Annotated in this window: 54 protein-coding genes; 15 read left to right on the top strand and 39 right to left on the bottom strand. The window is 39.4% G+C overall.

Annotation, left to right across the window (positions count from 1 at the left end; all coding sequences use genetic code 11):
* Positions 1 to 99: 99 nt before the first annotated feature.
* Both I2484_RS07885 and I2484_RS07880 read right to left on the bottom strand, forming a co-directional pair.
* Complete coding sequence (locus I2484_RS07885; RefSeq protein WP_207150500.1) at positions 100 to 1,005, bottom strand: polysaccharide deacetylase family protein; 906 nt, start codon at positions 1,003 to 1,005, stop codon at positions 100 to 102.
* A 417-nt stretch (positions 1,006 to 1,422) separates the two neighbouring features.
* Positions 1,423 to 2,391: an alpha/beta hydrolase gene (locus I2484_RS07880; protein ID WP_207150499.1), complete on the bottom strand. Its 969-nt coding sequence runs from the start codon at positions 2,389 to 2,391 to the stop codon at positions 1,423 to 1,425.
* A gap of 250 nt (positions 2,392 to 2,641) precedes the next feature.
* On the opposite strand from I2484_RS07880, the gene I2484_RS07875 reads away from it, so the two are divergent.
* The 4 genes from I2484_RS07875 to I2484_RS07860 all read left to right on the top strand — a co-directional run bounded on the left by I2484_RS07875 (position 2,642) and on the right by I2484_RS07860 (position 5,736).
* Entirely contained in the window at positions 2,642 to 2,791 is a 150-nt protein-coding gene (locus I2484_RS07875) for a hypothetical protein (RefSeq protein ID WP_186671365.1), read from the top strand.
* A gap of 402 nt (positions 2,792 to 3,193) precedes the next feature.
* Entirely contained in the window at positions 3,194 to 3,793 is a 600-nt protein-coding gene (locus I2484_RS07870; protein ID WP_207150498.1) for a glycosyltransferase family 2 protein, read from the top strand.
* Between the two features lie 64 nt (positions 3,794 to 3,857).
* Positions 3,858 to 4,880, top strand: coding sequence for a polysaccharide biosynthesis protein (locus I2484_RS07865; protein ID WP_207150497.1), 1,023 nt, complete (start codon positions 3,858 to 3,860; stop codon positions 4,878 to 4,880).
* Position 4,881: 1 nt separating this feature from the next.
* Complete coding sequence (locus I2484_RS07860; RefSeq protein ID WP_207150496.1) at positions 4,882 to 5,736, top strand: SDR family oxidoreductase; 855 nt, start codon at positions 4,882 to 4,884, stop codon at positions 5,734 to 5,736.
* A 263-nt stretch (positions 5,737 to 5,999) separates the two neighbouring features.
* On the opposite strand, the gene I2484_RS07855 is transcribed toward I2484_RS07860, so the two are convergent.
* The gene (locus tag I2484_RS07855; RefSeq protein ID WP_207150495.1) at positions 6,000 to 9,224 is read right to left on the bottom strand and encodes a DEAD/DEAH box helicase; all 3,225 of its coding nucleotides are present in this window, start codon (positions 9,222 to 9,224) and stop codon (positions 6,000 to 6,002) included.
* A 519-nt stretch (positions 9,225 to 9,743) separates the two neighbouring features.
* Between I2484_RS07855 and pgeF the strand changes: the two genes are divergently transcribed.
* Positions 9,744 to 10,526 (top strand): peptidoglycan editing factor PgeF, encoded by a 783-nt coding sequence (pgeF, locus tag I2484_RS07850; RefSeq protein WP_207150494.1) that lies wholly within the window; start codon positions 9,744 to 9,746, stop codon positions 10,524 to 10,526.
* Positions 10,527 to 10,710: 184 nt separating this feature from the next.
* Here the strand turns inward: pgeF and I2484_RS07845 are convergent, their stop codons facing one another.
* The gene (locus I2484_RS07845; RefSeq protein ID WP_207150493.1) at positions 10,711 to 11,400 is read right to left on the bottom strand and encodes a type 1 glutamine amidotransferase domain-containing protein; all 690 of its coding nucleotides are present in this window, start codon (positions 11,398 to 11,400) and stop codon (positions 10,711 to 10,713) included.
* A gap of 74 nt (positions 11,401 to 11,474) precedes the next feature.
* On the opposite strand from I2484_RS07845, the gene I2484_RS07840 reads away from it, so the two are divergent.
* Positions 11,475 to 11,810, top strand: a complete 336-nt coding sequence (locus tag I2484_RS07840; RefSeq protein WP_207150492.1) for a MerR family transcriptional regulator — start codon at positions 11,475 to 11,477, stop codon at positions 11,808 to 11,810.
* Between the two features lie 95 nt (positions 11,811 to 11,905).
* Positions 11,906 to 13,264, top strand: coding sequence for an S-layer homology domain-containing protein (locus I2484_RS07835; RefSeq protein ID WP_207150491.1), 1,359 nt, complete (start codon positions 11,906 to 11,908; stop codon positions 13,262 to 13,264).
* A 107-nt stretch (positions 13,265 to 13,371) separates the two neighbouring features.
* Here I2484_RS07835 and I2484_RS07830 read toward each other — a convergent pair whose 3' ends face one another.
* Together I2484_RS07830 and I2484_RS07825 are read right to left on the bottom strand one after the other, a co-directional pair.
* Positions 13,372 to 13,788, bottom strand: a complete 417-nt coding sequence (locus I2484_RS07830) for a VOC family protein (protein ID WP_207150490.1) — start codon at positions 13,786 to 13,788, stop codon at positions 13,372 to 13,374.
* Between the two features lie 81 nt (positions 13,789 to 13,869).
* Positions 13,870 to 15,057 carry a DUF4317 domain-containing protein gene (locus I2484_RS07825; protein ID WP_207150489.1) on the bottom strand — a complete coding sequence of 396 codons (1,188 nt, stop codon included), beginning with the start codon at positions 15,055 to 15,057 and terminating at the stop codon, positions 13,870 to 13,872.
* A gap of 172 nt (positions 15,058 to 15,229) precedes the next feature.
* On the opposite strand from I2484_RS07825, the gene I2484_RS07820 reads away from it, so the two are divergent.
* On the top strand, positions 15,230 to 15,589 hold the full coding sequence (locus I2484_RS07820) for a carboxymuconolactone decarboxylase family protein (protein ID WP_207150488.1): 360 nt from the start codon (positions 15,230 to 15,232) through the stop codon (positions 15,587 to 15,589).
* A 46-nt stretch (positions 15,590 to 15,635) separates the two neighbouring features.
* Here the strand turns inward: I2484_RS07820 and I2484_RS07815 are convergent, their stop codons facing one another.
* The 8 genes from I2484_RS07815 to I2484_RS07785 all read right to left on the bottom strand — a co-directional run bounded on the left by I2484_RS07815 (position 15,636) and on the right by I2484_RS07785 (position 24,556).
* Entirely contained in the window at positions 15,636 to 15,971 is a 336-nt protein-coding gene (locus I2484_RS07815; RefSeq protein ID WP_207150487.1) for a DUF378 domain-containing protein, read from the bottom strand.
* 118 nt (positions 15,972 to 16,089) lie between these two features.
* Positions 16,090 to 17,118 (bottom strand): spore photoproduct lyase, encoded by a 1,029-nt coding sequence (gene splB, locus I2484_RS07810; RefSeq protein ID WP_207150486.1) that lies wholly within the window; start codon positions 17,116 to 17,118, stop codon positions 16,090 to 16,092.
* Between the two features lie 423 nt (positions 17,119 to 17,541).
* Positions 17,542 to 19,308, bottom strand: a complete 1,767-nt coding sequence (locus I2484_RS07805; RefSeq protein ID WP_207150485.1) for a methyl-accepting chemotaxis protein — start codon at positions 19,306 to 19,308, stop codon at positions 17,542 to 17,544.
* 668 nt (positions 19,309 to 19,976) lie between these two features.
* Positions 19,977 to 20,099, bottom strand: a complete 123-nt coding sequence (locus I2484_RS21430) for a hypothetical protein (protein ID WP_255551218.1) — start codon at positions 20,097 to 20,099, stop codon at positions 19,977 to 19,979.
* Positions 20,092 to 21,837, bottom strand: coding sequence for a GMC family oxidoreductase (locus I2484_RS07800; RefSeq protein WP_207150484.1), 1,746 nt, complete (start codon positions 21,835 to 21,837; stop codon positions 20,092 to 20,094). Before I2484_RS07800 ends, I2484_RS21430 begins: the two co-directional genes overlap by 8 nt.
* Before the next feature lie 14 nt (positions 21,838 to 21,851).
* Complete coding sequence (locus I2484_RS07795) at positions 21,852 to 22,685, bottom strand: gluconate 2-dehydrogenase subunit 3 family protein (protein ID WP_346014166.1); 834 nt, start codon at positions 22,683 to 22,685, stop codon at positions 21,852 to 21,854.
* Positions 22,686 to 23,120: 435 nt separating this feature from the next.
* Positions 23,121 to 23,567, bottom strand: coding sequence for an ATP-binding protein (locus I2484_RS07790; protein WP_207150483.1), 447 nt, complete (start codon positions 23,565 to 23,567; stop codon positions 23,121 to 23,123).
* 371 nt (positions 23,568 to 23,938) lie between these two features.
* Complete coding sequence (locus I2484_RS07785) at positions 23,939 to 24,556, bottom strand: NUDIX hydrolase (RefSeq protein ID WP_207150482.1); 618 nt, start codon at positions 24,554 to 24,556, stop codon at positions 23,939 to 23,941.
* A 298-nt stretch (positions 24,557 to 24,854) separates the two neighbouring features.
* Between I2484_RS07785 and I2484_RS07780 the strand changes: the two genes are divergently transcribed.
* The 4 genes from I2484_RS07780 to I2484_RS07765 are packed head-to-tail and all read left to right on the top strand — an operon-like array spanning position 24,855 to position 28,779.
* Positions 24,855 to 25,901, top strand: coding sequence for an iron-siderophore ABC transporter substrate-binding protein (locus tag I2484_RS07780; protein WP_207150481.1), 1,047 nt, complete (start codon positions 24,855 to 24,857; stop codon positions 25,899 to 25,901).
* The gene (locus tag I2484_RS07775; protein ID WP_207150480.1) at positions 25,902 to 26,936 is read left to right on the top strand and encodes a FecCD family ABC transporter permease; all 1,035 of its coding nucleotides are present in this window, start codon (positions 25,902 to 25,904) and stop codon (positions 26,934 to 26,936) included.
* Positions 26,933 to 27,964, top strand: a complete 1,032-nt coding sequence (locus I2484_RS07770) for a FecCD family ABC transporter permease (protein WP_207150479.1) — start codon at positions 26,933 to 26,935, stop codon at positions 27,962 to 27,964. The genes I2484_RS07775 and I2484_RS07770 overlap by 4 nt, the downstream gene beginning before the upstream one ends.
* Positions 27,964 to 28,779 carry an ABC transporter ATP-binding protein gene (locus I2484_RS07765; RefSeq protein WP_207150478.1) on the top strand — a complete coding sequence of 272 codons (816 nt, stop codon included), beginning with the start codon at positions 27,964 to 27,966 and terminating at the stop codon, positions 28,777 to 28,779. The genes I2484_RS07770 and I2484_RS07765 overlap by 1 nt, the downstream gene beginning before the upstream one ends.
* 799 nt (positions 28,780 to 29,578) lie before the next feature.
* Here the strand turns inward: I2484_RS07765 and I2484_RS07760 are convergent.
* The 18 genes from I2484_RS07760 to I2484_RS07675 all read right to left on the bottom strand — a co-directional run bounded on the left by I2484_RS07760 (position 29,579) and on the right by I2484_RS07675 (position 48,676).
* Positions 29,579 to 30,403: a sugar phosphate isomerase/epimerase family protein gene (locus I2484_RS07760; protein WP_207150477.1), complete on the bottom strand. Its 825-nt coding sequence runs from the start codon at positions 30,401 to 30,403 to the stop codon at positions 29,579 to 29,581.
* Entirely contained in the window at positions 30,400 to 31,374 is a 975-nt protein-coding gene (locus tag I2484_RS07755) for a DUF6005 family protein (protein WP_207150476.1), read from the bottom strand. The genes I2484_RS07760 and I2484_RS07755 overlap by 4 nt, the downstream gene beginning before the upstream one ends.
* Positions 31,375 to 31,387: 13 nt before the next feature.
* Complete coding sequence (asbD, locus tag I2484_RS07750) at positions 31,388 to 31,645, bottom strand: petrobactin biosynthesis protein AsbD (protein WP_207150475.1); 258 nt, start codon at positions 31,643 to 31,645, stop codon at positions 31,388 to 31,390.
* The gene (locus tag I2484_RS07745) at positions 31,642 to 32,874 is read right to left on the bottom strand and encodes an AMP-binding protein (protein ID WP_255551217.1); all 1,233 of its coding nucleotides are present in this window, start codon (positions 32,872 to 32,874) and stop codon (positions 31,642 to 31,644) included. The genes asbD and I2484_RS07745 overlap by 4 nt, the downstream gene beginning before the upstream one ends.
* Positions 32,875 to 32,876: 2 nt before the next feature.
* Positions 32,877 to 34,631 carry an IucA/IucC family protein gene (locus I2484_RS07740; protein ID WP_207150474.1) on the bottom strand — a complete coding sequence of 585 codons (1,755 nt, stop codon included), beginning with the start codon at positions 34,629 to 34,631 and terminating at the stop codon, positions 32,877 to 32,879.
* Positions 34,603 to 36,426, bottom strand: a complete 1,824-nt coding sequence (locus tag I2484_RS07735; protein WP_207150473.1) for an IucA/IucC family protein — start codon at positions 36,424 to 36,426, stop codon at positions 34,603 to 34,605. Before I2484_RS07735 ends, I2484_RS07740 begins: the two co-directional genes overlap by 29 nt.
* A gap of 598 nt (positions 36,427 to 37,024) precedes the next feature.
* On the bottom strand, positions 37,025 to 37,363 hold the full coding sequence (locus I2484_RS07730) for an ATP-binding protein (protein ID WP_207150472.1): 339 nt from the start codon (positions 37,361 to 37,363) through the stop codon (positions 37,025 to 37,027).
* Positions 37,364 to 38,101: 738 nt separating this feature from the next.
* Positions 38,102 to 39,322, bottom strand: a complete 1,221-nt coding sequence (locus tag I2484_RS07725) for an MFS transporter (RefSeq protein WP_207150471.1) — start codon at positions 39,320 to 39,322, stop codon at positions 38,102 to 38,104.
* 470 nt (positions 39,323 to 39,792) lie between these two features.
* A complete protein-coding gene (locus I2484_RS07720; protein WP_207150470.1) occupies positions 39,793 to 40,014 on the bottom strand; it encodes a hypothetical protein in 222 nt (73 codons plus the stop codon).
* Positions 40,015 to 40,249: 235 nt separating this feature from the next.
* Positions 40,250 to 43,144, bottom strand: a complete 2,895-nt coding sequence (locus tag I2484_RS07715) for a DEAD/DEAH box helicase (protein WP_207150469.1) — start codon at positions 43,142 to 43,144, stop codon at positions 40,250 to 40,252.
* Positions 43,145 to 43,169: 25 nt separating this feature from the next.
* Positions 43,170 to 43,574 (bottom strand): NUDIX domain-containing protein, encoded by a 405-nt coding sequence (locus I2484_RS07710; protein ID WP_207150583.1) that lies wholly within the window; start codon positions 43,572 to 43,574, stop codon positions 43,170 to 43,172.
* Between the two features lie 144 nt (positions 43,575 to 43,718).
* On the bottom strand, positions 43,719 to 44,099 hold the full coding sequence (locus tag I2484_RS07705) for a hypothetical protein (protein ID WP_207150468.1): 381 nt from the start codon (positions 44,097 to 44,099) through the stop codon (positions 43,719 to 43,721).
* An 18-nt stretch (positions 44,100 to 44,117) separates the two neighbouring features.
* Positions 44,118 to 44,507: a hypothetical protein gene (locus I2484_RS07700; protein WP_207150467.1), complete on the bottom strand. Its 390-nt coding sequence runs from the start codon at positions 44,505 to 44,507 to the stop codon at positions 44,118 to 44,120.
* Positions 44,508 to 44,707: 200 nt separating this feature from the next.
* Positions 44,708 to 45,019, bottom strand: a complete 312-nt coding sequence (locus tag I2484_RS07695) for a hypothetical protein (protein ID WP_207150466.1) — start codon at positions 45,017 to 45,019, stop codon at positions 44,708 to 44,710.
* Between the two features lie 370 nt (positions 45,020 to 45,389).
* Positions 45,390 to 46,505, bottom strand: a complete 1,116-nt coding sequence (locus I2484_RS07690; RefSeq protein WP_207150465.1) for a Fic family protein — start codon at positions 46,503 to 46,505, stop codon at positions 45,390 to 45,392.
* 259 nt (positions 46,506 to 46,764) lie between these two features.
* Positions 46,765 to 48,075 (bottom strand): serine hydrolase, encoded by a 1,311-nt coding sequence (locus tag I2484_RS07685; protein WP_207150464.1) that lies wholly within the window; start codon positions 48,073 to 48,075, stop codon positions 46,765 to 46,767.
* Positions 48,076 to 48,139: 64 nt separating this feature from the next.
* Positions 48,140 to 48,442, bottom strand: coding sequence for a hypothetical protein (locus tag I2484_RS07680; RefSeq protein ID WP_207150463.1), 303 nt, complete (start codon positions 48,440 to 48,442; stop codon positions 48,140 to 48,142).
* Between the two features lie 6 nt (positions 48,443 to 48,448).
* Positions 48,449 to 48,676: a helix-turn-helix transcriptional regulator gene (locus I2484_RS07675; RefSeq protein WP_207150462.1), complete on the bottom strand. Its 228-nt coding sequence runs from the start codon at positions 48,674 to 48,676 to the stop codon at positions 48,449 to 48,451.
* Positions 48,677 to 48,882: 206 nt separating this feature from the next.
* Between I2484_RS07675 and I2484_RS07670 the strand changes: the two genes are divergently transcribed.
* Together I2484_RS07670 and I2484_RS07665 are read left to right on the top strand one after the other, a co-directional pair.
* A complete protein-coding gene (locus I2484_RS07670; RefSeq protein WP_346014167.1) occupies positions 48,883 to 49,044 on the top strand; it encodes a hypothetical protein in 162 nt (53 codons plus the stop codon).
* A gap of 121 nt (positions 49,045 to 49,165) precedes the next feature.
* Positions 49,166 to 49,543, top strand: coding sequence for a flavodoxin family protein (locus I2484_RS07665; RefSeq protein WP_255551215.1), 378 nt, complete (start codon positions 49,166 to 49,168; stop codon positions 49,541 to 49,543).
* 59 nt (positions 49,544 to 49,602) lie between these two features.
* Here I2484_RS07665 and I2484_RS07660 read toward each other — a convergent pair whose 3' ends face one another.
* Positions 49,603 to 50,454: a dimethylarginine dimethylaminohydrolase family protein gene (locus tag I2484_RS07660; RefSeq protein WP_207150460.1), complete on the bottom strand. Its 852-nt coding sequence runs from the start codon at positions 50,452 to 50,454 to the stop codon at positions 49,603 to 49,605.
* Positions 50,455 to 50,587: 133 nt separating this feature from the next.
* On the opposite strand from I2484_RS07660, the gene I2484_RS07655 reads away from it, so the two are divergent.
* Complete coding sequence (locus tag I2484_RS07655; protein WP_207150459.1) at positions 50,588 to 51,322, top strand: YqcI/YcgG family protein; 735 nt, start codon at positions 50,588 to 50,590, stop codon at positions 51,320 to 51,322.
* A gap of 104 nt (positions 51,323 to 51,426) precedes the next feature.
* Here the strand turns inward: I2484_RS07655 and I2484_RS07650 are convergent, their stop codons facing one another.
* The 6 genes from I2484_RS07650 to kynU form a co-directional block, all read right to left on the bottom strand.
* Entirely contained in the window at positions 51,427 to 52,737 is a 1,311-nt protein-coding gene (locus I2484_RS07650) for a D-serine ammonia-lyase (RefSeq protein ID WP_481886390.1), read from the bottom strand.
* Positions 52,738 to 52,804: 67 nt separating this feature from the next.
* Positions 52,805 to 53,692, bottom strand: coding sequence for a D-alanyl-D-alanine carboxypeptidase family protein (locus I2484_RS07645; protein ID WP_207150457.1), 888 nt, complete (start codon positions 53,690 to 53,692; stop codon positions 52,805 to 52,807).
* 114 nt (positions 53,693 to 53,806) lie between these two features.
* On the bottom strand, positions 53,807 to 53,974 hold the full coding sequence (locus tag I2484_RS07640) for a hypothetical protein (protein WP_207150456.1): 168 nt from the start codon (positions 53,972 to 53,974) through the stop codon (positions 53,807 to 53,809).
* 469 nt (positions 53,975 to 54,443) lie between these two features.
* Positions 54,444 to 55,283 (bottom strand): tryptophan 2,3-dioxygenase, encoded by an 840-nt coding sequence (gene kynA, locus I2484_RS07635; protein WP_207150455.1) that lies wholly within the window; start codon positions 55,281 to 55,283, stop codon positions 54,444 to 54,446.
* Positions 55,255 to 55,905 carry an arylformamidase gene (gene kynB, locus I2484_RS07630; RefSeq protein WP_207150454.1) on the bottom strand — a complete coding sequence of 217 codons (651 nt, stop codon included), beginning with the start codon at positions 55,903 to 55,905 and terminating at the stop codon, positions 55,255 to 55,257. The genes kynA and kynB overlap by 29 nt, the downstream gene beginning before the upstream one ends.
* Positions 55,902 to 57,167, bottom strand: coding sequence for a kynureninase (kynU, locus tag I2484_RS07625; protein WP_207150453.1), 1,266 nt, complete (start codon positions 57,165 to 57,167; stop codon positions 55,902 to 55,904). The genes kynB and kynU overlap by 4 nt, the downstream gene beginning before the upstream one ends.
* Positions 57,168 to 57,671 lie beyond the last annotated feature (504 nt).

Below are 57,671 nucleotides of genomic sequence, written 5' to 3'. Positions count from 1 at the left end.
AGAACGTAAAAATAGGTACCTCGTTCAAAATAACTTCATGTTATTTTAGACGAGGTACCTATTTTATGAGCCTTCATATAATGGATTCCTATTTCATGATTAGATAATTGCAGTGTAGTTACTGAATTGCGTTTGCACAGGCTTTCTCTTACCACTAACTCTCATCTTATTTAATAGTCTCTTTGATGAAACTTCATTATTAATGCCATATCTTTTAATATACTCGGAACCCTCATTCGAATAGTTCACATCCTCTATGATCGTATGATTAACTGTATACCCTGCTTTCTTGACAGCTCTCTCAGCTACCTTATCATGGGCTCCATATGGGTATGAGAAGGCAATAGGCGCAGTTCCTACATTCTTCAAAATCAATTCATGAGCAATCTTTAAGTCCATAATAATCATATATTCCCTTTGTTTGGATGTTATTTCCTCACCATCTTGAGTAGAATTCGTTATCATTGCCTCATAGCCCTTCTGATTATTGTTGCCTCTCCAATGAAAGTCATGTGTATGATTGCCGATTTCCACATAACCGGAATCGCTCATTTCCTTTAATTGCCCCCAACTAGCCATTTGAACGCCAAATCTCTCACCCGATTCAATATGACTCGTTATTACAAATAACGTAGCTTTCATACCTAACTCTTTTAGGATGGGGTAAGCGGCGTTATAAACACTCACAAAGCCATCGTCAATTGTTATCATGAAACTTTTCTCGGGCAACAGTATATAGCCTTTTTGATATAATTCCATCTGCCTATTCGTAATGGCCGTATAGCCGTTTTTCTTTAGCAGTGTCAGATGCTCCCTGAAAACTTTTGGAGTAGTATTAATTCCTGCAAATTCAGGATTTTCATCGAATGAATGATACATCAAAACCGGAATATACTTTGTGTTATTTCTATGACTCACCGAACTACTATATACATGATTCTCGCCGGTAAGGACTGCTGCAATCAGTAAGGTTAATAGGAAAATATAGGAACATGTCTTTTTCACTAGTCCTTCCTCATTCCATCGTTATATTGTTATTAATTCAGCTACGATGGACCTGCGCAACTGTTTGTACATGAGGAGTGAATTTTCGTTACAACATATAGTGCCTGCAAAATGAAGCTTTGCAGTTTTTAGTAACGAAATAGGTAACGTTGTTATAGATATGAAGAACTACATCAAAATATTCGGAGAAAGTTGCTGGATGCAATATGTACAAAGACTAATTAATAGTTCCCCAAAGTAAAAGGAACGGTTTATTTTGAAAATATACGATGAGTGTCATGGCAGGAAGAATTGATCTTCGTTTTGATAATTGACGATACTATTTGGGATGAGGTATATGGAGGATGTTAAAGAGCTGATGAAAAAGGTGCCTGATTCTATAACAATTTAGAATTGTTTTAGAACCAGGCACCTTTTTTAATTTAATAGATAACGATTTAGAAATTGATCGACTGTCATTTTGTATTTGTCTTCGTCCAACGCAATGGATTCACCGTGATTCGCATTCGGAACAATCAAGAGTTCTGCATCACTTGCCGTATGCTGATACAAATTCTTTGTCAACTCCGTTGGGACAAATGTATCGCTCTCCCCATGAATATATAGGATCGGGACAGTCGTCTTCTTCACTTCTTTCAGTGCACTCGCTTCCCTGAATGAATACCCTGCCCTGATTTTCGTTAACACGCTGGTGCTGTCTAACAACGGAAATGCCGGCAAATAAAACATTCGATTCATTTGATACGCGAATAATTGATAGACGGATTCATACGGACTATCCGCTATAATAGCCTTGACCTCGCGAGGTAGTTCCTCTTCCCCGCTAGCCATCAAGACGGTCGCTGCCCCCATCGATAAACCATGGTAGGCCACTTGCGTATCAGGCCCAAGCTTCTTCACCAATAGTTGTGTCCAATCGATCAAATCGAGCCGATCAGGCCAGCCAAACCCATAATAATTCCCTTCGCTCTTTCCATGTCCCCGTGCATCAGGCATGAAAATGTTGTAGTCCAAATCGCTATGATAATGCTGACCAAATAGCCCCATTTGCTTCGCGTTTCCTAAATAGCCATGCGTTAAAATGACCAATTTATCTGTTGGCTTGGACGCTGGCAAATAGTAACCTGACAGTTTCAGCCCGTCGCGTGACGTTAACGTAAGCTTTTCAAACGTTTGAGCAGCGACCCAATCTATCCAATCACCATTCAAAAATAGGTCCATTGCCTTATCCGACACTTCTAAATCTGTATTCTTCTGCAAGAAATCTTTCGGCCCCCGCTTGACTGCTAGCTCATAAAAAAAGAAGCTGCCGACGATTTGGATCACCAAGAAGACAATAGCAAAAAGAATAAGTAGCTTCTTCCAATTGATTCGAATGTTACTCATTCCCCTTTACTGTTCTGTCTGTTAGCATTCATGATGCCTATAAATAGTATAGTAGAAAAACTCAGGATAATGAAAGAAATCGTCGCGATTACATGAATTACCAAAAGGTTTCTGAATGTCCGCCACGCCAATTAAGTGATTCGTGCCTACGCAAGAAATAACGGTACCTATATTCATCCTCCTACATAAAAAAATGCTCATTGGACACAATAGAAAGGATCAAATCATTCTACAAAAGGAGGTTCAAGTCATGTCAGTGGAAAATAAAAATAAAAATAAGGATAAAGGTAAACAGAAAAATGCCCTGAAATACGATACGAAGCCAAAAAACGATGTTGAGTTTGCAAGCGAAAGCGAGTTTCTAAACTTAGATGGTAAGAAAAACAAAAGAAAGCGTTGAAAACAGTGCCTGTCAGTTTCCCCCCTAGAGAACTGTTAACTGATGTACTGAATTCTACTTATCGCATCTAACCTAAATCCCCCTAATCAGATGAGCATCTGGCTAGGGGGATTTGTTTTGAATACTTTTACTTAAACGTTTTAACTCAGCTACTCACCCTCATAGATAATCGATTTCTACCTACAGAAAACACATCGGCCTAAGGTTTTAACAATCACACGCATATATTAATCGAGGACAGACGTATTTTTGATAAGCATAAGATATGAGATCTCTTTTTTACAAGATATGAACAATAACTCGTCGCGGGTTGCGCCAATTGGAAAATGTTACGGTAGTTGATGCACGCTTTCTACTACCCCTGTATTAATAAATTAATCAATAAAGAAATGAGGCCTTTGAATGAAAATTAGTTTTCTAACTCCAGCTTACAATAGTGAAGAATGGATTAAGACAATGTTGGATAGTATTCCAAAAAACTATGCTTATGAAATTATTGTTTGCGACGATGGTTCCACTGATAAAACAGCAGAAATACTTACAGAGTATAAAAAAACTTGTCCACAATTAAAAATAGTAACGAACGAAGAAAATAGAGGTGCTAGTGATTCATATAATCGATGTATTGCTGAAGCAACGGGAGATTATGTAGCAATCATTGATAGCGATGATCAATATTTACCTCCGATTCGGGATGTATTAGCACAAGTGGACGGTGAATATGATATTTATTACTACAATATGTTAACGAAACACGGACTACAATTTGTGAAAAGCGAAGAAGATGCGTACACGTGGTGTGGACAATTTAAGATCATTCGAAGAAGTTTTATAGGTGATGCAGTATTCACAACAAGAAAAGACTTTGCCGGAGATTGGGATTTTAATAGAGTACTAATGGATAACAACCCCAAATGCAAATATACCGGACTATTTGCCTATTGGTATAACTTCCCTAGAGATACTTCCGAATCTGATTTGCATCTTAGAGGGCTGAAATAATGAAATGGACGTCGTACTATTTCTGGAACAGTCTCTCCAATGAAAGGAGTTGACCTATAACTATATGTTTAAAGATAAAATATTACTCATAACAGGTGGTACTGGTTCATTCGGTAACGCTGTATTAGAAAGATTCTTAACTACTGATATCAAGGAAATTAGGATATTTTCAAGAGATGAAAAAAAACAAGATGATATGCGCATTTTATATCAGAATAATAAAATCAAGTTTTTCATTGGAGATGTACGTGATAGTAGTAGTTTAAATAACGCTATGTACAATGTAGACTTCGTTTTTCATGCAGCCGCCCTTAAACAAGTTCCCTCTTGCGAATTTTTCCCCCTAGAAGCCGTAAAAACAAACATCCTCGGAACAGAAAATGTATTAACTGCAGCGATAAACGCGGGTGTAAAAAAAATAATTTGTCTTTCTACAGATAAAGCAGCATACCCCGTAAATGCAATGGGGATTTCAAAAGCGATGATGGAGAAAACATTCATAGCAAAATCTAGAATGATTTCTCCAGACAACACCTTAATTTGTGGAACTCGCTACGGTAACGTGATGGCATCTCGTGGATCGGTTATACCATTGTTCATAGAACAAATTAAGAACGGAAAGCCGATAACGGTTACTGATCCCAAAATGACTCGTTTTATAATGAGCCTGGATGAAGCAGTCGAATTGGTGTTATATGCCTTTGAAAATGCAGCGAATGGCGACATCGTGGTTCAAAAATCACCCGCTTCTTATATAAAAGATTTAGCACAAGCACTGATTGAATTATTTAATGCAAAAAATGAAATTAAAGTCATTGGTACTCGTCACGGAGAAAAAATTTACGAGGTACTCCTTACGAAAGAAGAAGCAGCCAAAGCAATTGATATGGGAGATTTTTATAGAATTCCTGCTGATAACCGGGATCTAAATTATGGGAAATACCTTGAAGAAGGTTCTCCTAAAATTACGTTAACTGATGAATATAACTCGAATAATACAAAAATCCTTTCAGTAGAAGAAATAAAAGAAAAGTTGTTAAACCTAAATTTCGTTAAAGACGAACTGCGTAAATGGAATGGAGGATAACATGAAATTCCTAGTTCTTGGGGCAACTGGAATGGCAGGCCACACCATCTCATTATTTTTAAGTGAGAAGGGGCATGAAGTTACTACCTATTCGAGAACAGCATTTCCTTATTGCAAGAACATTAATGGGGATATTCTGGATGGTTTTTTGTTGAATTCAATTCTATTAAAAGAAAACTATGATGTAGTTATCAACTGCATTGGTGTTTTAAACGAAGCGTGTGAGTTAGTACCGTCAAAAGCTGTCTTTCTAAATAGTTACTTCCCACACTTTATAGCCGATAAATTAAAAAATACCAAAACTAAATTAATTCATATGAGTACAGATTGTGTTTTCTCAGGTAAATCAGGACCCTATTCTGAAGAAAGTATTCGTGATGGAGAAACTTTTTATGATAGAACAAAAGCTTTGGGTGAAATTAATGATAACAAAAATTTAACCTTCAGAAATTCAATTATTGGTCCAGATATGAAAACGAATGGAATTGGCTTATTTGATTGGTTTATGAAACAACAAGGAACCATTAATGGATTTACAGGAGCCATCTGGACTGGAGTCACTACTTTAACTTTAGCAAAGGCTATGGAAAAGGCCGCAACCGAAGATATAACGGGGTTATATCACCTTGTTAATAATCAGAGTATTAGTAAGTTTGATTTATTAAATCAATTCAATGCGAATTTTAAAGCGGATGAGTTAACGATTTTGCCTAGTGATTCCGTCAATGCTGATAAAACATTGATAAATAACCGACAGGATTTTTCATTTAAAGTACCAAGTTATGAAGATATGATCTTAGAGATGAAACAATGGATTTGGGCACACAAGAATTTATACCCACACTATTTTTTGTAACTGTTGACCAAGTTTTTCAGATAACGGAAGTATAAGGTTATAATTAATACGTACCCGGGAAATCTCAAAGCTAGACACAGAGCACTAACCCGCTCTTGGTTTCATTTAAGGTAAAAATATAGTGGCCATAAACAAAGGTATCTGGTTATGAAGCGATTTAGCATCGTTTCACAACCAGATACCTTTTTAATTAGTAATAAACGTGTTCGCGGCTATTATTTTTCACCTCGCAACCATCCAGTTCAACGTATTCCTAACCTGCTTTATATCATCAATATTTCCCGAATGTCTTCTTCAGTAAAAGTAGATGACGCTTTCTCCTCAGAATCGATAATTTCTTCAATTAGATGTCTTTTTCTTTCTTGCAATTCATTTATTTTTTCTTCGATTGTACCGCGTGCGACAAGCTTGATAACTTGTACAACATTTGTCTGGCCAATACGATGCGCACGGTCCGCCGCTTGCTCCTCAACCGCTGGATTCCACCAGATGTCATATAGAATAACGGTATCTGCACCGGTCAAATTGAGGCCAGTCCCGCCTGCTTTCAAGGAAATGAGAAATAAATTACGTTCCCCTACATTGAATCGATTACACATTTCCACTCGTTTCTCTGATGGGGTATGTCCATCAAGGTAGAAATAAGGCAGTCCTCGAACCGTTAACTCTCTCCCTATAAGTCCAAGCATTTTCGTAAATTGGGAAAAAATCAACACCCTTCTTCCCGAAAGCTTTGATTCCTCTATAATCTGCATGAGCTGTTCAAATTTCCCTGAACTCCCTTTATAGCCGTCCACAAACAAAGCTGGGTGACAGCAAATCTGTCTTAATCGAGTCAGACCAGCTAGTATTTTGATGCGATTTTTCCGGAGTGTATCCTTGTCGAGATGTTTCAGTGTATCGTGCCTCAGCTTAGCTAAAAAGGCAGCATATAGCTTCTTCTGATCAGGCAGCAACTCCACCGATTCCAGCAACTCCATTTTTCCAGGAAGCTCCGGAAGTACATCCTTTTTCAACCTACGAAGCAAAAATGGACGAATCCTTCGGGCGATTGTTTTCCTTGGGAGATTACTGAATTCCTTAAGACCTTGAAATAATTCAGGAAAGACAACCCGAAAAATGGACCATAGTTCTTCTAATGAATTCTCTATCGGTGTACCAGTTAGGGCGAAACGGTTATCTGCCTGTATCTTGCGTGCTGCTTTTGCTGTTTGTGTCAAGGGATTTTTAAATGCCTGTGCCTCATCAAAATAAACGGTATGAAAGAACTGTTTTTCGTACCACAGTATGTCACTTCGCAACAACGGGTAAGAGGTAATTAGAACGTCCATATCCATTACATCCTTCTGTAAATTAGTCCGCTCTGACTTATTACCATCAATCACAACAGCTTGTATATCTGGTGAAAACTTCATGAATTCACTTAGCCAGTTATACGTCAAAGATGATGGGCAGACAATTAGAACAGGGAGTTTCTTTTTACGGATGTTAGGAAGCTCAGATAGAATAAACGTAATGCTTTGCACTGTTTTACCCAGCCCCATATCATCTGCAAGAATCCCACCGAATCCGTAATGAGCCAGTGTTTTCATCCACTTATAGCCATCTTTTTGGTAGTCCCGTAATAGTGGATTCAAACTTTTTGGTACTTCAAACTCCAAACTGTCTGGATTGTGGATGTTCTCCAAAAATTGCAGGAACGATTTCTCCAATGTGAATACATCACGATCATCGACTGAATCAAGAAGCCGAAGACCTTGAGCGAATGGTAATTTTAAACCACTTTCCAATTCCTCATTCTGTTCCGGAAGTGCATTCAAGAAGCGGTTCATTTCTTCAAACTCTTTAGTTTCCAATGAGAGTAATGATCCGTTCCCCAATCGATAGTACTTCCGTTTTTCTTCTAGAGCCAATAGAACTTCACGTATGTGCTTTTCGGGAATGCCATCGAGCTCAAATTTGAATTCTAGCCAATTGGTCCTCTCTTTTTTCATCTTTACACTAATCTTCGGATGAGCTTTCCCTCTAAATATCCGATTTTTCACAGCCGTAGTTGCATATATTTGCGCAAACGTTTTAAGCTTCGGAACGACATTATACAAAAACTCATACTCCAATTCTTCATTGTGTAAAAAATAACCGCCGTCCGTCTTGGAAAACAAGCTTTTTTCCAATAACTGCAAGATTTCTTCTTCCTTCTCCATATCTCTGACGAAGGTGGAACTTGTCAGGACTTTCTGAGTAGGTTCTAATGGGTTAATCATAGTATTCTCATAATGAAACTCTAACCCGACGAGCAAACGGTTTTTCACACGATCCAAGTATACTTTAGCAAGTAGCGGTGTCTTAACAAGTTGCTTATACATACTATCCGATAGGTGTACATTGCCTAGTTTCTTCAGACCAGGCACCACTTTTTCCAGGAAAAAACTAACCTGCTCCTGAGGAATCGAGATTCGATTCGTTCCTGAACCATCAAGCAACTCCTTTAGGTCCGAGAGACGTTTGCAATCCTCACTTTCCAACTGGATTAGTTTCCCTTCAGATAAGACAGAGCTGTAAGAATTCAGCACAACCATTCGATTCAACCCTTTGATCTTCAGTTGATAGCCCTTGTCCTCAGCTTCAGCAAAGTCAAACTGTAAAGAAAGCGGTTCTTTCGATACATGTAGACCGGCATACACATTCCCGCCATATTCCAATTTAATAGATGGTGCTCTCTCAAGTATAGGTAATAGCCTGTCCCAAGAAGATGAAGGAATCAGTACTATTTGATGATCGTCGGCATAATTTGATTTCCCAATAAATTCGTCAACATACACATCTTCATCATGGATTACCTGAATAAGCTGCTGGATCAACACATTTGTTTCTTTTTGAAAGCAATGAAGACTTGGGTCGAACGTGAATGAGTTAGAAAGTAAGCTAGTATGTCCGTCTTCCACATGCTTCAGAAAGTCCCTGATATTCCGCACATTAGTCGGACCAATCTTCACCTGTATTCCAAACATATGCCGTCCCTCTCCTAGGGTAACGGGTTTGCACGTAAGCTCCGCATCAAGCACTTGCCTGTTTTCAAAGTGAAGCTGATGACCGCTTGAACGTTTAGGTTGGGCATTGAAAAGTGTCAGTAAGCCTTCCGTTAGTTCTTGATTTTTTAATGACTCAGACTGGAATTCACTTGAACTATTGAGGACTTTCCCCTGACGCTTAAGTTCATAAATCGACAGTAAAACGGCCGCAATATGCTGACAATCCATTTGAAAGGAAGCTAGCGCGGGACAGCTACATTTCGTGACTAAACCACCTTTTTCATCCCTTTTAATGGTGACATGGAAATCTTCCATTCCCGCAACCGTTGCTTCACAAGCATTCGGACCATAATTTTCAACTGTTACTTTATTAGCACGATAAAAAGCTTCACCTCTTTTGAAGGAGACTGTACCGCACATTTCTTTAATTAACTCTCGGTTTAATTTTATATTCATATGTCTGCCTCCCTCCTTGTGTCGGATACCTGGTGCTCGGTTCTTGCAATAGTACCTTGAGTATACCAAACAAGCTTTCGGTAATGTAGGAGTCTGGAACAGCTTGGAGTTAAATGAGAACCTGTCACCCATATAGGTGATTTAACTGAGATTCACCTTTAAAAATAACCAGATAGTGCAAGGTAAACAGACCTTCATTTGAAGGACAATTTTATCCTTTAATGGTTGACCATATTTCCACATTCTTGCAACTAGATACTCGGTACTTAACAAAATGGAAGCAAGTTGTTTTTTTGCGCTTAATACTAGGGAGCATTTTCCAATACCGCTTCTTCGCTAGAATCATTCGTCGTACATGGAGATTATTAAAGTTTCAATTGAATTCTAAATATAAACTTATAGTGCCTAGTCTATAGTGGTAAGCGGTAACTTAAAACTCATGAATTTCTTCATCAACATTATCAAAAGCCATGATTTTTTTTGAATAGATAGTAAGGTATAGTAAAGCTAGGTGATGATATGAAAACAAAGATTTACGTAAACAATAACAAATTTATAGCAGGGATGACCATGAAAGATGGAGCCCAACTTGAACATAACAACATGGCGCTTCATGCCTGCAAAAAAACCGATAATATAATCGAAAATCGCAAAAGATTAGCCGCTTCCTTACAACTCGAGCTGAGTGACTTCGTTTGTGCCACTCAAACACACAGCTCTAATTTCCATCGCGTGACGCTCGACGACAAAGGACGAGGTGCCGAGGGAATGGACACGGCCATTGCGGACACAGACGCCCTTTATACCTATGAGCCGAATCTCGTATTATGCAGCTTCACGGCCGACTGTGTTCCTGTGATTTTCCACAATGAAGTGAACGGCCTCATCGGCGTGATCCATTCCGGATGGCAAGGCACGGTCAAAGAAATCACAACGCAACTTTTCGAACATTTAACACAAGTCGAACACTGTAATCCGAGTGACTTCCACGTTCAGATTGGTGCAGCGCTAAGCCAGGAAAAATTTGAAGTCGATGAAGATGTCTATTTGAAATTCAAAGCTCTTGGCTACGCGGATGAATTTATGTATTACAAAGACGACACTCACAAGTATCACATTGATAATCAGCTCACTGTAAGGAAGCAATGTGAGTTGGCAGGGATTCCGGCTGAGCGAATTAAGATTGACCGGACATGTACGCATGTAGATCCTGCTGGTTTTTCTTATCGGGAGCATAGTCAGTGTGGAAGGCATTTGAGTTTTGTTGTAAAAAAGGGCATTGATCAAATGCTTGGGCTGTAGACTGAAGTTATCTCATTTCCACATAAAAGCCTTGAACTGTATAAGGCACCTTTAATTGATCTTCTGCACTAGTTTTCTTCAAACCGAAGTATTTTAGCGCCGTTTCCAAAGCAAAATAAAAAAGCACTTTCTTGATCAATCATTGATCAAGAAAGTGCTTTTTTAGAGAAGCTCAAGTGTTATATTATCGTGCTGAGTTCAATAATTTTAATACACCTTTGGCAACTGCACCACCTGATGCTGGGTTTTGTCCTGTGACAACGCGGTCATCAGCTACAGCGAACGCTGCCCAGTCTTCGCCTTTCACGTAATTGGCTCCTCTGTTGACAAGTTCGTCTTCTGTTAAAAATGGAACTGTTTTATCTAAGCCTAGTGCAATCTCTTCAGTATTCGCAAAGCCTGCAACCTTTTTGTCGGCAATTAAATAGTTACCTGCCGCATTTTTAATGTTTAATATGCCAGCAGCACCATGACAAACGGCCGAAACGATACCGCCGTTTTCATATATTGTACTAGCGATGCTTTGTAACTTTTCATCATTAGGGAAATCCCACATTACACCGTGCCCACCTGTATAATAAATGGCATCATAATCTTCAGGATCAACATCATCTGCCGATAAAGTAGCACTTAGTTTATTTAAAAAGTCACTGTTTGAATAATATTTCCAATCTAATTCAGTCATTTGATCTGGTTGCAAGCTGTGTGGATCAATCGGTGTATATCCACCTTTAGGGCTAACGTAATCAATTTTATATCCCTCTTTTTCCATCTCGTCTGCAAAGTGAACAGCTTCTCCCAACCATAATCCTGTTGCACGTTCCTGATTTGGATATTTAGATATATTAGTTACGACTACTAAAATGTTTTTCATTATGCATGCTCCTTTTTGTTTGATAGTATTAACCTTAAAGGTTAAACCATACTTTAAGTCAAGGAGGAAGAATCATGCATTCAATTCAAAAAGCTAGCCTATTAGCTCAAATCCCTTCAAGTACCATTAGGTATTATGAAAAAATAAATTTAATACCTCCAATAAAAAGAAATAGACAAGAACATCGTATATTTGATGATAAAGACATTGAAATCCTTAATTTAATTAGATGTTTTAGACATTTAGGTATGTCCATTGAAGATATAAGAGCAAGCATTTCAAACATAAATTTAGAATACGAAGATATGAATACTAAAGCAATTTTATTTCAGCATAAGAAAAAATTAGAGGAGCAAATTGGCATTTTAAATTCTTACATTCATGAAATTGATGAAAAAATAATTATATGAAGTTTTAAAAGGTAATTTTGCATACACAGAAATCCAATGACAATTATTTTTTTATAGTATACTAGCATACATACAGTAAATAGGAGGTTAGTATATTGAAAAACAAACTAGCATTTTTGTCCATGGCAATCCTACTTTTCATCGCTCTGCCTTTTCAAGCAAAGGCAGCTGACAATCAATTTTCCGACGTGAAGACCCACTGGGCACATGAAGAAATTATGTATTTGTATAACCACCATATCATCAGCGGGTATCCTGATGGGACATTCAAACCAAATGAACCCATCACAAGAGTACAAGCAGCTGCAATGCTCATTAAAGCATTGGATATCCCTTTGACGGTAAATACGACCGTTCAATTTAAGGATGTCGCCAAAACATCACAGTATTATGCGGTTTTAGCAACCGTACATGAAAAAGGAATTCTTCGCGGTGACAACGGCTTTATGCGCCCTGGCGAAACTACAACTCGCGCTCAAATGGCAGCGATTCTTCGCCGCTCATTTGAATTACCGTTAGACACCCAAGCTACTTTTATTGATGTCTCGCCTGCTCATTGGGCTTATCAAGACATTAACGGGATTGCAAAGCAACGGATTGCAGGCGGGTCTAATGGCAAGTATATGCCAGCAGGATCTGTCACCCGTGCCCACTTCTCGGCTTTTCTCGTTCGTGCATTAGATGACAATATGAAGTTGGATCACTATCATTCATATGTTAGTAGCAAAGGAAAGACTGTCGAGCAGAATGGTTCTACTTACACTATTGTTAAAAATGATTCTAAATTTCATTTGACTAAAGTAACTAAAAAAACGGGTAAAAAAGATATATTGTTGAACACTTTAGACATGAAGAAAGAAGATTTCTTTCAAACTCTGATGTTGACCGGGTTTCCCCTTATTGTGTATAACGAAGACATCTTTATTCCTTACTGGTATTCTGTCGGAGAAATGAGCGAACTTCCAGCATCGTATGGATTGATGAAAGTAAAGACAGATGGCCAAAACTTCGAATTCATGAACCACCCTTCAGGTGCTACGTTCCGAAATATGTATATTTGGAACGATCGGATCTTTTACACAAACGAAAAGAACAAACAGCGTTATTTCGATTACACATTTGATGAAAAAACTCCATTAGATGACCCGCTAGTGTTAATTTCCACAGCTATGGATGGCAGTAATAAGAAAATAGAATTCGGATTCGATGCTCGCGTCATTTTCGATGATGTTACATTCACACCGAAGCATGTTAAAGTCAACCAAAACAATAAATCCATAGTATTTGATCACTCCGCGATGTACTACTTTAATAAAAAAGGAGTGTTCAAATATAGTCTGCTGGATCAGAAAACGAGCAAACTTTCGAACATCCTTGCCAAAGATATGCATGTCACTTCAACTCATATCGAAGTGATGGATCAAAAAGGAAAAATTCATTCACTAAAAAAATAAAGCATTGATAATAAAAACAACATGCAAAGGAATTCCTCTGCATGTTGTTTTTTATGTGAGGTGCATGGTTCTAATTGAATTGCATCTTCACATAAAAATTATTCTAATTAGACTTTCTCTGTATAACTACAAAGCTCAATCAAAGTTCCATCAGTCGAGGCGGGATTCATATAAATGAGCCTTCTTCCACGTGCATTCGTACGTAATGTGTCCTCTAGAAAACGAACTCCATTTTCACTTGCCTCGAGTATTGCTTTGTCCAAATCGTCAACTCGATAGGCAATATGATGCACGCCTTTTCCTCGTTGCTTAATAAACCGAGCCATTGGAGAGTTCTTGTTAGTTGGTGCCAGCAATTCAATTACTTTATCATTCGTTCTGACTACAGCAACATGCACTTCAACACCAGGTGCATCACTTGTATAACGGTCCTCTAACAATCCATTTAATACATTAATATAAAAGGGAAGAGCGTCATCGATACTTCTAACGGCAATTCCAACGTGATCTAAAACGTATCCCAATTTTACGCCTCCTTCAGCACTATTTTTTTAATAATGACTGCGCTCCATGCGAATCTGGTGCTCAATAGTAGCATACGGCCCCTACTCCAACAATTCTTCTTGAAGCAGCGTAAACCCTTCAATCACCGTGTCTTCTTCCACCTCAATTAATATGCAACGTTTTCCATTTACAGTGACCTGCCTCACATATCTCAAGTCTTGCGGGCTAATAGCAATATTTGCTACTTTCGTTTCAATCTTGATGGACTTGGTTGTGTAACTTGGTACGATATGGCTTGCCTTCATTTCATATGTTTTGTCATCGATTACTTTCTGAAATGCCCTTTCCACTTTTTCCGCGCTCACATCTTTCACTCCACTTGCCTTCAACACACGTTCAACTTCTTTTGTATCCAAAGTAGATAGACTTTCATCTTCTCCCTCGTCTTCCACAAGCAACATACTGTTGATTTCATCATATACACTGGCAAGGGTTTTTGTATCCATCTCATTACCAACCACTTCTTTAACGATTTCTTCAAAGACCGCTTTATCATCCTCTGCAGTCATAACCTCTTCGCCGTCTAGCACATTCTCAATGAAGTGGTAATCCGGCTTATTCGCTTTACCGGCAGCATACAAGATGTGGTTGACGTCTGCAGCGCTGTCTGTGAAGCAAGGAAACACAAATCCACCAATTGGAGAAGTTAAATTAATGATCGGATCAAGCATATCGCGCGACTTAAACTCCTTCTCATTGAAATCAAATATAAGGGACCGTTTTGGCAGTTCAGTCTGGTTCATGCTGCAGAGAATGAATGGGTTCTTGTACACTTCATCCTGCTTGGCGACTTCCTCTACATCATGATTCCTTTTCGTCGGGTTAAAATAATTACCACGAATAAAAGTCACTACGACGTCCTTTTCATATTGAGCGTCTTGCACCATCTTTCGGGCGATGCTCTCCATATTCGCTTTCCACTCTTCTACTTCATTCGTATGGAGACCCTCATATAAAAGCCGTTGCGTATGGTCCGTTTGCTCCTCCTCTTGCTGTTGAAACTTCACTTCAAATAGTTTTAAACCTAGTTTTCCACCTAACACTTTTTTAAAGTTGTTCAGGAATAACTCCTGTTGCTCCCTGTCCAATAGCGAAAATGGCTGGCTTTCTTCATGATAGAAATCACTGCTCTCCTGCTTAATATACACTTTGTAAATGTCAGTGATTTTCAGTAAATCCGTATCCAACTTAAATTGCTTGCGAATTGCTGCAATGTCCTTCTTGTTCATCTCTATTTCAACTCCCCGACTAGTATAATCTGTCATATCGAATCTAAAAATTAAATTATAAACGTAAAAAGAGCGTCAAAACTTTGGTCAGCATTAGACACTCCCTTATTATAGCAATGCATGCCTTCCTCCGTCTTGCTAATACTACTCTTAAATGGGAGGAGGGTACTATATGGAGGAAATTACGTATTCAGAAGCTGTATTACAGGAATATAAAATTGGAATGGGCAGTTTTGCTGAAAAGTTGCCGGATGTGGCTAGGGCGTTTCATGCATTCACAGAGTCGTGTTTCGAAGAAGGCAAATTGGGTCAGAAAGACAAGCAGCTAATCGCACTCGCCATTAGCGTGCACGCACACAACGAATATTGCATCCTCTATCATACAAAGGGTTGCCTGGATGCGGGTGTTACCGAGGAAGAAATGATGGAGGCAATTGGAGTGGCTGCGGCTCTAGGCGGCGGTTCTGCAATGAGCCAAGGCGTAACCATTTGGCAGGATGCACTCGAAGACTTTACAGGAACCGTTCAATAACAAGAAAACAGCCACCTAATTTCGGGCGGCTGTTTTCTTGTTACAATCAATCTACATTATCCATGTCACGTTTCGCCTTTTTCACCTTTGCTTCTCGTTCTTTTTTGAAATCCGGCTCCTCGCCAAATTCCGTCCCTAAATTAGGATTGGAAAACCGTGAAGGTCGGTCGGTAACCGTGTCGATCTCTTCGCTAGGCTTAAATAACAGACCGAGACATACCAGGGCACTTATCCCGACAAGACCATAGACCACCCTTGCCAAGAATGCATCTTGACCACCAAATAATGTTGCAACTAAATCAAACCGGAAAAACCCAATCAAACCCCAGTTAATTCCACCGATAACAACCAGGGCTAGCGCAATCCGTGAAAGCATACTCATACATGAACTCCTCCTTCGTTTTCATACTTATCTTTTACCAAGTCCGCTATTTAATACATTTTTCGTTATGAAGACAAGTACTCCAACAATCATTTTTAATTAAAGATTTTTTGATTGCTCAAGTAAAATACTCCAATTTCGCATTCGGAAAGTACTTTTCCATATAGCCGTATAGAAAAGCTTTTATTTCATCCTCTTCGTCCTTTTGGTAAATATATTTACCGATTCCATACTTGCCCCATTTGTAGCGTCTTTTATCTTCATCTAACTCCAACTTTGTCTTCGGGTAATTCTTTTCAATCACTTTTTTCGCAGCTTTCGTAAACCGGTGTTGAATGAATTCAAATGTAATATCATCTCTCGCATCTTGCGGCAATTCCTCGTCAAGTCGCTCAAACATGTGGTGGTAGCCTTCCTGCCAGCCTTCATGAAGGTATATGGGAGCAACAATAAAGCCTAGTGGGTAGCCGGCCCTTGCCACTTTCCCTGCGGCCTCAATTCTTTTATCCAGAGGAGAAGTGCCAGGCTCGAAATTTTTAATAACATAATCAGCGTTTACGCTAAATCTGAATCGCGTATTGCCATTATGTTTGGCATCCAGTAAATGGTCGACAAAATGGAACTTCGTCACAAAACGTAGCCGACCTAGTTCTGTTTGACCAATGTGTTCAATTGCTCTTTTTAATGAATGCGTCAAATGGTCAATCCCCACAATATCGGATGTACAGGCCGCTTCGAACCGAGTAATGTCGGGCGCACGTTCTTCAATGTAGCGATCAGCCACTTCGAGGATTTCCTCCACGTTTACGTAAGTTCGGATATAAGGTTTGTTGCCCATCGTGGTTTGCAAATAACAATAATGACAATGCCCCATACACCCTGTTGCAAGAGGGATTGCATATTCTGCTGATGGTTTGGACGTTTCGAATTTTAACGTTTTTCGAATGCCTACGACTAAAGTTGATTTAGCGATACGGTATTTTTGAGCGTCCGTATCTCCTGGCAAATCTCGGATTTGATTATGCGAAGTCGTATAGCGTATTTCAACTCCTAGTTTTTCGAACTTTTCCTTTAGTTCTTTGCCTAGCGGATATTCAAGTGCATTGGGCTCAAAATAGACAAGCTGTGGTGTGAAGGGTTTATTCATACTGCGAACTACCTAATCCATAATTAATATCCATTTGATCACCTTTCTCCTTTTATATAGCATGTCTTAAAAGTGAGATAGTATGAAAACGAAATTAATTTGGCTGCTTGTTCATGACGCTATTGACTAATTGACTAAATAGCAATCGATTTCATCAGTGGAATGTCCTCAAATACAATACAGAGCCAAATAGCGATGTGGAGATTGTAAGGGGAAGAGAACTTCTAAATGTAGCTGGTTAAAAAAAATCGAAAACGATAAAAACAGTACCTGTTCACTTTAAGCGTGACAAGTACTGTTTTTATCCCCTAATGAACTGTTACGAGTGATACATAACCTTTATGATTGTTCTTGTCCCTGGCACCACTCACTAGTGTTTTCATCTGCAAAACATTTTTAATACCGTCCTAAAATCCACCTCTATCAAACTTTAAATAGTTGACTTAAGCTATTTAGTTGATCGGATAAAGTTCCCAGATCCTCGACTTGTTTTTGTATATGATCCGATGATAAATTCATTTGATGAGAAGCTGCCGAAACTTGTTCAATACCTGCTGCACTTTCTTCAGATGCTGCAGCCATTTCTTGTATTGAACTAGTAATTAGCGTTTGTCTAGTTGAAATTGATTGCAATTGCTCATACATTGAACGAATCGATTGATTTACTAACGTAATTTCAGAAGAAATATTATCAAAAGCATCCTCAGTTTTATTAATACTTTCTTTTCCTTTTTCCACATCCGCCAATCCTTTTTCTAGGGAAGAAGTTATCCCATTTGAATTGCTCTTTACGTCGTTTACAATAGTGTGTATTGAATGTACCGAATTTGAGACTTGATCAGCAAGTTTCCTTACTTCTTCAGCTACTACAGCGAACCCTTTTCCAGCCTCTCCTGCACGAGCTGCTTCAATAGCCGCATTTAAAGCTAATAAGTTAGTTTGATCAGCAATATTACTAATAAAAGATATAATATTTGTAATTTCACTTGTTTGTACTTCCAGTTCTTGCGCCTTTGTAGCCGAACCTTTTACCATGCTATAGATATTTTCCATATTCCCAATCGATTCATTCATAAGGCTTGTTCCACTTTCAATGTTTAACGATATATTGGTTGATGAGTCCAATACTTTTTTTCCATAGTCTGTTGTAGAATGAACAAGTTTAGAGAACCCATCCATTTCCTGCGAAACACTTGATGCTGAATCTGCTTGAACTTCTACAGCATATGCCATTTCATCCATCGTTAAGGCAATCTGGTTAGTAGATTCATGTACTTCTATGGCTGTATGTTTTAATGTGTGGCTCTGTTGATTCACAACAGAAGAATGTTCTTGTATTTTCATAATCAGTTCTTCTAATTTCGTTTGCATGCTTGCGACTGAAAAAGATAATGTGCCAATTTCGTCGAGTGATTTGACATGTAGTAACGACATTTGTGTTTTTGCCTCTTTAAGATTTCCTTCCGATATTAATCCCATAATATGAGTAAGCTTTGAAAGTGGATTTAATTTCTTGCTTAAAGTCCAATATACAATCGCTAATATGACGGCTAACAAAAGGAATAGAACGATTAGAAAACCAGGTAATAAGTCAGTCAGCACATCCCTTGATACGGTATCTAACACTTCCGCTTCCATATCAATACCTAAAATTCCGATTACCGCGCCAGATGAGCTTTTGATTGGAACAAATACCTCAATGTAGTTACCCCATTCTGGATCTTGGATTATACCTGTAGTTATAGTCTCTCCGTTAAGCACTGGTGATACGTCGTCAAAGGTAGTAACACTCGTAGGTGTTCCAATGTCTGCGGCATCCTTCGCTGGAAGACCATCCACCATAAACTGGACTTTTTGACCACTCGTAACTTCTAAGGTATAAACATACATGGCTCCAATTTTCTCTCTATAATCATTCAATTGTGTTCGAAGCTGTTCGTATGTATCATTTTTCGTAGGCGTTTTCAAAAAGTCTTCATAGAGTGTTGAATCGATTTGAGATGCAACTCTTTCTCCATGTAAAAGCGTAGTTTTTGTAAAACTTTCTTGGATGGAGATGATTGAATTATAATACATGCCACCACTAATTAATAAGAATAACGTGGTTATTAGGGTAAATAATAATAAGGTAATTGACTTTTTTAATGATTTTTTTGATTGCCTTTTTAGCGGTGTTTTATGTATCTTCATTATTTTAGGCCTCCGTATTATTGTTTACTTGTTTTCGCGGGCACAATCTTCTTCAACTATCCGGAATTAATTAAACTTTGTAGAGATTTCATTATAAATAGGCAACTTCTTTTGTTTTAGTATTAACCTAGCGACTAGCTAATCTCAAAGTCTTCTCCTTTAAAAGACTATTGTAACTCTCCTACCATATATACTATAGTACTAGTTTATATGGTACAACCATGTACCATCAAATTTTTGTAAAACTTAATAAATAAACTTTCATCTGCATTCCAATTCAGAAGCTAACAAGCATCTTTTCTTGATTATTTTTCATATGGCTTGAGGGAATGATTGCATTTATACAGATTCGACTTCGCTTTTGCACTATGAATAACGTATAGAACTAGATTTTCAAAGTATAGATTGCCTGGTAACCAATTACGAATCGATTCATTTAACACTTAATATTGATCTACATCCTCGGTGATTAATGGATTTCCCCCTACTTACTTTGAAAGCTGTTGTGAAAAACGATATATTTCATCTTGTCATTTTCCGCCCAGCTTATCGCGAGAGGCATTCACAAAGCGCCGTGGCATGTAATGAAAGGTATTTAGTTCAGACAATGTAAAAATAAAATAACCCCCATAGGCTTGACGATACCTGCGGGGGGTTATTGCTACGTATTACTGCTCGTTCACAATGCCAGGGACTTCGTTCAACTGCTGCTTCATCAAGTCCAACTGATCTTTTCTTGCTTCACTGACCGATCTACCTTTTGAACGGAGTTCCTGAAAAAAGTTAAACACTAGCGCTTTCCTGTTTTCCTTTTACTAGTTGTCCACCGTTTTTTAGATATTTTTCAATTCCTTCAGACGCGCGGTAACCTAATGCGCCAATTGTTGCGGTTGGGTGATGGCCTGCAAACTGCGGAAAGGCAGATCCACCAACTACGAAGAGGTTATCGACATCCCACATTTGTAAGTAATTATTCACCGCAGACGTTTCTGGGTCTGCGCCCATAATGACGCCTCCCGCGTAATGTCCGCCATCATAGACATGATCAAATTCTTGTGGAACCTCATCTTCGTCGACAATGTCCGCGCCCATCTCTTTCATAATCTCTGAGCATTTTTCTATACCGAATTTAGCCATATTCTTGTCTTGATCAGTGTATTTATAAGTTATACGCAGTAGTGGGTCATTAAAACTATCCGTATACGTTGGATCTAGATCCACAAAGTTATGCCAATAAGACATGGTTGCCATTGTATACCATGCAACGTAGGAACGATTCGTATAATAAATTGAGTTCTTTTTAAATTCTGGCCCCCAACTTGGCGTACCATTTGGGACATGATTCGTTGCAATGGCTCCACTTCCATATTGCCTTAGTTCAATTCCACCACCATTAATGAAATCCAACTTGGAATGATCAAAATTATCTCCTGCAAAATCGCTTAGGGTAGCACCTAGTGCGCCTGCCCCCATATAACTATTAAATTTCTTGTCTTTGAAAAAACCTCTTGCCCCAAGAAAAGTAATATTGAACTGAGCATTGAAGTTTCTTCCGATTACACCCTTTTTTGTTTTCGGATTGTAAGGCCGGCCGATGCCAGATAACAGTAATAAACGATTGTTCGTAAATGTGAACGCGGCTAGCACCACGACATCCGCGGGTTGTTCGTATTCTATTCCGGTCATGTTATCGACATAAAGGACGCCCGTCGCTTTGCCGCCTTTGTATAATACACGCTTGACATAGGAGCCTGTTCTCACCTCGAAGTTTCCGGTCTTCATAGCCGTTGGGATTACCGTCACAAGTGGATCAGATTTCGCACCAAAGTCACATCCGTATTGCGTACAAAACGAACAAAACATACACTGATTAATTTGTTCCCCATCCGGATTCGTATAGGCTTGCGATAGATTCCCGGATGCTACTTGATAAGGATGATACCCCATTTTTTTGGTGGCATCTTTAAATAAACGAATGGCTGGCGATTCCTTCATCGGTGGGTTTGGATAGTCACTCGATCGTTTATCTCCAAGAGGATCAGGCTCTCCCGATATTCCCGCCGTTTTCTCCCACCGATCATAGTATTTTTCCATCTCATCGTATGTGATACCCCAGTCCTGTATCGTCATATCATTTGGGATTTTAGCCTTGCCGTAGCGCTCGATTGTTTTGCTTTTAATTTCAAAGTCATACGCCTTCCAACGGTATGTCGCACCGGCCCAATGGACACTGCCGCCACCCAAATCCGTGCCAGCCATCATTTCTTTACGCGTTCTAACCGGCAATGCGGCTTCATCTATATAGTTTCGGGAAGTAATTGTTTCAGGAGCTAGATTCTGCATCATCTCATAGCGATTTGTATAACGCAGTTCATCTTTCACCCCTATGTAATCATCCCGAGTTACATTTTTCCCGCGTTCCAATGCTACAACTTTATAGCCCGCTTTCGAAAGTTCAGCCGAGACAACACCGCCTGCCCAACCTGTACCTACAATAACCACATCTACTTTATCCAGTTTAACTACCATCTTATCTACCTCCCTTAATGACCTTGGTAATTCCGTAAGCTTACCGGGTCCATTTTTATGAATTCTTCTTTCTCAATGTCATTCAGAAAGCTTGCTCGTGGACCTGGATACTCTTTCATCTTCCATCCCATCATATCCTTATTACCGCCATACACTGGGTCGGCATATGCTCCCTCAATCGTAGTCTGTAGAAGTAAAGAGAAGAAGTTTGAGGATCCTACCCCTTTCATTTCGACCTTACCTTCCTCAAACATACGCAATACTTCATCTTGCTTTTCTGGATCCAAGTCAACGAACCTTGCACCAAAATCTTTTTGAGCTACTTCATTAATTTTCCGTAGTCCTAAAGTAAAAACTTCACTTCGATTTAATATGGATTGGTACCGTGGTGTAGGTGTAGGTACTTGCGTTGCTGCATTCGGTCCCTGTGTATCCTGATCCCGTTTGACATTATGGGTGCCTGCTGCTTGAATATTTGTAATAAAAGGTCCCTTCATATATTCCTTGGAATTCATCCCCCACTCGCCAGCTAGTTGCTTGTCAATAAAGTAAGGTATGCCTAGTTCAATGGCTCCAGGTCCTAAATCATCTTTTGGAAATAAACGTTCTGTTGCGGCCGATAGAATATCGAAGTCTTCGGCACGATTGATAAACACTCGTGCATCTTGTAAGCCTCCACTAGTATTTTCATGTGGGGTTACCGGTGATTTCTTTTGTAACTGGTTGGTAAACAAGCCTCCAAACAAGCCCCCCCCAACCACACCTCCAGCAACTAGTCCTGTGTTCTTTATAAACGCTCGGCGGCTCATACCGCTTTTCTCGTTTCTATCCGTGGGTTTATCTGCCACTCCGTGATCCTCCTAACAGTTCTGTATATTTAGTGCTTACCGATCATGTTTGCCAGTATAATCTAAATATATTCATTTTTAATTGGGACCGAATTGTTTAAAGTTAAGCAAAGAAGAATTTGAACTATATCTGCACCCTACCTATCAATACTATCTTTAGTAGTAAAGCTGTTATCTGCAAGGACATATCACCAACCTATATTTAAAATGCGCTAGTGCCCGGATACCGTTTGGACAAAAAAATGATCGCTATGATTTATTTGCTTGCCAGAAAGATTGTTATAATCTACTTGTAACAAAAAAACACTAAAGCAAGTCGCCCTAGTGTTTCTTTGAATATAGTGTTTACTGACCGACAAGAAATATCGGCAAAAGATCATCACAGTGAGCATATATGGAAGGGCACCTTTACCTCATCATAAAATCAGACTATCCCTATGAATCGTTCCTGTACGGCAGACACTCTTTCCCTTGCCTAATGGTTGCTGAACCCATTGTTGTCGTATAAGGCGGTGTTTCCGGCAAAACGTTCATGACTAAGAGCCGGATCGAATGGTTTTTATAAAATAGCTCATCAAATGAAGGAATAATGTGTGGATCTGTATTTTCAAATACCCTTTTTTGTAATTCTTTTATATCTACATCAAATGGAATCCCAATTAAAACATTGTCTATTCCCCGCACTTTGTCAGCCACGCCGAAAACAACACTGCCCCCGCCGCCATTGGCCATACAAACAGCGTATTTAATCATTTTATTAACATTTTCCTCTATACCACTAAAATTCCAACGTTTAAATTCTAGGTCCTGTGCCTCAAAATCATCTGCAATATGATAATCCAATTGCTGAATGATCCTCATGATTTCACTTTTATTCTTCATAAGAATATCCTCCTTTCCAGCAAAATCGATCTATATACCATGCAAATAGGTTAACCAGTACTTATACAAAAAAAGCAGTCCCTTATCACAAATATACTTGTGGGAACTACCTCTTATTATAGTTATATGTATGTTCAGTCGTGTCGGTTTATAGGTAAGTGTTAAGTGGTCGGCTTAGTATTGTATAGTATCCTGAAAGTCTGCGCGACTGGTGCGAATAAATACGATTACATGCCGTTTTTAGATTAACGCACTCCCACGGTAGATTCATATTCATCATGCGATTATATTGAAAAGGTTCTCTGTAATGGTCCTAAGTAGAGTAATTTCAATGTACTAATAAGTAGTTCTTCCAAAATTAAAAAGACCACTTATTTTATAATCTCTATAAAATGTTTCAAAATCCGAGCTGTTAAACCCCAAATTGTATACTTTTCATAATCGAAAAACCATTCTTCCATTGGACGGGCTCTCCATTGATACTGAGCGCCATTCATTACTTTTTCATAAGGAAAGTTCGGCGAAGGCACTGGTTCAACAGATACTACATGCATATAAGGCTCATAATTCAGTAGCCATTTGATGGGTATGGTAAATACCTCTTCAACTTCTTCTTTGTTATACGAATGGACAATTTGATTGTAATCAATGGTTGCTACAAACGGATAGATTACAAATGAAGAGGAGGCAATATAAGGGCTTAATTCCCCTACAATCGTAACCGTTTTTGGGTCAACACCCAATTCTTCATGCGTTTCTCGTAAAGCAGCTGCCACTGGAGATGGGTCCGAGGAGTCGATTCGACCACCAGGAAAACTACAATCACCTGGCTGTTTTCTCATGGTAAATGAACGTACTTCGAAAAGGATATGCCATTCTTCATCCACTTGAACTAGTGGTATTAAAACTGCTGAACGAAAAGCTGTTTCCTCCCCAATAAACAAGGACTGATTTTCATTTAACTGGTTTTTTAGTTTATCTAGGAACATGAAATCCCCCTCACCTCAATGGTTATATTCTTATTATCGTATCACTAAAAGACTGATGATTAAAGAATCTCAGGATGCAATTTTTTATAATTATTTGACTGGAGTCAATATGTACACTTTTTTATTCCTTTTTAAAAAACCTATAGTGGAATTATTCGTGATTATCTACCCCTATTTTGAAATACGTACATTACACCTACTATGGCCGATTAACCAAACAAAATTTTCATTGACAAGCAGGAATGAATTATATATTATTGATACTGATAATCATTATCAATTAAAGGGGAGCTTACTAATGAAAGCAAAACGAAAAATCTCATTAAGTATTTTATTTATTTCAACTATGTTACTACTGTTTGCCTGTTCAGCTGATAAATCTACTTCCACTTCTACTGGCACAACAGATATAAAAAAGGAAGAAAAAACCTCCGACTACCCGCAAGTAATCAAGCATGCTTTTGGCGAAACTGTAATTGAAGAGAAACCGGAACGCGTTGTTACGATTTCATGGGCAAACCATGACGTTGCTCTCGCTCTCGGAGTTGTACCTGTAGGCTTTTCAGCGGCTAATTACGGCGTTGAGGATGACAGTGGACTATTACCTTGGACAGCAGACAAGCTCAAGGAACTCGGTGGTGATAAACCTGTTATTTTCCAAGATACAGACGGACTTGATTTTGAGGCAATTTCAGATGCAAACCCACATGTAATTCTTGCAGCATACTCAGGTATTACGCAAGAAGACTATGACACATTAAGTGAAATCGCTCCAGTTGTTGCCTACCAAACGAGCCCTTGGGTAGCTTCATGGCGTGACCAAGTTACATTCAATTCAATGGGTATGGGCATGGAAGAGGAAGGTAAACAACTAATTGCCGATACAGAGAAGTTAATTCAAGACAAAGCAAATGAATTCCCTGTTATTAAAGGTAAAAAAGCTGCATTTGTTAGCATTACAGCTACAGATTTATCTAAATTTTATATTTATACACCTACAGATCCTCGTGGTGAGTTCCTTACTGAGTTAGGAATGGAATACCCTGAAAGTATAACGAGTCAAATTACTGATCCAACTAGTTTCTTCTTAGAATTAAGTGCTGAAAATGCAGATATACTGAATGATGTTGATCTTTTCGTATCATACGGAGATGACAATACATTAAAAGCACTGCAAGACGATCCAATTCTCGGAAAGATTCCAGCAGTTCAAAGAGGATCTGTTGTAATTATTGGAGATAACACGCCACTCGCAGCGGCTGGAAATCCAAACCCGCTCGCAATTGATTACTCAATTGATGAATACTTAAATTTACTTTCAGAAGCTGCTAACAAGGTAAAATAAATGATCAATACATCCGTTTCAGAAAATAAGCAGTTACTTATTCCGAAAAATTTTATAAGAGTCCTCGTACTCTCCCTTATTTTACTCGGTTTATGTGTATTGGCTTCACTTGCATTTGGGTCGCGCACAGTTGGATGGGATGAACTAATGGCTGGTTTATTCCATCCCGATGTACAATCCCATGGAGCGAATGTGGTACGCCAAAGAATTGCTAGAACTGTATTTTGTTTAATGTGTGGTGCCGCATTAGGAGTTTCCGGGGCTCTTATGCAATCAGTCACGCGTAACCCTATTGCAGATCCTAGCATATTAGGAGTGAACACAGGGGCCTCTCTCTTTGTCGTTTGTGGAATTTCCTTTTTAAATATTAGTACTGCTAGTCAATATATTTGGCTTGCACTAGCGGGAGCAATCATCACTGCCATTTTTGTATTCGGAATTGGGTCTATGGGGAGTGGCGGTGCCACGCCCCTTAAACTCGTTTTAGCGGGTGCTGCTACAAGTGCAGCATTATCTTCTCTCGTAATGGCAATTATGATTCCCCGCACAAACGTAATGGATCAATTTAGATTTTGGCAGGTAGGCAGTGTGGGATCAGGAAACTGGAGCACGATCTCCACTTTTACTCCTTTTCTCCTTGTAGGAATACTAATAGCGTTATTCTCGGCTCCAGCACTGAATGCATTAGCATTAGGTGATGAAGTTGCTAAAGGTTTAGGTGTACGAACTGGCACGCTTAGACTTATTGCTGCTTTTGGCGGTGTCCTATTATGTGGTGCAGCAACAGCACTAGCAGGTCCTATTGGCTTTATCGGCTTATTGGCCACCCACGTAATTCGACTCGTTATTGGTCCCGATTTACGATATATTATCCCGATGGCAGCCCTTTCAGGTGCAATTATTTTAACGATATCAGATGTCTGCGGTAGGCTTATCGGCAGTCCAGGTGAGCTTGAAGTTGGTATAGTGACAGCATTTATTGGGGCTCCTATTTTAATCTTACTAACTATGAAAACGAAGATGCGCGCGTTATGAGAAATGAATCAATCAATCTTATTATAGTAGGTAGAGCAAAGAGACGTCGTCGTTTTATACTCGTGACTTCCTTACTTGCAATCATTTCTTTAGCACTTTGCTTCGCAATGCTTATGCTAGGAAATACGATTTATCCCGTTCAAGATGTCATACATGTCCTGTTGGGCGAACAAGTAAAAGGCGCATCATTTGCAGTGGGGACAATCCGTTTTCCACGAATGGTTGCAGGTATTTTTGCTGGATTTGCTTTCGGAGTTGCTGGTACTGTATTTCAGATAATGTTGCGAAATCCTTTGGCAAACCCCAATGTCATCGGAATTACAGCTGGTTCAAGTGCAGCCGCTGTTTTTTGTATTATTGTTCTTCAGGCAAGTAATATGGTTGTTTCGATAGCTTCTGTTGTTGGCGGACTTGCTACAGTAATTGTTATTTTTCTATTATCAAAAGGGAGTTCATTTTCAATAGGTCGATTAATATTAATTGGAATTGGCATTCAAGCAATATTTAACGCTGTTATCTCCTATTTATTGCTTATTGGTCAGAAACACGATATTCCAACTGCAATGAGATGGCTAAGTGGCAGTCTAAATGGAGCTAAAATGGAGAATCTTTACCCTCTGATCGTGACAGTTCTGATCTTCACACCTGTCATTATCTTACTCGGGAAACGATTGGATATGTTGGAACTAGGCGAGCAGGCAGCCACTTCACTTGGAGTCGATACTAATAAGACAAGACTTATACTAGTTATTAGTTCTGTACTTATTATTGCGTTAGCTACCGCTACAACAGGACCCATCGCATTTGTCGCATTCCTTGCTGGACCTATCGCAAAAAGACTAGTCGGTGTGGGGTTTTCAAACATCATTCCATCAGGTCTTGTTGGCATCGTTTTAGTCTTAGCATCAGATCTTATTGGACAATTCGCATTCGTTGCTAGATACCCTGTAGGTGTAATTACAGGCATTCTAGGAGCTCCCTACTTGATCTACTTGTTAACCCGAATGAATCGCAAGGGAGATTTATAATGAAACCGGAACATATTTTTCAAGCTGAACAAGTCGAATCGGGCTATGATAATCAAACCATTGTCCATGGCGTAAGCCTTTTGATCCCCAGCAATAAAATAAGCGTCATTATTGGTGCAAACGGCTGCGGAAAGTCTACGCTTCTTAAAACATTGGCGAGACTTATCAAACCGACATCCGGAAAAATCACACTGGACGGAAAACCGCTCAGCAAAATTCCGCCGAAACAATTGGCTCGCATTTTAGGACTTCTGCCGCAATCCCCCATTGTTCCAGAAGGAATATCGGTCTCGGATTTGGTCGGACGGGGAAGGTACCCTCACCAATCCATGTTCTCCGGTTGGACAAAAAAGGATTATGAAGCCGTTACCGAAGCGATGGACATAATGAACATTACCGAATTTGCAAACCGGAACATTGACGAGTTATCCGGTGGACAAAGACAGCGCGTCTGGATTGCAATGGCGTTGGCGCAGCAAACCGATATTTTATTTCTCGATGAACCAACGACTTTTTTGGATATTACGTATCAAGTAGAAATTCTTGACCTGCTGACTGACCTTAACCGTAAACGCGGAACAACGATTGTAATGGTCCTTCATGATATCAACTTGGCCGCACGTTACGCAGACCATATTTATGCCCTTCGTCATGGAAAGCTAACTGCGGAAGGTAAGCCTTCAGAGATCATTACAAGTGAATTGATCAAAGACGTTTTCGGGCTTCGTTGCTCTGTGATAAAAGACCCCATTTCGGGCTCTCCTTTTGTGGTACCAATAGGAAGATATCATGTTACTAGTGAATGTACTCTTTAAATAAAGATTACTACTCCTACTCAGTAGTTTTCCTCATAGGTCGCAGAAAATCTTTTCCCGGTAGGAGAAGGACTTTCTGCGACCTATGAGCGATTAATGGCAAAAATTTCAACCTTTACTTATGATACAGTTCACCGCGATATATCTAAATGAGGTTATTAATCCGAATTGAAATAGTCTATTCACTATTCAATTTCCCGTCACTCGTATTTAAACTGACTAGCAACAACTGATGTGTCGCTAGTCTATTTCTAATTATTTGATTGGCATCGGATGTTTATCACACGAGCTTATGTTCTTGGATAAACTCTTTTTAAAATATCGCTTAAATTAGCACTTTCAATTCCATCTAGATCGTTTTCAGCTGCCGCCAAAGAACCTGCATAATCAACGCCGGCTTCTCTATTTACGAAAGCTAACTTTTATCTTTTACATAATCAATTCTTGTAATTCATGCCATCAAAATAATTTCCTTTCAATCAAATCAACTAGTAAATACAAGATCAACCCAATGATACTGAGAAGTAATACGGCATTTAAAACCATACTGATATCATAGGTTTCACTTCACAAAATAACTAGATATCCTAAACTAGCTTTTGCACCGACCATCTCACCGATTACTGCACCTATGATCTCATATGTTGTCGCTACCTTCATTCCAGACATAATAGATGGTAATGAAAATGAGAACCCCTTTTCGCCAGTGAGCGTTTTAAGGGCTCAGTCGATATAGTAGAGATAGTTTTAATTTAGATTGAATTAAACGATGCTCATATATGTTTGAAACAACCTTACGTTATATTTGAACCAACTGCAAAGCCTTCTTAACCTCCTGAACATCTTTTGCTAATACGCTCTTCACATTGGATCCGAACCATTCCAATGACGCATCTACCTCCTCTATTGAAGGTACTCCTGCTAGGAATTCATCATAATCAATCGCACCTTCAAACAATGGAACGATCCCTTCTCTAGACCCTGATGCAGCATAAACATTGTTTGGAGAAAAAACACCAAGTTGTGCACGTGAGGCAATATTTTTGAAGTGAAAATGTGAGATATAAGGACGAAGTTGCTTCATGGCGACAATAGGGTTTATCCCTGATTCCCATATATGTAAAACGTCAAAGTTCACTCGTAGGCTGGAGTGATTCGTTTCTTCGAGTAACTGCATAGTTGAAGGTAGATTATCTGTCAATGTGTTCGGATGAGTTTCAACAAGCAAATATTGTCCTTTTGACTCAACATAATCACAGAGCATTCTAAGCCTGGAAATAAGTTCTTCCCTTTCTTTCTTACTCGTGCCTGAACTGCCCTGTTTTCCTACAAATGTACGAATCTTATTCGTCCCCCAGCGCTTTGCAAGTGAAGATAACTTCTCTGTTTCAGCCATCATCTCAGAAACTGGTGCTTCTAAAGGTAAATAATCACTAATCATGCTCGTTTCCAAACCGTATGAGCTTAGCCATTCTGCTCCATAATGAAGTTCATCTGCCAAGTTCTTTGCATGAACACCCCATAGCTCGATTCCTTGAAAACCTTGAGTTTTTGCAAAGTGAGCTATTTGATCAATCGAATGGAGATGGTGCCGAAACGAAATCGTACAGATAGATAGTTTCATGGAAGAACCTCTTTCTTGTGCTGTAATGTTAACCATGCTTGAAAACATTCTTGTAATCCTTGCTTAATCTTGAACTCAAGGAAATTTTGTTCTTCTAACTTCACAAAAATATCTTCAACTAATAACAAATCTTGCGTCATCGCAAGTTTCATCGCTCGATACTGAACCGTTGTATAACCATTTACTAGACGCCCAATTTCATCACACCATGTTTCAAAGCCTTCCTCATCGCGACCAAGAGCTTCCCAAAAAAACGCAAACGCATGTTCATATGCATACTTTCTAATTGCTAAAACCGGCAATTGTTTTAATGCAGTCGGAAGTTTTGACATACTATCTTTTTCATTTCCTACGATATACTCTTTAATAATCTCGGTAATTGCATCTGTCACCGGATTACATTGAAGCTTTATACATGTATTAAAATAGGCTTCAACCGTCTCTGTAGTTGGAGCAATAATCGTCTCAGAATCAAAGTAATAGCCACCGCCGACAGTTGGCTCTTGGATTGCAGCTAAAATCCTCTCCTTCGGCAAAATCCCTTCCCAGCGAAAATCAGGGTCATACATAAACCACTCTGCTTCATTTTCTGTCGATTCTAGCATCACATAATGCGGAAATGGACGTTGATGAAATTTATTCTCTCGCTCTGGAAGCATCGATAAATCCAGCATCACCATCACATGTTGATGTGGAGATTTATTTTCTAATAACCTTAGCAGCTTGTTTATATTTTCTTGTTTTGATTGTTCTTCGTCATACCATTTATAAAGCTTGATTCCATAGAGCATTTCATACCATGTTTGAAAGAAGTGATGATCAATTCGATCTGAGTGGTATGTTAGCACTCCATTATCGAGCACATCAAAATCTGCGTCCCATACCCCAAAATAGTAGGGTCTATGATCAACGCCTTTCGTTTTCTTAATAACTTCACAAACACAGCTTACAAAACAATGAACTTTTATCATTTTTGCCCTCCGATTATTCTACTTTTTGCTGTTTTTCTAAAAAGCTTACTAGTGTTCCTATTGTTTTGAAATCTTTAGGAACGAGAATCTCATCGGGAATGGAAATGCCAAGATCCAACTCTAAATGAAGAATCAGTTGAAGGACCATAATTGAATCCATATACAAATCCTCATTTAACCGAGCATCTTCATTAAAAGAAGACAGTGTCTGCAACTCTAATGATTTTTCCAGAATATCATAGATGCTCTTGATCAATTGTTCTCTCGTCATACTGGTATGCCTCCGAGTTTTTTTCTACTAACTTTTCCATTTGGTAGCTTTTCGATTTCATGAACAAACACAAACTCCATCGGAATTTGATGTGGAGCGAGATATTTCCGGCACCATTCTCTAAGTTCCATATTATCGATTGGTTCAGTAGACACGTATAGTGCGCATACTCGCTCTCCTGATAGGCTGTTTTGTTTCTTATATACGACCGCTTCGACTATTCTTGGGTCATCCATTAACACGGTTTCAACTTCTTGCGGATACACATTCAAGCCTGCTACATTAATCGTGTCATCCATTCTTGCAAGAAAAGACAGAACATTATCTTCTATATAGCCAAGATCTTTTGTATAAATCGTTTGTGTGTACAATTCAATGATAATTTCGCTCGGTGTTTGTTTGTCACCAGCTGTCACCTTCACATGAGGAAGGGGATAGCCCATTTCTTTCGTGTCTTCCAAATTAGGGTTAATCGCAACACAACCGGATTCAGAGCATCCATACTGCTGTAATACTTGGCGAGATTTCTCTTTTAATGATGTCAACCAACTATGCGGCATCAATGTTCCTGACGTCATCACACGATCAAATTTCTGATCAATAGGCAATAATCGACTTAATGTATAAAGTAACGCTGGAGCAGCATAGAGTATATGCTTCGGAAATTCTTTTAACTTTTTCAAAATATATTTAGGATTACTATTCGTAATAATAACCGGATTTGCTCCCCTTCTTATGCAAGCCAAGACACCACAAATGAATCCATAAGAATGAGTAACCGGACAAGCGACAATAGAATTTGTCAAGGAATCGATAGGTAACGTCTTCACATAGCTTTCAATCTCTTCTTCCACTGAACTCCACGTTCGTTCAATACATTTCGGAGCTCCTGTTGTACCTGAGCTCATTTGAACTAATACTCCTTCTTGGTTATTAGAATGATTTGATAGTTCGATAAAGGAATCGATCGATTGGAACAACAAAAGATGACTACCTGCTGAAGAAGCAAGCCGCAAAGATCCCTCTTTTGGAGTCGCTGGATGGATTGGGACGACTGAACCACCTTTTTGCCGAATATATAAACAAAGAACTATATATTGGAAAGTATCATCCGTACAAATAGCTAGTCTGCGATTGTTACACTCTCTTAGATGAGATAAGCTTTCATATACTTCATATTGCTTCTCGATATCTTCTAGTGTATAGAATTGATCATTGACATAAAACATCATCATTTCCCCTTTTTATCCGCTTGCGCCAACGTATTGCTGACGATATGTCGAAAGTTACCTTCTTCTTGATTTTGAAGTTTCTTTGTTAGCAAAGATTCAACATAAATATTTGTGCTAGTATGCTGAAGCTGTTCATTTCTTGAGAATAATGATGGAAAACGTTCAAAGTGCCTTTGTATGCCGTCCCAAACTTGACTCCAAAAACATGTTTCTGCAAATCCATACTGCTCTTCTAGCAAATAAGATAGTTCACTTAAATGAAACACGAATAATGTATCCATAACTAACTCTCGTAAAGCTTCTACAGAAGACATCCAATAATAAACATCGACAGGTGCATCTTTAAAACGTTCGTGTATTGATTCAAAGTCTGGAACGAGGCTTCTATCTGCAATAAATTCTTCAATATATTCGATACTGTCATGGAAATCCCTCAGTACAACCCGAGTCGGCCAGCCATTTTTATGTACTAAAATCATATTTTGCGCATGGGCCTCAACAGCAATACCGTGAGCGACAAGCAAGTGCCACACAGGAATAACACTCACTTCGATCAAGCGCTTTACCCACTCCTCCGTTCCATATCTGAAAAGCCAATCATCTATAAACGGACGCCCATCTTTCTCCATCATCATTAGCACCGTAAACGGTACCGCTTCTTCATCATCCTTCATATACGAGCGCACACTTTCTCGCCATATCGAGCCAAGCTGACCTTCTATTTTTGTGCTATGCTTTTTTACATTCGGTTCAAAAATAATCCCTGCATATTCTTCGAGTACAATAAGAGACGCTTCTTTTTGTAAATAGGAGTCTAATTGAATGACCTGTTTAAGCCATGCTGAAATATGAGGAGCGGCACAAACAGCATGAGAATCTAACTTTCGTAATGAAGAGGTATTCACCATATTCATCGAACATTTTAATTGTGCCTTTTTAGGATTTGAAAAATTCCATAATGTTCGCACCGATTGGGTTGCCCGATAGTAATCTCCTTTCACATCTAGAGGAATTAAATCTTTTTGCTCAATTAATTCAGCTAGTTCATGTTTCATGTTATGCCACTGCCAAGGATGAACCGGTAAAAACGTATATTCTTCATATGTTCCATCGAATACCGCAAGCTTTGCAAGAAGGCCTTCCCACATCAAATGCCCTACCTCTCTTTTCCAAAAGCTCTCTTCCTCTTCAAGAACAGTGATTCGTACATAGTTTCTTCTCACTGCAACCCATTGAAGGGTAAATGATTGCTTTGCCTCAGGGCCATAGTCTTTATGGTCGTCGATCGTAAAACCGGTTCTTGATTTAAAACAAGGGTGATATGGATGTCCTTCAATAATTTCTGATTCTAATTCTTCATAGCTCGAATTTCTTCTAGACATTGGCAGTTCGAGATGACGATCATTCCATTCACAAAGCTTACTTGTTAAATGAAGTTCTTTCAGTAATCGAACTTTGTCTCTAAGAGTCGAAAGTAATTCATCTACTAGATCCTCAAGCGTTGCTACTAGTAACGTTTCATCTTTTCCTACTTGAAAAATACTATCTCCCTTTATTCGGATACGATCAAATGCCATTCTTCTCCCTTCACAACGATAGGTGCACTTCTGTCCATCAAGAGTAAAGATTGAAGTCCATTTATCTAGACGAGTTTCTTCATATTTGATTAGTCCTTCAAAAATCATTGCTTCCACGAGCTGCCGTCTTACACGTAGCTCTCCTTGTTTAGAAGCTAAAGGCTGTAGCTGCTGCATATTCTTCCTCCTCATGCTGAAGAAAAAACGGATTTGGAATTCTCGTGTATACCGCTTGTTCAAGCTCGGCTTCTAGTTCATCTACATCATGAAACCTTGTTAATAAATTTGCTTTGAACGCAAGCTTTTCTTGTTTTAGAATGTTACGGACAAATGCCTTCCCTTGACCTGTAAAATCCTTTTCTAATAAGTGCAGTTGATCGATAGACCACTTCAAAAGAGTTTTTTCATCGATTAGCTGGTCTGCTCCAAATCGGGAAATAACGGAAAACAATTGATTCACAAACAAATAATAGGTAAATCTATCATGAATAAGGGCATCTTCGTAAAATAGCTCTTCTGTTTCACGTAAAGAAGGCTCTATTGAAAGTAGTTCTTCTTTATACGCTTTTGATAAGTAATACCCTTGGTTATCACGATAATAATAAGTAGTTGGATAACCTGAAGAAATGTTTAACACACTATTTTGCTGATGTGCTTCAAGAGCTATCCCATACTCATCGTATAACCTTAATAATGATTCAATAGCACATTTCCAATAGACTTTAAACCAATCTAAACTTACGCTTTCTAATGAGCGGGATTCTGATTGAGAAATTTTCATGATGAGCTGACACAGTCTCGATTTTTCTTTTGGCAGAGGCTCTTGAACAAGAGCAGCGATCATGCAGATTCCTTCATCATGTCCTTTAGGAAATACGTTTGAGCGAAAAATTACCTCAAACCCTGATTCCGTCTGATTTGGAAACTCTACAGTCATATAGGCTGGGTCATCAATCATTCGAAAAGATGGATGGTTCTGTAAGAAATCAATCTTATTCATTAACCGAGCCATAACAATTCCCGCTTTTAGTTCATGAGTTCGATTTACCCTCAATGAATTTGTTATTTTTACAGGAATTGAAAATTTATACATCATTTCTTCATTTGAGCTATATACCGTTCTTGTCGAAGAGGTTGCTGTATAAAACGCCCCAAGCGCACCTTCGTATTTTATCAATCCTTCGGCAAGCGCTTTTTTTACATACTCTTGCTGTAAAAGCCACTGTGCTTGAAGCGGGTGCATCGGAATGAGGCAATCCTTCTCTGACATAACAAAATCAGGTTGTGATTTTGTTAAAGACTGAGAAATGAGTTCACTCGCACTTTTTTCTAATACAGAGGACTCTTTCACAATTTTACGGTCAACTCGAAAGTAGTGAAGCTGGAAAGAACCTTGTAGCTCTGGAGCAAAACTCGTTTGTTGCCAATTTGCCATCCCTTGTCTGCTTTTAGGTGTTGGATGAAGCCAATGTCCAAATAAGAGAGACTGCTCAGCTTCAATAAACGTATCGTTAGCTCCATTTGGTTTCTTATCTTCCAAACTCTTTTCTATATAGTTCGCCATCGTTTGATAGCTCTCAATTATGCGAAGAATGAGTTCATCAAAACTGAAAGAAAGTCCAGGACACCCATCCGCCTTAGCCATTAAATGTAGTTCTTGAATGAGCGTGATGAGTATCGTTAATTTATCTTCAGGAAGCCATTGTTTTTGTTTCGCACAATACTTCAACGAGACACCAAATCTATGTCTTCCAACAAGAGATTTGTATTCCACAGCAAATGCAAAACGGGTGTTTTGTATCGGCAACTCAAGCTCTAACACATGTGCGTCTGTGATCAGCATAGATAATCGCTGTTCTTTTACCCACACCTCCTTTTTAACCCAATGTCCGCTACTCACTTCTCGTATATAACAATTCATAAACGCCTGAAATGTTGCATTTTCTGCAATCTGTTTAGCAACCTGTTGCATATAATTAACCATCCTTTCACAGAGCCTTCCCCTTATTAAGTGATAACCATTATCACTTACCGGTAAAAAAATTAGCCTTCCTAATTAGAAAGACTCACATAAGAAGTAAATGGAAACAAATGTGTTGCTGATATATAATACACCTCCCTATTAATTAAAAGAAAATTAAGAATTTGAGGGGGTGATAACACACTAACAGATACCTGACACAACTTAAACTGATAATGATAATCATTATCAGTTATGACTATATACTACAGGAATGTTTAAAATGGCTCAACTGCCTAAGTACCTATTAATCTATTAATGAGTTAAAGTTAAAAATGATAGTTTCTGTTTTGATAGGTGGAGGGTTCTCTAAGAACAAAAGTGCAAGCAGAAACGCCCTATTTACATTTTCTATAAATTGGGCATTTTGATCTACTATTTAGCGGACGGTGCATGAAACAGCGGCAAACAATTCATAACACTGAATGTAAATACATACAGGATAAGTATTTACGCGTATATATGATTTCCGTTTTACAACTATTCAACTTTATATTATTAACTGAATAGCATCTGCACATGAAATTTAATTCATAAAATCAGATTATCCCTACGAATTGTTCCTGTACGGCAGACACTCTTTTCCTTGTCTAATGGTTGCTGTACCATTTGTTGTTGTATAAGGCGGGGTTTCCGGCAAAATGTTCATGACTAGTAGCCGAATCGAATGATCTTTATAAAATAATTCATCAAATGGAATCCCAATTAAAACATTATCGATTCCCCGCACTTTATCGGCCACACCGAAAACAACACTACCCCCACTGCCATTTGCCATACAAACAGCGTATTTAATCATTTTATTGATATTTTCCTCCAAAGAACTAAAATTCCAACGTTTAAATTCTAAGTCTTGTGCCTCAAAATCATCTGCAATATGATGATCCAATTACTGAATTATCCCCATGATTTCGCTTTTATTCTTCATAAGAATATCCTCCTTTCCAGCAAAATTGATCTATATACCTTGCAAATACGTTAGCCAATGCTTATACAAAAAAGGCAGTCCCTTATCACAAATATACTTGTGGGAACTACCTCTTTTTATATTTATATGTTTGTTCCGTCATGGCTGTTTATAAAGCTTTTTGAATTTGCACGTTGGCTCCATACTCGCAGAAAGTCCCCGTGATTCATTGATCCATTCAATCGGCTTTATTATACATTTTTCAACATATATAATTATCGACTTCCCCCAAACTGACACCTACATTTTTTGCTAAAGTAATAATTTTGAATAGATTAATCCTTTGCTAACGTTATTAGTAAAAGCAAAAAACGGATTTATATTATGTAAGTATTTCAAAGCCAGGCTTATGATCCACTTTTCAATATCTATTAAGGAAGGAGGTTTATGGATATGCAGAAAGTAACAAGTTATCATAAAATTTATACTAACGAAATGAATTTATCTTATGAATAAACACGCATTTTTAAATATTAATGAATATTTGTCGCGCAGGCACCTAAAATTAAGAAGGATTAAATTAGGTGGCTTCGCTTAGTTAATACAGATATCCATTTGTTCAACATATAGTTTTGAAACGTCGCCTGCTTACTAAGCACACTTTCACTATCATGATCTGATCTCTTCAGGCGCCGCCTTGACTCCAGACTTCACTGTAGTTTATACAACATTACTCGCTTTTCTCGGTTGCAATCCTTTAAAATCCATTGCCTTTTTTCTAAAGTGAAAAATGACGGCCATTAAACACGCAAGAATAAAGGTACATAATACGAGTGACCATAGGGTAACGCTGATTGGGTATCGATCTATCAGTTCGCCCACAATTCTTGGCAGGAATGCGCCGCCTAATCCCCCCATTGCCATCAGTATGCTTGTGGTCCATTCCTCTAATCCTTTAGACGTTTCATTAATAATCAAGAGCCCAATTGAGAAAACTCCCCCCATAAATAAACCCGTTAAAAATATGGATATAAAGCTAAACATGACAGAAGTTGAATAAGCAAACATTGATATGGTAAAAAGCTGACCAATACAGCAAATGATAAAGAGCTTGCTATAGCCTATTCTATCTATGATACCGGTCATACTGATACGCCCAATTGTCATGGCTGCCCAAAAGACAGTAATGCTTAAGGCCAGCGTGGAAGCATCTAAATTCGTTGTTTTGCTCATGATTGTTGGCAAGTAGTTTGGCAAGACCATTTCAGTTCCCACATACATAAAGAAAAACAACGCACCCGTCGCAATAATCGGCAATTGCCTCTTAGAGTAACGTTTTTTCACAGGTCTTTGTCCATCTTCAGGTAAAGTCTTCACCTGTCTTTTTAAAATCGGATCCAATTCTCCAAACGAAAGAAATAACCAGAGCAGCATAATGACCGAAGCAAACACGGCTACAAATGTAAACGAAAAATTCCATACACCTGTCATAATCAAAAAGGCAGAAATGACTGGAATCGCCAATGCGCCTACACCAAAAAATATTTCAACTATGACAAGTGTCATAGCTTTCTTTTCCTTTAAATGGCCAATAATTAGGGCAGCAACAATTGTCTCGGCAATCCCTATTCCCGCCCCACCAAATGGAGCGATAGCTAACATCACATTCCAATTAGGTAAGACGCTAAACACAAACTGGGAAAGCGCAAAAATGAGTAAGGCAAGAAAAATCGTCATTCTCCGACCAATTCGATTGACGATGAGCGGCGCAATCATTACTCCACCTAAAAAACCTAAAAATTGATTCATAATCAACTGTCCGCCATCCCTGTAATGAATACCATACGAATCCACCATAGGTTCTAAAACGGTCCCAATGATTATATGACCAAACCCATTCAAACAATAAATGAGGGAAGCAATCCATACAAATTTCTTCATTTTATTCTCCATATCTGCATTATTCAGCATTATTTGAAAGTAGTGTTACTTTTCTCATACTATCAATAATGGTTAGTGGCGTCTATATGGATCTGGGGTTTATGCCGTTTGGGATTATGTGAAGTGAAATAAGGTGCTTGGTTCCCAACAGTGTATAGTTGTTGGGGACCAAGCACCTTATTTGTTTTATGGGTGAATCTATTCCCGAATAATGAACGTTCCGAGCTGTAGTTTATTGTAGGGATTGCCTTTTGAATTAAATGTGGAAATCGAAAGCAAGCCGGCAATCTTCCACAAGATTGAAGATCGCTCCGTGTGCAACAAACAACTACGAGCAATTCGCAGGACTGCATAAAAATTCGAATAATTTCTAATCACGCCACGCCTTATAAATATGTAATTGTATTATCTGAACAGTGTCACACGCAGGCACCTGACACTTGGATATTCCTCCATTACTTCTATTCGTGCTAAAACTGTGTTTCAACAATTTCTTTCAACTGCTTTATCGCCTCTTTATTAAATTGAATAATTTGACTCGCCTTACCCTTCATCTCCCTATCTTTGGAGCCGTAAGTAGTCACTTCTAGATACTTTTCTCCATCTTTATAAAGGATATTATAGGTAGCCTCTACCTCTTCATGAACCCTTGAATTTCTAGTTAAATGATCGATCTTATTTATTAACGCCAAATTGTATTCCTCCATAGTTTTCATAGTAATCTCTGAGGATCAAAATCGGTTCCTGTAACAAATAACAACGAACAATTCAGGAATTTGTATAATAATATAATTGGTATTAGATATTGGAGTAAATACCTAATTCACGACTTATTATTATTTAATTCTAGTGAATTACCAGAACGGTGTCACACACAGGTACCTATCAAATATACGGTTCCCCTTATCACAAGTGGAATTCGCCTTTTCATTCATCAATTAAATAATGATAAAGCTTACTCTCCACAGCCTGCTCCATCACCATGTTCATATGAACAACTGGAAGATCCTTGCCATTCTTATCGGTCATCCTGTCCTCTTCGACACTGGACTTATCTGGGTACCCTTGCCCCAAGTAATAGAAATCGGTTCCCTCGTCGTCATCTTTTTTCACGAAGATATGGATATCAATATTATTGTCGTCAGAATGAATGATTTTCTGAACTTCTTGGGATCTTAATGATCGATTGCTTCTTGTGTACCACTTAAGTAATTCGGGGTTCAGGAGCTCGTCGCCGTAATTAACGCTGGATTCTACCTCTTCATTCTTATGATAAGTAATGAAGATGGGACAAGTGTTGTGCTTGGGCTTGTATCCATACATCGTTGAACTTTCATCTGCATTCCAATTCAAGAGCTTGCAGACATCTTTTCTGGAGTATTTTTCATATAGCGTAAGTGGGCGATTGTATTCATACAGCTTCGACTTCGCTTTTGTGCTATGAATAACGTCTAGAATTAGCTCTCTAAAGTAAGGATTACTTGTTAACCCTTCACGTAATGATTCATTCAACGTATAATTTCCATTTTCATTTACGGTGACTAATGGCTTTCCACCATATTTACTTTGAACGCTTGTTGTGAAAAATGATAAATTCAAGATCCGATTTACCGAGTCCAAGGTTGCTTCATCTGTCCGACAGTTATTTGCAGTTAACAAACTCTCATAGTCAACATGGCGTATCTGTTCCTGATGCAATAATTGTTCGAGCAATAAAACTTCATGTTGACGTTTCCCATTCAATACTTCCAACGAAAGCATCGTTAACACTTTGTTTTCATAGCTAGTTAATTTGGGGATTTCTGCATTCATTTTCAATAGAAATTGGTAATAGTTCGTATGTTTCTCTGCGATAACGACGGGATCGATGGAATGATTCGTTACAAAATCGTATAAGTAGGGAACCCTGCCAAGTTTATTTTTCAATTCTATATATGCATCCCGTAAAATTTTCAAGGCAGTCAAATTACTTTCGGTGATTGAACTAAAGATTCGTTTCTTAGCGATCTCTTCGAAGCTAACTGTTGATACACCCTTAATATAGCTTGTATCCTTTGTCCGTCGACGTACATTGTCTTTGTTTTGGGACCTGTCACCTGAGAGTGCAACCGGAATTAGATAGTTGTTTTTATAGTTGCCGATAAAGTCGATAATCGTCACGTAGGTTTTTGAATCATGCTTCCGTAATCCACGTCCGAGCTGTTGAATGAAAATAATACTTGATTGAGTTTGTCTCAACATCACCACTTGATTTATGCTCGGAATATCAATTCCCTCATTAAAAATATCCACCGTCAAAATATAATCAAGAATTCCATTTTCTAATTGAGTTATCCTACGTTCTCTTTCCCCTGGTAAATCATCCCCTGTTAATGCTACTGTTCGAAAGCCTCTATTGTTCAATGCAATTGACAATTCACTTGCTTCAGCTTTTCGGCTACAGAATATTAACCCCTTTACTTCATTCCCTGAGAAACCATAGTAATTAATTTTCTCAATAATATGGGTTACACGTTCCTCGGTTACCAGTTTAGTGAAAACGGCTGTATCATCAATTAATTCTCCGTCTAACTCAAGATCCGTCACACCAAAGTAGTGAAATGGACAAAGCATGTCCTCTTCAAGTGCTTCTTGCAGCCTGATTTCATAAGCTATATTGTAATCAAACAATGAGTAGATATTAAAGTCGTCCGTCCGCTCCGGGGTGGCTGTCATTCCCATTAGAAATTGTGGTTTGAAATAATTAATGACACGCTGATAAGAAGCGGCCCCAGCCTTATGTACTTCATCTATTAGAATATAATCAAAGTCTTTAGGGTCAAACTGATTTAAGTTTTCTTGTTTTGACAGCGTTTGAATACTAGCAAATAGGTACTTTTTATCTAACTGCTTGCTAGCGCCTACATATAATCCAAACTCTTCATCGATTCCACCCAGAATTCTTTGAAAATCCTCTTTTGCTTTGTTTAGTATTTGCTCTCTGTGAACTATAAATAGCATTCTCTTAGGCGCAAAACTCCTAACATCAAATGCAGATAAATATGTTTTCCCAGTACCAGTTGCAGAAATCACTAAACCTTTGTCTTTTCCTTCATCACGAACGGCCTGTATCTGTAATAACGCTGCTTTCTGCATGGCATTCGGAACAATTTTCGCCGATTCTTCGATCGCATTTGGATTATAGTTTGCGGGCATCTCGATCACTTGCTCAGCAAGTCTAAGATCGGCATTTTTCAAGTATTCTACTTCATAATTCTCTATCCACTTTTCTGTTAATATATCCGCATCTGCCCAAACATCTTCAAATTGATGTTTAAAATGATGAACAATATCTCCATTTTCATGGGACGTTAGTTTCACATTCCACTCATAATTCACTTTCAAAGCATGCGCGGTTAAATTGGAACTTCCCACGATCAGAGAGTAGTGCGTTTTATGTTTAAAGATATATCCTTTGGAATGAAAGCCTTTTAACTGTGTTAAGCGTACTTCTACATTCATTAACTTCATAAGCTCTTTAAATACTTTTGGTTGATTAAAATATAAATATGTAGAGGTTAATATCCGACCTGAAATACCCTTTTCCTTAAGATCTAAAAACAGGGATTTCATTGTAGCAAGACCACTTTCAGTAATGAACGCTACAGAAAAAATGAAGTCTTCACTGGTTTCAAGTTCCTCTTGGAGCGTGTTTAATACGTTGATATTTTTCTTAACATTATTGATTAATAGTTCTGGTTTAAAACTACCAGAGTTGCTCTGACTTTTGTCGATGAAACCCTCTTGCAGTGAGTCATTTAAATTCCGGATAAAACTTTCCATGTTATCACCGCATCTCTTTGCTATTTTATTTCTTCGGGATTAGATTCGTTAACTTTTCAATTGCCGGAATATCAGCAGGCGCCCAATTCAATGACGGTAACTCTTCTCTCGAAATCCATCTTATTTCCGCATGTTCCGAAAGTGTTGGAGTTCCAGAAATCACTTTCGACATAAATGTCTCTAGCCTCACGATAACTTTTTCATATTCATACGTTGTATCTTCGATTTGATCAAATACTTCAATTGTACAGCCCAGCTCTTCTTGAATTTCGCGCGTTAAGGCCTTTTCTTTTGTTTCGCCTTCTTCAATCTTTCCGCCTGGAAACTCCCAGTAATTCGGCAAGGTCATTTCTGGCCCTCGTAGCGCACAAAGAATTTTACCGGTTTCATTTTCTATAATTGCTCCAACAACATGTACTGTTTTTTTGATTGTAATCACCTATTCTTAATCTTATTTTCATACCAGAAATCTTTATCTGATTATATAAACAAATCATACCATATAGTTGCCATTTACATATTTGTTTTACCAAAGACCCTCAATTCCCCATGATATTTTGCGAGCAATTTAAGCTCAATAATCATACCAATCGGTCCAATAAGCATCACCATTGCCATTATCGTGAATCGCCAAATACTCATCCCACGTAATTACTTTTGTTAAACACTTTTCACTGCAATACTGTGTTCCATCCGACTCAAAATAAAATCCTTCTTGCATCGTTATTCCACATTCTGAACATAAGCGCTCCTCTTCCTCTGGGTCTTTCATGCGAAGGTCTTGAGTAGCCAGCATTATATTTAACTCGAAACATGTTGTACAGACAAATTTAAAGTGCCCTTTATCTATGTCGTAAATCGCGCAAAACTGTTCATTTTTAACCAATATTCCATTTTTAACAACAATCGTACTGCTATCATCTAGTACTTGAATGTCTATGCTTTTAAAATTCAATTTCCCTCTCTCCTCAATTTAATTTATCAATTCCGATTCTGGAACAATCCGCAAGCTTTCACAATCGCAGACTTGGCATATGTACGTTTCTTCTGCATGCATTTCATGGCACTCGTTGCAGACATAGAGCATCTTTTCATTACATTCATCCCCATGAACTTCACACTCCGCTATCTCAATCCCATCTTCCCAATTACCGATTTGCATCAATAGATCTTGAGTCGAAAGCATATGATTTAAATCGTGATTTAGAGTGCAAACAAACGGAAATGATTCTTCGTCTAAATCATAAATTGCACAAAGTTGCTCTCCCTCTATTAAAACCCCATTCTTAACGACTACTTCTCCATAATCATGAACCACTTGGACTGGTGTTTCTTTAATTCTATACCGAATAGTTGGTTTCAAAATGGTGCCTCCTTTTCTACCTACATATCCGATCCCCTACAATAGTTTTTCTAAACCACATTTTTTTGAACACACAAATGCCCGTCACCGGTATTTTTACGCACGGACCGATTTTCCGTAGCGCAACTGTGGGTAACAGGCATTAATTGATTCATATACATGATGTGTATCTATTTGACGAGGACAGTGATGGTCGCCATTTAATCGGTTAACAATGTCCTCGCTTTTTCTTTGATTTCCTTAGTTATTCTTGAACTCGTTGAATTTATTACTTCCCTCAATACATCATTCTCCCACCCATTTCCAAAAATCTTTATAGCGCAAGAGATTCTTATCATTTGACCTGATAACGCAGTTGCATTCGGATTATTCTCAAGTAACTTCTTCGCCAGCGGCATTTTATCATCTTTCGTGAGCTTCTTCTTGCTTGAAGTCAATTCTTTATAATCCGTAAAGTACTCAACAAAATTAGTTTTCCCAATAGATTGAAGTGCCCTTTGTATTTCATTCAAGGTATCACTCCTCAGTTTTGTATCCCTACTTAAATCGTATCATAAAAAAGTGCAGTCTGATTTAGCAAATTCATCGCTAAAACGCCATCTATGGACATGGGCGTTCAAGTGCAGTTGCAACAATAAATCCGGACTACTTCCCACTATTCTTTCATAGCCATCCCCTTTCTTTTGCTAGCTGATATAATTTTGATAGTAACTAAACAAAGTAAGGACCAAATAAGGTACATTAACGTACCTTACTTGGTCCTTACTTTCGATTTTAGACTCCCTATTAGGCCCTTATTAAGGAAGCATACCAAATCCGAGGAATTCCCAGATTCATTCCTCCCCTTATAATTGTCATCGAACAAGTGTCAATGTCTATTGCTCATTCTTTATATCCCAAATCAGCCAGTGTAAATTCCGAATAGCTGCTCCCTATCCGATAAGCTGTAATTCGTTTTGTTCCCCCTGCCGGCTCGATTAACCCTTTCAGCACCCACTGCTTTGTCCACTTTCCGATGGTCCGTGTATGAACTTGAAAAAGCTGAGCTAACTCTAATGGTTTAACAGGTCGATTTGTTTCAATTATAAATCGCAATAATGTCGTTTCATTTGGTTCAAGTAAAGCTATCAATGCATGCTGCTCTAACGTTGAGAATTGTTTTGCTAGATTCGCAACCTTTTCATATGCCAAGGACATAACCTTAACAAAGTATTCAATCCAAGGTGCCATGTTCTCTGGCTTATGACGTCCGTCGTAATATAGAACCGGCAATCCCATCTGTAAATGACGGTAATAACCATCCAAATCATCCACATAATATTCTTCCAGGGATTGAAATCCTTTCATATCATAATCCGCTAGGGATAACATATACGTCGCCAATGCCCGCGCAGTCCTCCCATTACCATCCTCAAATGGATGGATTGTCAGTAATTGATATGCGGCAATGGCTGCTTTGATCGGGACTGGAAGATCTGTTTCTTGTTTAATCCATGTAGTAAAGTCATCCATGAGAACCGGTACATCCGAATACTCAGGAGGTATATATTCAGGCTGGCGGGTTTTATTATCAAATACCGCAAATAGAACTCCGGGTCCTGTCGCTACTCTGTATCTACTCTTCAAGGCCTTTCTCCCAGTTCCGTGTTGGTAAATGATTGCATGTAATCGTAGAATAAAATCTTCTGTTATAGGAGTTCCTTTTTTCTTCTCCCGAGATAAGAATGACAGTGCTTCCCAGTAATTCCGCACTTCATCTTCCGCCGCGATTCTATTCTTCTCCGGTTTTTGTTTAACTACCCTTGATACTTGTTCCAAATCCAGTAAATTCCCCTCAATGCGTGTCGAATAGTGTGTCATTTTCACTTTTGCCTTTTCAATCAAATCACGCTCGACTGTGGCAGGTAGGGGCATAAGGTCAACAACTGCCCTTGAATGTTCAATCAACATTAACTCTGAAACCATTGTATTTGTATATGTGAATTTCGGATTAAACACCTTGCTCACCTCAATAAGGATATTTTGTATACCTTAATAATACACCAAAGACTCCTTATTAACTCCCTATCCCCCACTAAGGACTCTCTATTTGTTCCCTATTTCTCATTTACGATCCACTATATGATCCTTATTAATAATTAAAGACTCCTTAATTAGCCACTACTCTTAGCACATCGAGACTTATTACCTCCACGTAGCAATAATCGTAAAAAAAGCCATTACCGAAATTTCAGCCGGCAATGGCTTTACATATGCATTACGTTTCAGAGAGTTCTCTTTGGACTTCCAATCGGAAATCTTCACTTCCAAGTAACTTCGATTCGAATGAATTCATGTTTTTTCTGATGAGCATTCCTTGCCAGAAGTTCAAGTCGTCTGTCAGAAGGACGATTTCGATTTTATCCCCATTGTGATTTTCTGCATACAATGCGTCGTTCAGTATGAATGCGGTCGATCCGCCCTTTGCGCCTAGGTGGACAAAGCGGTCATGATTGCTCTCGTTTAGCTGCATTGGCCATTCAAGTAAATCTCTTATGGTTTCAGCAGCTGTCGTCGGAAGTTGGTCGTTCGAAATTACCGTTAGTAACTTCCCGTAGTCGTTGGCGGATGCTCCTATTAAGCGATCTGACCATACTTTTTGTACGTCACTAGACGAATCAAATGTTACATCTTCAACTTTGATGGTTCCCTCTTTCATTTGTTTGCTCAGTTCTTCAGCTAATGTTCGATATTCTTCAATCGACATGTCTTCGAGCTTTTGGATTAATTGCTTCTCACTCATCGATTTACTTTTGATATGATCAGGAATTAAAAGAGCGCTGACAATCGGGTAGACGTCCTCATGCTGTGTTAGTTCGAGGGCTATTGCCCGCTCATTGATGGCAGATATTCCGAGCAGGTCGATTAGGTAGTCCGTGTTTGCGTTGGAGCTATAGGTGGCCATTCCTTTTGCGACATCATGCAATGTCACTTCGTTATTTTTGATTTTGTCTTTACTTTGCATCGCTTTTAACCACTCTTCATGAGCCCCACCATCCGAGTTTTTTAAGTAGTAGCGGTTTAAATCCGCAAGCGGTACGGAACTGTCTTTGTTCAGCTGACCTGTATCGATTTGCATGGCGTATTCGGCAGCAATCAATATCTTCACGGTACTTGCCAGCGGCCGTATTGCATCCGATTGATGGGTGATTAATTCCACACCATTTTCCGCTAGGTACAGGGATGTCGTTTGTGGATTGTCCTTAAGATGGTTTAAGACATACCCCGGATTATCCCTAAATATGGCGAAGCCCGCGATTCCAATGAGTAGAATAATTGATCCATAGATAATTAATCGCTTTTTCGTATACGTTTTTTTATCGAATACAATCATTGCAAAGAAACCGACTATCAATGCGAGTAAATAATTAACGTCGAACACTAACACGGCGATAATAATGCCGAGTACAATTGCTACCGTTACTATTGCTTTCCGTATTTCCTGTTTTGTTCTGTTCTCTTTTTTGGCTAATGGCAAGAGCGTAAGAATCACGATTCCCAACATTCCAATCCACGAAAGAGTATTCACACAACAACTCCCTTTCCAACAATTCCAGTTTTTCACATACGTTATGTGTGAGCGAATAGCTAACTTAATACTTTCTTTTTAATACCAATAGGATAATTGCTTGAATAATTAATAATCCTGTGATTAAAAACCAAATTGCCAATTTGTACGCATCGTAATCCAGGGCGCTAATGAACCGATTATACAATTCAAGGAAAAGCCACCCGAGAGGTAAAAGTGGAAATACTATACTGTATGATTTATTTGAAATACTTTTTCCACGTTCGTCTTTGTATTCTTCACCCCATTCAAATTTCAAAGAAATAAATAGTGCAATAAAGAAAATTACTACATAGACAAGATTAAGCACAGTGAATAAAATATCCATAATTTCTTACTCCTCCTCGACTTCATATTGAAATACTTCGTGTAAATCTACCCCAAACATCAGTGAGATATCATATGCTAATTTTAAAGACGGATTATACCTATTTTTTTCAAGAGAGATGATTGTCTGCCTGCTCACCCCCAATTTATCAGCCACTTCTTTTTGTGATAAACCTCTTTCAGCCCTTAGTACAACAATTCTGTTTCGTATCTTTCTTTCATTAGTTAAAGTCATTTCATCACCTCTTATAAACTGAGTGTAATATATTTCTTTCCTAAAGTAAAGTTTTTTTGACACATAGTCTGAAATACATTACTAATTCATCGTAATGGCTAAGGAAAAAGGAAATTGCCTAAAAAGTGGCGACGCTTCCATGTGCCCGTGTCGTGAAACAAACGGATGGACTATTGAAAGCGTCTGTAGATCCAGACACCTAAGAGATTTTAGGTTGCACGTTATTTTGTGCTGAATCCAGTGAATTGATTAATACAGTACGTGTTGCGATCGAAGCGAAATTGCCGTACACGTTTTTGCGAGATGAAATCTTCACGCATCCCTCAATGAGTGAGGCACTGAATGATTTGTCTTCAAAAGTGGTATAGCATTAAAAAAAAGAGAACAATCCATTTCGGATGGATTGTTCTTAAACACGTTTTTGATTGGCCCTGCAGGGTAATGGTATAATAGAAGACAAAATTACAGAGGTGGGTTTTGACAGGCTCGTTGAAAGTACTAATTTTGAATACTTCGTTGAAAAGTTCAGAGGAGGAATCGAATACAGTGGCTCTTGCGAAGAAGGTCCGCCAGATTTATGATAATGAAAATGTTGTATCAGAGGTCGGTAGATTGGCGAATTACGCGATGTCTTACGGAATGAGTCCCTATACGGGCGATGGTGATGAGTGGCCGCAGATATTTGAAAAGGTGAAAGAAGCGGATATCCTTATTATCCGGACACCGCTTTGGCTTGGGGGGAAAAGTAGTATTGCAACGCTTGCCTATGAAAGATTGCATGGTAGCAGTGCAGACACGAAGTCTTTCCACATACGCTTTAGATACCTATGTAAATTATCCAATTCAAAAAAAATAGCTAAATGGTGATTCCGTTATAATCCCTACTATTCAAAAACCCCACTTCACAGTGAGGTTTCCAAGCGTTTCTATTCCCTATTAACAGGCATCGAGCAACACCTAAAAGAACCACCCGATTTAATGATTTCCGAAAAGTCGACTTCGATGACTTCGAATCCGTGCGCACGTATTTGGGCATTTACTTGTTTATTTTGCGGTAAGCTGAACACTTTTTTGTCGCCAATTGATAAGACATTCGTACCCATTGTAAATTGTTCTTCTTCGGATACTTCGATGAGCTTGTAGGTTGCATTCAGCATGTCGACGATGCTTGGATCGAATGCCTTCGAGAAAATAAGTCCTACTTCGGGTGACAGGATGTTAAACACGCAGTCTAGATGCAGGTACTTTTCATCGAAAGGAACAAGAATAATCGTGTAATCTGGAAGATCGACATTTAATTTTTCAGCAGCTTCTATGGATGTACGGCTACTAATGCCGACGTACAATGTGCCACGGTCGACGATGACATCTCCGCCTTCCATACGATTCGTTGTGGTTTGAAATGCAATATCCTCATCGTCCAGCCACTCCTCAAGCGCCTCTTCTTCCCCTTTACGAATATTGCTTGCCATTTCTGCAACGAAAATATTGTCGCCGACGGTAAAGCCTATATCCCGCGTAAAAACTTGTTCTGGAAATTGTTTTGATGATGGTAGTTTAATTACTTCGACGCCATGTTTTTTAAGGAGTTCTTCAAACGCCTTATGTTGTTTCATTGCAAGGTCAACATTTATATTTTCATCTTCATATTCTTTCTGCACGTCGTTAATCACTTCTTCTATAGCCATAAATCTAGGCTGGCATAGGATTACACGGCGAAGCGTATCATACTCTGTATTGCATTTTGTAGTGTCTGTCTTTTCTATAGGGGAATTCATGCTTGATCCTCCAATTATTTTATTGTCTTCTTAACACTTCCCCATCATATGCTAGTTAAACATTTAAATGGTTTTATCCTTTGCCTAACGGGAATGGGACTATAGAGAGATTGAGTTAAATGGAGGAGAAACGATGATTCAGATAGATAAGGTTTTATTAACAAAAGAGGATTTTGTAGAACGTACTGATTTACCTGATTGGTTGTTGAAGGAATACCAAACGTTCCATGACACAGTGACAGATAAGACATTTCCTTGTTATTTCGGTATGGGAGGAGAGGTCAAGGGCGAATTGCGTTATGGGTATGTAACACAAAACGACTGGTCCAATTTGCCGGAAACGTTGAAGTCATTTTTGGCACTTTTCGACAATCCCGCTCATAAGCGGCATGGATTATTCGTTTTTGTTGAGCCATTTGAAACTGAAGGTTCTTTGGATGAGTACCGGAAGCAGTTCTGGGAGATATTGCAGTACCTGCATGGGGTGGATGAGGTCGAATGGCCAGCGGAAAGTCCACGTGATCCAGCGCATCACTTGTGGGATTTCCGTTTCCATGGCGAGCCAATTTTTGTTTTTGGCAATACACCTGCTTATAAGCAACGAAAAACCCGAAATTTAGGCAATGCGATGGTACTTGGTTTTCAGCCGCGCCGAATATTCGAGGGATTGAAAGGGACGGAAAAAGGCGGTGTCATGTCGCGGGAAAAAGTTCGTGAACGCGTGGAAGTCTGGGACCAGTTGCCGAAGCATCCAGATATTAGCCATTTCGGGGATCCAGAACATAATGAATGGAAACAGTTTTTTATTGGGGATGACGTGGAGCCGATTCAAGGGCAATGTCCATTTTCGCATAAAAAGAAGACGTGAAAATGTGTGCCCAATAAAGACAAAAAACCTCACAGAAGTGTGAGGTTTTTCATTACTCGCAATTATTTCCCAACTTAATGTCGATTTCCCGGGAAATAATTAAGTTATTTCCCAGCCATACCATAATATAAATTCATCACTTCTTCAGGCACCATACTACCGCCTGTTGCCCAGACAAGATGGGTAGTAGTTGCTAAATTAGCTTCCTTCATATTTTCACGGATAGCTTTTACTGGACCAGTCATCCCGGCAAGTGCGGACGGCTCGAGTCGAATACTCTCTGTGTCCGCGAGCAGTTTCAATAACTTGAACATCGTTTCGTCCGCAATCGTGTAACAGCCGGATAGTAACGGTTCCATTGTCTTGCCAACGAAACCAGATGCTGTACCAACTGCGAGTCCGTCCGCAATGGTTTTATTGTCGAGACCGAAGTCTTGAACTGAAATCTTATCGTGAAGGCCAGTCATCATACCGAGCATCATGCACGGGGAATGCGTCGGCTCCGCGAAGAAACAGCGGACTGCATCGCCGAATGCGAGCCTCAATCCAAATGCTACACCACCAGGGCCGCCACCGACACCGCATGGCAGGTAAACGAACAGCTGGTTGTCTTTGTCAACGATGGTGCCACGCGCTTTCAACTGCGCTGCAACACGTTCCCCTGCCACTGCATAGCCTAAAAATAAGTCGAGTGAGTTTTCATCATCAACAAAATGACATGAAGGATCCGCATCTGCTTGGCGACGCCCTTCTTCAACAGCTTTACTGTAGTCATCAGCGTATTCAACAACTGTGACGCCTTTTTCGCGCAGCATATCTTTTTTCCATTGTTTCGCATCTGCGGACATATGAACTGTAACGTCAAAACCGAGCTTGGCGCTTATGATGCCAATGCTTAGACCAAGGTTTCCTGTGGATCCGACAGCAATTTTATGCTTCGAGAATAAACTGTTAAATTCCGGCTCTGCGAATTTAGTGTAGTTGTCAGCTGTTGTTATCAATCCGTGCTCAATCGCCAGGGTTTCGGCATGTTTTAGGATTTCGTATATGCCACCGCGTGCTTTGATAGAACCTGAAATCGGCAGTGCGTTGTCTTCTTTCAGGAGAAGTTCACCTGGGATTGCTACTTTGTATTGATTGGCAAGCGCTTCTTTCATGTTTGGAATCGCGGTAATCGGTGATTCGATAATGCCGTTGGACACTTTTGTTTCCGGGAAGACACGCTCGATATATGGCGCGAAACGTTTCAGACGGTCTGATGCATCCTTGACGTTTTCTGCAGTCACTCCTGTTTTTTGAAGACCGGTCGTTGTTGACTCGATTAAAGGATTAAGCCAGAGTACTTCTTCATGCGCTATCATCTGTCCGATGAGCGGAAGCTTCTTTTTCCAGTCATTTACTTGTGTTGGTTCCATCATTATTTATCGCCCCATTTTTCGGAATTTTGTATGAATAGTGTAACATGCGAGGCGATTCACGAAGCTAATTTAGCACAAATTTCTCAATCAGCTCTCTCGTCAAATCAAATCGAGGAGTGGTTGTATCTCCGCCATCCGCGTCAACATTCATGACGACTGAAATAATACGTCGTCCCTCAAAGACGCCTGTACTAGCAAAGCAAGAGCCTGCTTGATCTGTATAGCCGGTTTTCAATCCGTCGATTCCAGCTAAGGCTTGAGGCATACCCTCCAGCATTAAATTGGTACTCCATAACATAGTTCCATTACCTGCTTTGAAGCTCGGCAGTTTTGTGTAGTCGAGCACTTCAGGATGCTTGGCAATTAGCTTTTGCGCAATAACTGACACATCACGTGCTGAGGCATGGTTGGTTTGCTCATACCCTTTGCCAATATAATCGCCGTCAAGTCCGCTTGCATTGAAGAATGTCGTCTTTTTCAGACCGAAACTTTGCGCCTGTTTATTCATCAAATCTACAAATGCGTCTTCCGTTCCGCTAACCATTTCTGCAAGCGCCATCGCCGCGTCATTTGCAGAGTTGACCGTCATTGCGGTGAACAGTTCTTGCAATGTATAGGAATGACCTGCTGTCATTCCTAGTTTGACGGCTGCTGATTGTCCTGTAATTTGGTGTAGCGCTTCACTTGGCTTGTATGTATCCCCCCATGACAAATTGCCGCTTTTGACGGCGTTTAGCACGATATATTGCGTCATCAGTTTGGACATACTAGCAATTGGTAACGGTTCTGCACTATTTTTTTCGTAAATTACTTTACCCGTATCAGCATCTATAAGAATGACTGCTTTTGCAGCAATGGTTAAATCTACTTTCTCGAAAGTTTTTTCTTTGTTTTTGATCACAACAGTAACGCTCAATATAATTATCACTAGTATAAAGATCAATTTCTTCATGTTTTCCACACCTTTGCAGTAATAAGAGTTCATTACTTTAATCATGAATGATAATAATGAAGAATTGCCTAGTACAAACATGAAGATTTTCTTAAGCTTTGGTATACAAGCTGTCTATAGAAACCGATTGATTAACCAAACAACAATTAGAATTGCCCCAAACGCCAACCAAATGCGTGCAAGCAGTTTCTCCCTTTTCTTCTTATCTTCCATATTTCTCGTTAGAAAACGCACAAAAAGTTCTACCGCAATTGCCAAGAAAATAATTACTATCCAACGCATGTTTAGTCCCCCTTTTCTACTGTAATCATGAATTTCGATTAGTAGTCCAATGCGCTAATTCTATCATTGATCGCAGGCATCTGCGCACAATTTGGAACGCACACACAACCCCCGTCCTTGCGGAATATGCTACTATATCAACTCAGTAATGGTGGTGCTTATAATGGAATTCACAATGAGTCCGCCTATCGATGATTGGTAATTTCGGTAGGGAAACATAATTTCAAGCACATTGTTCGCTTACTGGATATTCCAAGGTTGTGGCAATGAACCACAGCGGTTCGCGGAGGAGTTCCTACTGTCGACAGGCAATCAGTTCGACAGGTTTATTGCCGGCATACTTGCCTCCAATTAGTGAACAAGAAAAATAGATTTAACGTTCGTTTGGATAAAACACTAAAACTCCGCCAACTAGACTTGTTGGCGGAGTTTCTAGGGCTACTTTTTCTTATTAACAACCTTGGCTCTTTTATAACTTCGTCCGCACATTCCATAACTCTGGAAAGAACTGATGATCCAGCACTGACTTCAAATAATTCACACCAGACGAACCGCCCGTCCCCATTTTAAAACCGATAATCCGCTCAACGGTTTTCATATGACGGAAACGCCACTGCTGATGACTGTCTTCTATATCGACAAGCTTCTCCGCAAGCTGATATAAATTCCAGTGATCATCGACGTTGCGGTATACTTCCAGCCACGCATCCGCTACTGACGAATCCCCTATATATGTAACAGAGAAATCGCGTTCGAGCAGTTCCGGGTTTATCGCGAAGCCGGCACGCGAAAGCGCACGTATTGCCACGTCGTAAATCCCCGGTGCACGGAATGCCGCCTCTAAATCACTTGCAAGCTCGGGATCTTTCTCGTAAATCTTCAAAATATGCGGTTGCTTATACCCAAGCGCAAACTCAATTAGCCTGTTTTGGTAGGATTGGAAGCCTGATGCACGTCCTAAACTGTCCCGGAATTCCATATATTCAGCAGGCGTCAATGTCGACAACACATCCCACGCTTGGATAATCTGCGTCTGCGTTTTTGACACGCGTGCCAGCATTTTGAATGCTTCCGGCAGTTCATCTTTTTCTATTAAGTCGATTGCTGTATTGAGTTCATGCAAAATGAGTTTCATCCACAACTCACTTACTTGATGGATGACGATGAACAGCATCTCATCATGATGGCCGGACAAGCGCTGCTGGCTCGATAGCAATTTATCGAGATTCAAATACTCGCTGTAGGTCATATTATCTTTGAAATCCGTGTGAATCCCTTTTTCAGTCATTACTGGTATGCTCCTCTTCAATTGATCGCAATACAGCACGAACTGGACTGCCGTCGCCGTCTTTTAGCGGAAGCGGCAATGCAATTAATTCATAATCACCCGGTTCCACTTCGCTAAGGACAATATTTTCTAAAATCAGTACGCCGTTGTCATTGAGTGAATGGTGGGCACTGACTGTTTTGCTCGTTTCCGGGTCAACAGATGGCGCATCAATGCCAATGAGTCGAACCCCTCTTTCTTTCAATAAAGGACCGATATCCCCGCGCAAATACGTAAAGGTTTCCGGAAATACATTTGGATCAGGACGGCTACCCGTTTTCAATAAAATCCGTTCTGCCCCACCGAAATCGATGTCCTCCAGATCAGCCCTTCCAATACTCTCTTTTCCTGAAACATCGAGTACACGCGCCAGTCCAATGTATAAATCGATGGGTAAATCAAGCACTTTTAAGCCATTGTCATCAAAGTGAAACGGTGCGTCGATATGCGTTCCCATATGCGTACTCGTCGACAACTTTCCAATATTGACCGAACCTGTCTCAGCTTTAGTGTATGCAACTTCATATGAAAATGGTGTGTCGCCCGGCCATTCAGCGATGTTATTTTGAAGCGGTTGTGAAATATCGATCCATTTCCTCGTCATGCGACAACACCTCGTTTATTCTCAAATTTTTCGTAGCGATTTTCATCCATGATGAGTTTTAGTTTCTGCACCACATGCCAGACGTCTTCGAATGAATTATATAACGCAACCGGAGCAAGTCGAACACCGTTTGGCGCACGAAAGTCAGGGATGACACCAGCCTCTTTCAACGCTTTACAAATGCGCGCCGCCTCAACATGTTCAAGCAAGATATGGCCCCCACGTGATTCGTCGACTGGATTACCAATTGTGAAGCCGTGCTCAGACAGTTCCTGTTGAATTAACGCCAACATATAATCCGTCAGCTGAAGTGACTTTCCGCGGACTTTTTTTAGGCCTACTTCTTCAAACAATTCAAGCGCACCGATGACCGGCGCTAAACTGAGTACATGAGGTGTTCCGATTTGATAGGCAGCGACGTCCATTGCTGGATCCAATGTATGATCCATATCGAATTGCGATTCTTTTTTCGAACCGAACCATCCTGCCAAACCAGGCGAAGTACCGAAATGCTTGTCATGGACGAACAGTCCTGCGACGGAGCCCGGTCCTCCGTTCAAATGCTTATATGTACACCAAAAAGCGAAGTCAGCGCCCCAATCATGCAATGAATGTTCAACCGCGCCAATCGAATGACATAAATCAAAGCCGATCGGGATGACTTTGTCATTTGCCGCTTTCGTAAGTTTCTCCATATCGAGTATTTGTCCACTTCTGTATAAAACGGCTGGCAAAACGATGAGCGCAATGTCATCTGTCATCGCTTCGATGATATCGTCTTCATTTAAAAATCGACCATCCATGCTTTTTACTTGGACAAGATGGTCGTCAGGATTAAAGCCTTTCAGTGCTAGCTGGCTTTTTAGTGCATAAATGTCCGAAGGGAAATTGAGTTCATCAGCAAGAATCTTTGTTTTAGTCCCTGATGGTTTGTAGAATGTCGCGGCAAGCTGATGAAGGTTCGTCGTTGTCGAGCCCGTTGCAATGACCTCATTTTTTGTTCCCCCCACAAGTGGCGCCATTTTTTCTCCGACCGACTCCGATAGGTAAAACCACGGACTATCTCCTTCTATCCAGCCGTCGATGCCTAATGTCTTCCATGATTCGAGTAAATTGTGTAACGTGCGCTCCGCTCTTTTTGACAGTAATCCGAGTGAATTACCATCCATATAGATGGTGTTTTCGAGTAGATAAAACTCGTCTTTGTATTTCGCTAGGCTGTCTTTTTCGTCGAGTTTTCTTGCGTAATCGATGCCAAACATGTTCGATTCCCCCTTATGTGAACTTTCCGTCTTTAGAAAAAGTGTACCATATTCGGGTTGCGCTCGTAACGGGGTTTATTGCTGGAATGAGGGGTGAATTATGATTGGGTTGGAGAGGGATGTGCTCGGTTCTTCTGTTTTATGCTCGGTTGCCAGTGGGATATGCTCGGTGCTTCTGTTTTATGCTCGGTCGCCAGTGGGATATGCTCGGTGCTTCTGTTTTATGATCGGTCGCCAGTGGGATATGATCGGTGCTTCTGTTTTATGATCGGTCGCCAGTGGGATATGATCGGTTCTTCTGTTTTATGCTCGGTCGCCAGTGGGATATGATCGGTGCTTCTGTTTTATGCTCGGTTGCCAGTGGGATATGCTCGGTTCTTCTGTTTTATGCTCGGTTGCCAGTGGGATATGCTCGGTGCTTCTGTTTTATGCTCGGTTGCCAGTGGGATGTGCTCGGTTCTTCTGTTTTATGCTCGGTTGCCAGTGGGATATGCTCGGTATGTA

The organism is Sporosarcina sp. E16_8 (assembly GCF_017347095.1).
GTDB lineage: Bacteria > Bacillota > Bacilli > Bacillales_A > Planococcaceae > Sporosarcina.
The sequence above is the reverse complement of the archived record's forward strand: the minus strand, read 5'-3'. Positions and strand labels throughout refer to the sequence as shown.

Bases quoted from the DNA above. Each gene is read 5' to 3' on its own strand.
- I2484_RS07880 (WP_207150499.1), bottom strand. From the start codon at position 2,391: ATGAGTAACATTCGAATCAATTGGAAGAAGCTACTTATTCTTTTTGCT.
- I2484_RS07875 (WP_186671365.1), top strand. From the start codon at position 2,642: ATGTCAGTGGAAAATAAAAATAAAAATAAGGATAAAGGTAAACAGAAA.
- I2484_RS07870 (WP_207150498.1), top strand. From the start codon at position 3,194: ATGAAAATTAGTTTTCTAACTCCAGCTTACAATAGTGAAGAATGGATT.
- I2484_RS07865 (WP_207150497.1), top strand. From the start codon at position 3,858: ATGTTTAAAGATAAAATATTACTCATAACAGGTGGTACTGGTTCATTC.
- I2484_RS07860 (WP_207150496.1), top strand. From the start codon at position 4,882: ATGAAATTCCTAGTTCTTGGGGCAACTGGAATGGCAGGCCACACCATC.
- I2484_RS07855 (WP_207150495.1), bottom strand. From the start codon at position 9,224: ATGAATATAAAATTAAACCGAGAGTTAATTAAAGAAATGTGCGGTACA.
- pgeF (WP_207150494.1), top strand. From the start codon at position 9,744: ATGAAAACAAAGATTTACGTAAACAATAACAAATTTATAGCAGGGATG.
- I2484_RS07845 (WP_207150493.1), bottom strand. From the start codon at position 11,400: ATGAAAAACATTTTAGTAGTCGTAACTAATATATCTAAATATCCAAAT.
- I2484_RS07840 (WP_207150492.1), top strand. From the start codon at position 11,475: ATGCATTCAATTCAAAAAGCTAGCCTATTAGCTCAAATCCCTTCAAGT.
- I2484_RS07825 (WP_207150489.1), bottom strand. From the start codon at position 15,057: ATGAACAAGAAGGACATTGCAGCAATTCGCAAGCAATTTAAGTTGGAT.
- I2484_RS07820 (WP_207150488.1), top strand. From the start codon at position 15,230: ATGGAGGAAATTACGTATTCAGAAGCTGTATTACAGGAATATAAAATT.
- I2484_RS07815 (WP_207150487.1), bottom strand. From the start codon at position 15,971: ATGAGTATGCTTTCACGGATTGCGCTAGCCCTGGTTGTTATCGGTGGA.
- splB (WP_207150486.1), bottom strand. From the start codon at position 17,118: ATGAATAAACCCTTCACACCACAGCTTGTCTATTTTGAGCCCAATGCA.
- I2484_RS07805 (WP_207150485.1), bottom strand. From the start codon at position 19,308: ATGAAGATACATAAAACACCGCTAAAAAGGCAATCAAAAAAATCATTA.
- I2484_RS07800 (WP_207150484.1), bottom strand. From the start codon at position 21,837: ATGGTAGTTAAACTGGATAAAGTAGATGTGGTTATTGTAGGTACAGGT.
- I2484_RS07790 (WP_207150483.1), bottom strand. From the start codon at position 23,567: ATGAAGAATAAAAGTGAAATCATGAGGATCATTCAGCAATTGGATTAT.
- I2484_RS07785 (WP_207150482.1), bottom strand. From the start codon at position 24,556: ATGTTCCTAGATAAACTAAAAAACCAGTTAAATGAAAATCAGTCCTTG.
- I2484_RS07780 (WP_207150481.1), top strand. From the start codon at position 24,855: ATGAAAGCAAAACGAAAAATCTCATTAAGTATTTTATTTATTTCAACT.
- I2484_RS07775 (WP_207150480.1), top strand. From the start codon at position 25,902: ATGATCAATACATCCGTTTCAGAAAATAAGCAGTTACTTATTCCGAAA.
- I2484_RS07770 (WP_207150479.1), top strand. From the start codon at position 26,933: ATGAGAAATGAATCAATCAATCTTATTATAGTAGGTAGAGCAAAGAGA.
- I2484_RS07765 (WP_207150478.1), top strand. From the start codon at position 27,964: ATGAAACCGGAACATATTTTTCAAGCTGAACAAGTCGAATCGGGCTAT.
- I2484_RS07760 (WP_207150477.1), bottom strand. From the start codon at position 30,403: ATGAAACTATCTATCTGTACGATTTCGTTTCGGCACCATCTCCATTCG.
- I2484_RS07755 (WP_207150476.1), bottom strand. From the start codon at position 31,374: ATGATAAAAGTTCATTGTTTTGTAAGCTGTGTTTGTGAAGTTATTAAG.
- asbD (WP_207150475.1), bottom strand. From the start codon at position 31,645: ATGACGAGAGAACAATTGATCAAGAGCATCTATGATATTCTGGAAAAA.
- I2484_RS07745 (WP_255551217.1), bottom strand. From the start codon at position 32,874: ATGTTTTATGTCAATGATCAATTCTATACACTAGAAGATATCGAGAAG.
- I2484_RS07740 (WP_207150474.1), bottom strand. From the start codon at position 34,631: ATGCAGCAGCTACAGCCTTTAGCTTCTAAACAAGGAGAGCTACGTGTA.
- I2484_RS07735 (WP_207150473.1), bottom strand. From the start codon at position 36,426: ATGCAACAGGTTGCTAAACAGATTGCAGAAAATGCAACATTTCAGGCG.
- I2484_RS07725 (WP_207150471.1), bottom strand. From the start codon at position 39,322: ATGAAGAAATTTGTATGGATTGCTTCCCTCATTTATTGTTTGAATGGG.
- I2484_RS07715 (WP_207150469.1), bottom strand. From the start codon at position 43,144: ATGGAAAGTTTTATCCGGAATTTAAATGACTCACTGCAAGAGGGTTTC.
- I2484_RS07680 (WP_207150463.1), bottom strand. From the start codon at position 48,442: ATGGATATTTTATTCACTGTGCTTAATCTTGTCTATGTAGTAATTTTC.
- I2484_RS07675 (WP_207150462.1), bottom strand. From the start codon at position 48,676: ATGACTTTAACTAATGAAAGAAAGATACGAAACAGAATTGTTGTACTA.
- I2484_RS07660 (WP_207150460.1), bottom strand. From the start codon at position 50,454: ATGAATTCCCCTATAGAAAAGACAGACACTACAAAATGCAATACAGAG.
- I2484_RS07655 (WP_207150459.1), top strand. From the start codon at position 50,588: ATGATTCAGATAGATAAGGTTTTATTAACAAAAGAGGATTTTGTAGAA.
- I2484_RS07650 (WP_481886390.1), bottom strand. From the start codon at position 52,737: ATGGAACCAACACAAGTAAATGACTGGAAAAAGAAGCTTCCGCTCATC.
- I2484_RS07645 (WP_207150457.1), bottom strand. From the start codon at position 53,692: ATGAAGAAATTGATCTTTATACTAGTGATAATTATATTGAGCGTTACT.
- I2484_RS07640 (WP_207150456.1), bottom strand. From the start codon at position 53,974: ATGCGTTGGATAGTAATTATTTTCTTGGCAATTGCGGTAGAACTTTTT.
- kynB (WP_207150454.1), bottom strand. From the start codon at position 55,905: ATGACGAGGAAATGGATCGATATTTCACAACCGCTTCAAAATAACATC.
- kynU (WP_207150453.1), bottom strand. From the start codon at position 57,167: ATGTTTGGCATCGATTACGCAAGAAAACTCGACGAAAAAGACAGCCTA.